This is a genomic window from Aneurinibacillus tyrosinisolvens (assembly GCF_001015055.1).
GTDB classification, from domain to species: Bacteria; Bacillota; Bacilli; order Aneurinibacillales; family Aneurinibacillaceae; genus Aneurinibacillus_A; species Aneurinibacillus_A tyrosinisolvens.
Genome location: NZ_BBWZ01000008.1, coordinates 57672 through 113522 on the forward strand (window position 1 = coordinate 57672; position 55851 = coordinate 113522).

A 55851-nucleotide genomic window follows, 5' to 3' on the forward strand; every position below is an offset into this window, starting at 1 on the left:
GTATAAGAGGTGATAACAACATGGAGATGTTAAGACAAATATTATTGTTTTTTGACGGACTTCAGGCAGGGCTTTTGCTTATTGTCCCCCTTATTATCTATTGGATGGTAAGAAGGGTAAGGCGGAAAAACAAAGAGAAAACCGGCTATCTGGAAGAGTAGAAAGACGATTAAAAACGAGTGAATGAGACCCTTTCTTTTCGATTGGTCAGGGATCTGGTTACTATTATCCCCTTTTCTTTCCTATTGAACTATTATTTTGTATTTAATACAATCTTTATTAGTGTTTGGCAGATTGTTCAATCACATAGTAATTGAAAAAGGGGATCAATACGTGAAAACAAAGAGATGGAACCGTATCAAAATGAGCCTGTTCGGCGCCAGCTATGAAACGATCGTGAAAAAAGGAGATATAGAAAAAAAGGTAAAAACGGATTTGAACGGAGACATGTATTTTACGAAAGATCCGAGCACTTCCGAATGGAAAATCTACCTTACCAGCTTCGACCGCCCTGCGACGAACGAATAAAGTAAAGAAGCGGAAGTCTTCTGCCTGAAAGGGTAGAAGGCTTTCTGACTATTGGCATCGGATAGATTTGCTAAACATTACCATTTATATATGCTGGATTTGTTGTAAAATAGAAAGCGGATTTAATCTGACACCAACCAGACGCAGCAAAAGGAGAGAACACATGAACGCTTTTTACAACCTTAAAGTTAAAGAGGATGAAAACAATAATATAACGGAAGTCGTTTCAGAGTTTTTTAAGTATAATGGAAACGGCAAGATGAAAAAGGAAAGAAAAATAAGGCTTGTTATTGGGAATGAATACATAATTCAACCGGATGATCCGGCAAAGGAAAAACACCGGGATCGAAAATGCATAATTAGACAGTTTGCCACAGACGAATCTGGAACCCCGCAGCAAGTGCAAATTAAGTTTCTGGATAATAATCGAGTTGGAAAGGCGGACATACATGATTTGAAAGTAGCGAAATAAGCGCGGGCTTCCCGTGCTTATTTTTTTTCTTTCAAAAATTTTATGCACCGATTACAATTGAATAGGTATGTCCAGATATGGATAGATCACCAGTGGACCGTAGACATGGTTCCAAAAGCCGGTTCTTCCTATGTAAAAGAATTGGTAACAAAAAAGTGAAACTGGAGGGCCTTGCCAAACCGGTGAAAGTCGAACAGGTGACACTGGTGAGGTACGGCAAAGGGTTTCACATGACCGCGCCGATTCATCCCCTCCCTACCCCCGTTGGGGCTTGAGGAAGGGGTCTTCTCGGCAGTAATGATAAAATGTTGTGGGGATTTCCCTCAATGGATAGGTGTGAGAAGAGATGCTTGGGATTAAAGATCTCTTGTTGAATTTTTTATTCGTTATTCTTCCTATTTTTCTCTATCAGGTTTTTTGGGTTGATAAGCAGCAGGGGAACTCCAGGCGAATCCGCAGCCTTCTTATTTGCGTTCTGTCGTGTATTTCGGTATTTCTGTGCATGACGTTTCCGTTTACCCTTCTTCCCGGCTACATATTTGATATGCGTCCTGTTCCTGTGCTTATAGGGACACTGTATGGGGGATACGAATCCTGTATAGCCATATTTGCTGTTCTCATCGGTTACCGGTATTATCTCGGGGGCTCCGGTTTTTATACGACATTAGAAACGTATGCACTGGCCGCATTGGTTTCCGTACTGCTTGCCCGCCGCTTCGATTCATACAGCCGTATAAAAAAAATAAACTATGCGCTGCTGCTTGCCTTTCTAACTTCTTTTATTATCGTCCTGGTTATCTATTTTAAAGAGCCTGCTTTTGCGGCGGCCCAACAGCAATTTTTTTGATTTTGCTTTCAACTACTGCTTTATTAATGTGGGCGGTATGTGGTTTGCGGTCTACCTGATTGAGAACATGAAGAAAAACATGGAGCTGCAGCGGGAAATAAACCGGACGGAAAAATTGCATGTAATGGGGGAGCTGGCTGCAGCGGTTGCCCATGAGATTCGAAATCCTATGACAGTTGTGCGGGGATTTATGCAGCTTCTTCATCAGGAGCAAATTGAAGAACACAAGAAACGAATGTATACGGAACTTATGATCGGAGAGCTTGACCGGGCAGAGGAAATTATTAACGATTACCTGACCTTTGCCAAGCCGGAGGCGAAGCATAGGGAAGAAATCGACGCGGGTGTGGAAGTTCAGAATGCAGTGAATGTCATGAGCTCGTATGCTTTATTGAGAAATGTAGAGACGATAACAGGAATTGATCATGGTTTGTTTGTTTATCTTGAACCTTCGAAATTTCGCCAGTGCCTCGTTAATCTTATTAAAAACGGAATTGAGGCAATGCCGGATGGAGGCGGGCTTCAAGTTTATGCTTACCGCAGAGGCGACAGTATTGTGGTTGATATTATAGACGAGGGAATCGGGATGAGCCCGGAGGAAGTAAGCCGGCTGGGGAGTCCGTTCTATTCCACAAAGGAAAAAGGAACGGGGCTCGGCCTCATGGTTTGTTACCGGATCATTGAATTGTTTAATGGGAAAATCCACGTACGGAGTGAACAGGGGAAAGGAACGGCTTTTTCGATCCTGCTGCCTGCCTCTCTTGAGAAGAAATAGTTATGGTTATTCTGATGGAAACTATAAAAGGAGGGGAAATAATGCCGCATCAGGAAATTCAGTTGATTGCTTTAAGCACAGGTAAACCAAAAACGCTGTCTTACAAAGGAAAGAATTACGAGTCAGCGATATGTAAGGATCAGGTAAATGAAGTGTTCTTGTCGGTGGAAAGGTTCGAGGGGGATGACGTTGCAAGCCTGGAGTTCCACGGCGGGCCGGAGCGGACAGTTTGCGCCTATCCTTATGAGCATTATGCGATGTGGGAGAAGGAATTTAACATAAGCCTTCCGGCAGCGGCCTTTGGCGAGAATATTACTGTGACGAATATGCTGGAGAGCCAGGTGTGCATCGGTGACGTTTTCCGGTTGGGCGAAGCGGTTATCCAGGTTTCGCAAGGCAGAATCCCGTGTAAAAAAATATCGCAAAGAAACGGTGTCGACACCTTCCTGCCCCGGGTAGTGGAAACAGGGTACACGGGTTATTTCTTCCGGGTTCTTGAAGAAGGAATGGTGCGCAGCGACGCTAAAATCACCCTGCTTCAGAAACATCCGCTTGAGGTCAGTGTGTTGTTTGCCAATCGAATTTTCTTCCATGAGAAAAATAATACGGAAGCGATCCAGCGGATTCTTCAGGTGGATGAACTGGCGGGGGCCTGGCGTGGCCGGTTAACGAAATACATAGAGTCAACAAATGTATAAGAGATTTAACGGAAAACCCACTGGCATGTGAACGGTGGGTTTTTTATATGTAAAGAAAACAGTTGCCTTAGAGTGCGCTCGAAGGTTTATACTGCGATTATGAGCCAGGAATTGAATATACAGAAAGTTGCACATGTTACAGGCCTTAGCGTTCACACACTGCGTTATTATGAAAAAATTGGCCTGCTCGATCTGGTCGTTCGAACTTCGAGCGGTTATCGGCACTATACGGAGGCAGATTTAAGCTGGATTGAATTTTTAAAACGCCTTCGTGAGACGGGGATGCCGATAGCGACCATGCAAAAATTTGCTGAACTGCGGAGGAAGGGAACCACAGCTTCGCGTCCATATTGGCGCGGCTCTCAATGTCGGAATCACGGCAAAAGAAATTGAAGAAATCATTATACAAACGGTTCCTTATGCCGGTTTCCCAACAGCGATTAACGCCATGAACATTTTAAAAGAAGGCATGAAGGAAACAATCCCTGCCGCGTAGAATACATAAGGGAAGCAGATAAGCTCGTCTGCTTCTTTTTTTTTAAACAAAAGCATCTTATTAACTTGACATTAGTAAGTAAGTTATTTTATTATATTTACATAGAGAATGTTTAGTTTGTTATTTGCACATAAGAAAGGGAGAACGAACAATGGAGAAAGTATTATATATTACCGCAAATCCGAAGGCGGAAGAGCAATCATACAGCCTGTCTGTCGGCGCAGCTTTTTTGGAAGCTTACCGGAAGGAAAAGCCGGAAGATGAAATTGTTGAATTAGACCTCTATCAAATGGACGTTCCATTTATTGATGCCGATGTTTTTAGCGGATGGGGAAAACTTGGCGAAGGTGTACCGTTTGCGGAATTAACGCAGGAGGAGCAGCAGAAGGTTGGCCGTATAAACGAATTGGCGGATCAGTTCGTTGCCGCAGACAAGTATGTTTTTGTAACACCAATGTGGAATTTAGGCATGCCTCCTAAGATGAAAGCATATGTTGATACGTTCTTTATGGCGGGAAAAAGCTTTAAATATACAGAGAATGGTTCGGTTGGGCTTCTCGGAGGCAAGAAGACCGTCCATATCCAGGCACGTGGAGGCCTGTATTCCGAAGGACCGGCTGCGGAAGTGGAATTTGGTGATAAGTACTTAAAAGCGGTTATGAACTTCGTTGGAGTGACTGATTATGAATCGGTTATTGCTGAAGGAATGGCCTATACACCGGAGAAGGCAGAAGAGATTAAGCAGCAGGCGATTGCTTACGCACAAGAGACTGCAAAGCGGTTTGCGGGGCAAACGGTGTCAATTTAATACATAGAAGGCAGATGCTCATCCGCATCTGCCTTTTTCTCATTAGAAGAGCTTTGTCCCGAGAACATGGTCCAGCGGCACACAACCGATATACCGGCTGTCGCTGCTGTTGTTTCGATTATCCCCCATCACAAAAACAGCATCTTTCGGAACGACTACTCTCTCAGCTGAAACATATTCCATCGTCTCTTTTATGTACGGCTCCGTAAGGGCTGCCCCGTTTCTATATACTTTGTTGTCTTTAAATTGAAGAATGTCCCCAGGCTTTCCGATGACTCTTTTTATCCACATCTCGTCGCTGTACTGATTAGTAATGAGGCTTATTAACGGATTGTCCAGAAAATCGTCTTTAAGCGTACGCTCCCGGTTGACTCGGCTGTCAATGATGACAATATCGCCGTAATGAGGTTCCAGATGGAGAGTATGCGTCAGTTTGGACACATAAATACGCTGCTCATCCTTCAGGGTAGGCTGCATTGAATATCCGAGTACCTTGGAAGGCTGGAACAAAAATACACCGACAAGGATAGAAATGCACGCAACAATTGCCATCGCGCGAACCCAGCTTACAACCTCTTTTATTGCCCCCATACAATACCTCCATGATTTTATAGCAAGTCTCTAATTGAGTTGCTTCTATGAATATTTTACCATGAAAGGGGAAAGCGGAGAAGTGTAGAACACATTGCTTCAAGGGCAGTTTCGCCGGACGGAAGATCTTCCAGCCGTTCATCATCTTTTTCTTTTGTAAACGAGGAAGTAATAGGTGTATGGATTTTTTTCATCTTTTATTCCGGCTTTTCTTGAAACGAGTTTCCACTCCTCTTCACTAATTTCCGGGAAAAAGGTGTCGCCTTCAAAGCTTTCCTCAATCAGCGTAAGGTAAATTGTGTCCGTGTAAGGAAGGAACTGCGCAATAATCTGGGCACCTCCAATTACATCGATTTGTTTTCCGTCGAATGCGGAAAGGGCTTCTCCTACAGAATGAACGATAATACAGCCTTCCGCTTCGTACGCTTGATCTCTTGTAAGGACAACATTTTCCCTGCCTGGGAGAGGCTTTCCGATTGCCTCGTATGTTTTTCGGCCCATCACAATGACATGGCCTATGGTAACTGCCTTGAAGTAGGCCAGGTCGGCCGGAAGGTGCCAGGGAAGGCGGTTGTCTTTTCCGATCACCCTGTTTTGGTCCATTGCAACAACAATTGAAATCATACCGAACGCACTCCTTTGTTTAATGAAATGATGAGCAGGGGCTTTTATAGCATATTCCACAATTTTAGCATGCAGTGAAGCATTTTGTTCAGTTTACCCTGTTTCCGTCTCCTGTCTTCTTTTCATGTATGGTTGTCCCTCCAATTGGATACTTTAATGTCTATATAAAGGATGATATGAAAAGTCTGCCATGAAAAAGATTGGAGGAAGAGCAGTGCCGAAAAAGAACGCTCCTACGTATCCGAATGAATCGTTTACACCGCTGTCGACAGAGTATGATCAAACCCATACGGTCAATTTGGAAGAATTTCCGGAAGGACCGTATGGTGCTGCTATTAACCTGGATATTTCGAAGGATGAATGGAAAGAGGGGATGCATTCTGCCCCGGTCCAGGCATACGAAGCGAGAGGGTTCCATGAAGGAATACCGAGGCAGGATCCGGCTGCCCATGATACGCATGACGATCCGAATACGAATGAACAGGATCCGTATAACTTAACGCATGCCCCAAAATAAAACCGCTCTCCAGCGGTTTTCTGTTATGATACCGCAATAGGGAAGGAGACTGTACCTTGAAGATAGAAAAGGTTGAAACATTTCCACTGCTGCACAGGCTCCCCCAGCCATATGGCGACGCGAATGGATTTAAAAAATATAGAAGCTGCTTCTTACTGCGGATTATTACCGACTCAGGGATTGATGGGTGGGGAGAATGTGTTGACTGGCTTCCTACACTGGAAAAGGGATTTCACGAAAGAATTATCCCTTACTTAATCGGGAAGCGGGCAGAAAACCGCCTTCCGTTAGTGAAGGTCATCAAGAAATGGCACCAGCGGGCAGCGGCCGGTGTCAGCATGGCTTTAACTGAGATTATCGCGAAGAAAGCGGGTCTTTCCATTTGTGATTTATGGGGAGGGAGATGGCAGGATACGATTCCCGTCTATGCTTCTTTTCAGTCCTATTCCGAGGATTTGGACTGGGAGGGGCATTCGATCCGGCTGGTTGAACGGGCTGTGGTTGATGGATTCACCCGGGTAAAGGTGAAAATCGGAGGGAAAACGATTGAGGAAGACCAGCGCCATATTGCCGGGCTTCAGTCAAAGCTTCAGGAGAGCATTTCTATCGTCCTTGATGCCAACCAGAGCTACGATGCGGCAGCGGCCAGAGAATGGGAGCCGTATTTCTCGAAGTGGAATAATTTTCTCTGGCTGGAGGAGCCGATGCCGATGGATCGTATAGCGGAATATAAATTTTTAAGGAGCGCGCTGTCCATCCCGCTTGCCGGGGGAGAAAATATAAAAAGCGCGAAGGATTTTCTTCCCCTTATAAAGGATAATGCCATTGATATACTCCAGCCGGACCCGATGCACCAGGATGGAATTGATGGGTATCGTGAGTCACTGCAGTTGGCCCGGCTATCCGGTTTGCGGGTGTCTTCGCATGTGTTTGATGGAGGGCTAAGCAGGCTGTATGCATTGCTCGCACACGCGTGTCTGCCCCCGTGGAGCAAGATGGAGGGCGAAACGGCAGAGCCGGTAGAGTGGGACGTGATGGAGAACCCATTTACCCGTTTGCTGCCTATAGACCTTCCGGCGGACAGGTGTGCCTCCCGGATGGTATCGGCCTCGGGGTTGAACTCGATTGGGATATCATTCGGAAATACCGCTGGGACGGTGCAGCATACGTTGAATAAAGGGCAAAGACAGCGGAAACCTGTCTTTGCCCTTTTTTTACGGATATGGAACCTTAGGCAAATACCCGCAATATAATAAAAAATTGAAAGCCGTGTTCTTACTGTTACGTTCCTAAATGGATGGAGGGGGAAGACAGCATTGGAAAATGAACAAATCTCGTTCCGGCAGCTCCGGGATGAAGACTATATCGCATTAAATCAAGAGCTGAATGCGAAGGATACGCTGGACGTTTTGAAGTGGGCGTATTCGACCTTCGGCGATGAGATTGTTTATGCTTGCAGCTTTGGGGCAGAAGGAATGGTGCTTATCGATTTAATCAGCAAAATTCGTAAGGATGCAAAGGTCGTCTTTCTTGATACGAATGTCCATTTCAAAGAAACATATGAGCTGATTAAGCGGGTACAGCAGCGGTACCCTTCGCTTCGCATCGAATTGCTTCAGCCCGGGTTAAGCCTGGAGGAGCAAGCATCCCGGTACGGAGACGAATTGTGGAAGAGTAAGCCTGATCAATGCTGCGCCTTGCGCAAGCTGGCGCCGCTGGAAAAAGCGCTGTCCGGCGCAAGGGCATGGATATCCGGCCTGCGGAGAGATCAGTCGCCCACCCGTAAAAATACACAATATGTAAATTGTGACCGCAAATTTTCTTCGATAAAGATATGCCCGCTTATCCACTGGACCTGGAATGACATATGGAAGTACATTACGCTGCTTGATTTAGAATATAACGAACTGCATGATAAGGGATATCCGAGCATTGGCTGTGAGCACTGTACACTCCCGGCTGCGAATACAGACGATATGCGGTCCGGGCGCTGGGCCGGTTTTGGAAAAACAGAATGCGGGCTGCACCAATAAGCGTAAATGCCGGCAGGGAATGGAGTGAAATGACCATGAACGAACCACATGGTGGAGCGCTGGTAGATCGAATCGACTTAACTTATGATTATTCCGCTATATTGAGTGAAATTGAGCTCGACAGCATGGCGCTTTCTGATCTTGAACTTATTTCGATCGGGGCATACAGCCCGATTACAGGATTTATGGGCCAGGAGGATTATCATCGGGTTGTTCACGAGATGAGGCTTGCAAGCGGGCATATCTGGAGCATTCCGATTACACTTCCTGTTTCGCAACAGGTCGCAGGAACACTGGAAATTGGAGAAAAGGTAAGGCTTACGTATGAAGGGGTCGTATACGGAATTCTGAAGCTGCAAGAGAAATATACACCTGACAAACAGGTAGAAGCGGAGAACGTTTTCAGGACATGTGATATAGCCCACCCCGGTGTCAAAAAACTTCTGGAGAGGCCTGAGGTCTACCTTGCGGGCCCGGTTACGCTGGTGAGGCGGCCGGAGAAGAAGTTTACGGAATTTTATTTAGATCCGACTGAAACGCGAAAAGCTTTCGCGGCACGGGGGTGGAAAACGATCGTAGGATTCCAGACAAGAAATCCGGTTCACAGGGCGCATGAGTACATCCAGAAATCAGCGTTAGAAATTGTGGATGGGCTCTTTCTAAATCCGCTTGTTGGGGAAACAAAATCCGATGACATCCCTGCAGATATTCGGATGGAAAGCTACCAGGTACTGCTTACTACGTATTATCCCCAGGATCGTGTTCTTCTGGCAGTGTTCCCTGCAGCCATGAGATACGCAGGCCCGCGGGAAGCAATTTTTCATGCGATGGTGCGTAAGAACTATGGATGTACGCATTTCATTGTAGGGCGCGATCACGCGGGGGTAGGCAGCTATTACGGAACGTATGATGCACAGCGGATTTTCGGGAACTTTACGGAAGAGGAGCTTGGAATTACCCCCTTGTTTTTTGAGCACAGCTTCTATTGCCGGAAGTGCGGAAACATGGCTTCGGCTAAAACGTGCCCGCATGGAAAAGAAGAACACGTTGTTCTTTCCGGAACGAAAGTAAGGGCAATGCTGAGCAGCGGGGAAGTTCCCCCTCCGGAATTTAGCCGCCCAGAGGTTGTAGAAGTGCTTATCCGGGGAATGCGGACATCAGCCCGTTAATAAAGATAAAGACAATGGAAGGTGATTTGATGTCGAATCAAACTCCAGCCCATATTGTATGGCATTCTACTGCGGTTACGAAAGAAGTGAGGCAGAAGCTGAACAGCCATAAGAGCGTGATTTTGTGGCTTACAGGCCTTTCAGGTGCAGGGAAGTCAACGCTGGCTAACGAAATTGAACGGAAGTTATATGCAAGAGGCCTGCGCACCTACTTATTAGATGGTGACAATGTCCGGCACGGCATAAATTGTGATCTCGGGTTCAGCCCCGAAGATCGGAAGGAAAACATACGTAGAATCGGAGAGGTTGCTAAGCTTTTTGTTGATGCCGGAATGATTGTGTTAACCGCGTTCATTTCTCCGTTCCGCGAAGATAGAGCGCTTGCCAGGCGGATTGTGGATGGTGGAGAATTCATTGAGGTGTATGTGAAGTGCTCACTCGACGAGTGCGAGAAGCGGGACCCCAAAGGGCTTTATAAGAAAGCAAAAGCAGGGGAAATCCGTGAATTTACAGGTATTTCTTCTCCTTATGAAGAACCCGATTCACCGGAAATTGTGATTGAGACAGATAAACAATCTCTAGAGCAATCAGCCGATATCATTGTGCGGTATCTAGAGTCTAAAGAGATTATCCCGACTGGTTAAGCTATAGAGACACGGCCGATCACCGTTGTGCTTTTGCTGTGAATGGAACAAATACCCTTTAGCCATCCTAAGTAATGAAATCCAAAAATAATACTTTGATGGAATGAAAGGGGCTGTACGGTATGTTGTATTTTAAACCTGAGTTTCGCGGGGAGCAGAGCGAAATTCTTAATGTTGTGGACGCGGAAGGCAGTGCGGTAGGATTTATTTCCTCCGTATTCAAGGAGAACAAAGACCTTTATATTATGGGGCAGCTTGAGAAAGAAGGGGAAAAACAGAATTTCATCGATATTGTTTCGGCGTATGTTACGGGGATGAAAAAATCTACGCTTGGCGACGGTGAAACGGAACCGAGCTTTATATCCATCTCGGCGGAGAACGGCTTGATTTAAATGGTGACAAGAGCAAATCCGATAGTAAATCGGGTAACAAATCGGAGAACAGCCAGTAAGCGAGAACATTTATAGGCGATGGCGCATAAGATGGTTTGCGGAGAAGATTTACCCAGAAGGAGGGAATTTTTCCTGTGAACCATCTTCAAACAATGTCAGCCATCCCTTGCTTGTTGAAGAAATCGGGAAAAGAGAAGGCAAGCCCCGGCGTAATGGGTTAACGATGCTCATTGATAAAGGAGTCGGGCTCGCATCGTTCGAGGAAACGCTGCAGCTCGCCGGTGGGTATATTGATTTTATAAAACTCGGTTTTGGCACTACGCTGCTATATCCAATGGAAGTGCTCAGCAAAAAGCTGCTCCTGGCAAAGAAGGCGGGTGTCACCCTTTACCCCGGAGGAACGCTGTTCGAACTCGCTTACCACCGCGGTTTCATAAATGAACATTTTGAATTTATGAAGGAAGCAGGCTTTACACACATTGAAATTTCTGACGGGACGATTAATCTGCCCGAGAAAGAACGCAGAAGTTTGATACGGGAATCAAAAGAACATGGCTTTACCGTCATTACCGAGTGCGGGAAAAAAGCAGTAGGATCCTATCTGGAAATAGAAGAACTTGAAAAAACGTTCTATTCTGATCTGGAATCCGGCGCTTCCCATGTCATTGTAGAAGGAAGAGAATCAGGGGAAAATGTCGGTATTTATGATAAAAATGGGTGCGCGGATACAGAGTTTCTCTGTGCCATTGAAAAAGTCTTTTCCGGAGAAGCCATGAATCACCTTATATGGGAAGCGCCCCGCAAAAGCCAGCAGACCGAATTGATTCTTTTCTTCGGAAAAGGGGTAAACATGGGCAACATTCAGTTTGAGGATGCATACAATCTTGAATGCCTTCGCAGGGGATTTCGTTTCGATACGTTTGTGAAGTAGCCCTCGTTCTATGGGGCATAAATACGAGGTGATAGCCTTCCCAATGGCGGAAGGCTATTTTTTATTCACCGCAAAAGAGCGGGAAGGAACAGAATAAAAGGGAATTATTTTGTTATCCTAAAGGAAGTGAACACTATGTAAAGTACAACGTAATTGGAGGAAGGAAAATGGAGGCAACAAAAAAAGGGGTCTCAGTCATGATCGCCATCGCTTTAATTCCTTTGGTGATGGTGCTGGGGAATTCAATGCTGGTACCTGTTCTTCCCACAATGGAATCTCAACTGGGTATATCCCAGTTTCAGTCAAGTCTGATTATTACGGTGTTCTCCTTTGCTGCTGGTGTTATTATTCCCCTGGTCGGTTATTTGTCTGACCGCTACGGGCGAAAAATGATTATTGTTCCCTCGCTCATTGTATATGGACTTGGATCGATTGTCTCCGGATTGGCCGCCTGGCTTATGGAAAATTCTTACACGATGATTATTGTCGGGAGGGTTATCCAGGGAATCGGAGCGGCAGGAACGGCGTACATTGCCATGGCGCTGGTCGGTGATTTATATTCAGGGGGACAGGAAAGCAAGGCGCTCGGCGCTTTGGAATCAACGAACGGACTGGGGAAAATTTTATCGCCGATTATTGGCGCCCTGGTTGCCATTATCGCCTGGTATGCCGCATTTTTTGTTTTCCCGGTTATTTGTTTTGCGGTGGCTGTATATGTTTGGTTCGGAGTGCCGGAGAAGAAAAAACCGAAAGGAAAGCCGCTTGGACCGTACTTACAAGCACTAAAGCAAGTTTTTGCAAGCCAGGGCAAGTGGCTAATCCCTGCTTTTTTTGTCGGGGCCACCGGCCTGTTTATTCTTTTTGGGGTTTTGTTTTACTTATCAGATGTATTAGAGGAAACCCATCAAATCGATGGGATATTAAAAGGCACGATACTGGCCATTCCTTTGTCAGGCATGGTCATCACAGCCTACATCACAGGTGCGCAAATCAAACAAAACAAACCGCTAATCCGAAAGCTCATGCTCATTGGCCTCGTGTTATTAACGGGTTCCATGGCTGCTGTCGCTTTCTTTGAGCAGCTTTACGTTATGATTGGGCTTCTAACGTTGGGAAGCGTTGGAACGGGGCTTGCCCTCCCTTGTTTGAATACCCTTATTACAGCAGCGGTAGACAAATCAGAAAGAGGAATGATTACATCGTTGTACGGAAGCGTCCGGTTTCTTGGTGTTGCTTTTGGCCCGCCGATTTTTGGCTGGCTTATGAAGATTTCACACCAGGTATTATTCTTTAGTGTAACGGGATTAAGTTTAGTGACGTTAGTTCTGGCTTATTTCTTCATAAAGCCGGGGGTAAAGGGAAAAGGGAATACCGAACAGAAGGGCAAAGCAAGGGATCAAGGTCAAATTACAGAGACTTTGTTCAGAAAAAGAGAAAAAGCGCCGACATGAGGCACCACAAAATAGAGCAGCCGGTTGCTGGTTGCTCTTTCGTATGAATTCCATTAGAGAAAGTTTGAAAATGAATAGATAAGTTTCATCAACAGAGCGGTAATCGCTGCTGCCATAAGAGGCCCTACCGGAATCCCGCGAAGAAAAACAATCCCGATTATCGATCCTACGACCAATCCAACAATTAAGTGGGGTTCAGCCCGCAGCATCTCCAGCCCTTTTCCGTTCATATACGTAGCAAGGGCTCCTCCGGTCAAGGCTACCGCTCCGCCCAGTGTTGTGAACAGCGGAACAATGTCTTTGGAAGAGATTTTTTCGCTGGCAAAGGGAACCAATACTGATATCGTTAGAAAAAGCAGGCCAAGCTCCATGCCGCGCCGCTCGACAGCGGGAAAAAAGCGCTCTAAAGAGGTAAGCTTCAGGACGAGCAGCATGCTAGCTGCTGTGGCGATAATCGGTGAGCGTCCAATAAGGCCTGTGATAATGAGAATAACAAGCGCAACTTCTCCTGAAAACATATGCATGTCTATCGAACCCCTGTCCTTTTATTCTCTTCACTATTATGAGACAGGAAGGGGAAGTATTCTTCTTTCTCGAACAACAGGGACAATTTTGAGCAAATCGACCTGGCTGCAGTACACAATATCTTCTGTATATTGATGCTGAACAAGGCGTTTGCCGGTCGTTGTTTGCTGGAGCTTTGCGGGCAAATTGTGTGCGAACTGGCAATAGCACGCTTCCATAGCCTGGCTTAAGTCGCATAGTTGTATAGAGGGAACGAGCTGCCTCGCGACTTGAACCATCTTCCCGGCAGCCAGGCCGTCCTCAAGGGCAAACTCCTGCCGTGTTCCCGCACAGTAAAGGGTAATGTCGTGATGTCTCGCTATCGCTTCCTTTATACACGCGGTCGCATTCAGAAGGCAGCCTATGAATACATTTTCCGCTCTGGCCGCCTTCTGGATTGCCCTCGTACCATTCGTTGTCGTCAGAACGAGGCTCTTGCCTGTATGGTCAGATTGGCGTAAGGCGGTTGGCGAGTTGTTATAATCAAAGTCAGGAATTTTCTTGCAATTGCGTTCCCCCGAAAATATTGTGTTTTCAGACCGCAAATCATATGCCTGCTTTAATGTTTCAACGGGAAAAACGGATGCGAAACCGTAGTGTAAGGCGGCTACGATCGTGCTGGATGCCCTAAGAACGTCAATAACAACTACCGTGCGCCCGACAATTTGCTCCTGACGAACTTCCTCGACGGTTTGCACAACTTCGATTCGCATAACCTTCCCTCCGTTTGAATGGGCTTATGAATGTAGTGTATGCGGAATCGGGTAAAGAAGTTCCCCGCCCCTAGACTATTTGCCATAGTACATGCATACCTTTTGAATAGAGGAGGGAAGAGAATGTTAGAAAAGGCGATTATAGGAATGGCTTCTTTACGATTGATATCTGGCTCGATTGAAATTATAGCTGCACTATTGTTCATCAAGTTTAACCAGGTGGAAAAGGCGCTGCTCATTAATTCAGGTCTGGCTCTCATGGGTCCGACGGTTCTGCTCCTTACGACAACCATTGGACTTGTCGGTATGGCGGATCGGATCAGCGTGGCAAAGATAGCGTGGATCTTCGCAGGAATCGCCTGTATTTTTGTTGGAGTGAGGAGCGATAGCTAAATCCGGCAGTTCCTTTGTTTCAGTTTTGTCTATTGCGGGTAAAACATAAGGTTGTGATGAACATCATAGAACCTGTGAATAGATAGCAGAAAGGAATCGGACAATTTATGGAAAAAGAGCAAACAATACAAGCTAAAATTAACAACACGTCTTTTACATGGGATACGGAACGGGGCATCTTTCGATTCGACGGAGCGGACGTCGTCCTGTTCTGGATTGAATCTGCTTTTAAGACATTGCTTGATACGATTGAAGAAGTATCGGGACAGGAGTCTGCAACCGTTGTGCTGGAAACCGCGGGGTATAGAATGGGAGAAATTGTGGCTGGTTATTACCAGACATTTACGGATATAGGAGAAGTTATTGCTTCATTACCGGGAACGTATACGGCTGCCGGCTGGGGAAAAATGACGATAGATTCTTTCGATCAGGCTAACAGGAAGGCTGTCGTTCGGATGGAGAACAGCTGGGAATACCGGGTAAACCGGGTACAGGAGAAGCAGCTTCCCGGTTCTTTTCTTGCGGGGCATTTAGCTGGAATTTTCACCGGGTTGTTTAAGGAGAACATGTGGTATCGAACGATAAAGAGCCAACTGCTGGGAGATGAATATGATGAGTTTGAGATTTTTGCTTCCATTGTAACTCCGGCGAGCAATATTCATGACTTGATTCGTCAAACTGAACAACACCAGATTAAGAGCTTAGAGGAGAAGGTGGCGGAGCGGACTAAAGAGTTAAATACCCTTATTCAAGATTTGTCGGTTCCTGTCATCCCGGTGCTTGATAATGTGCTCGTTATTCCGCTCATTGCGAAATACGATGCAAAACGGGCGGAAGAGTTAATGGAAAAGGCGCTGTTCGGCGTAACTGAGCATCAGGCGAAATATTTAATTCTCGATTTGACGGGATTGAAAGGGGTGGACGAGTACACGATTGCTCTTCTACACAAACTGGTCCAATCAACGGCGCTAGTTGGGGCAACCTGCATTCTGGTCGGTATTTCGCCTGAACTGAGCGTTGAAATCGTCAATTCGAATTTCAGTATTAACGAAATCATTTGCTTTTCTACGCTGCAGCACGGGATTTACTATGCACTGGCACAGGATAACCTGCAAATCTTAAAGAAGTCTTAATCACCACCGCACATTTGTGCGGTTTTTTTGTAGTAAATGTAGGCAATAAGCTTGTCAAGACCTATTCTTTATCGTATAATAAGAACATAAGTTCGTAAAAAACAGATTGAAAGGTTCTTACTTATCGAACATGAAGATCTCCAATCGTCTTTGGGTGGGCACACAAGAGAGGAGAAGGCGTATATGAATATAGAGAAGATGGCTTTATCATTGGGAGTGGAACTTCCGGAAAATCTTACGAAACGTTTGCAGGAGAAGGAAAACTGGCTGCGCCTTGCTGACGCTCCGTTCCCTTACCGGCACTATAAGGTGAATTACGATGGAAGCATTTATATATCACAGCAGTGCATTGCGGACCGGAACGCTTTGCTCTTCGATCAATATCGTTATGATGCCGAAGAGGCACAGGTCAATACGGACAGGTGGTCTGTCGGAGTCTGGGTTCGAATGCATGCAGTCATTAATGGCGTGGAGCATTCGATTCGCCAGTATGGAGTAAACATGGTCAACAAGCTGCGTACTGAGGTAAAGCCAAGCGGAGATACCGTGGAACAAGCAATTAAATCAGCCGTTTCCGACGGAATGAAGAAATGTAGTTCCTGGCTCGGCATCGCGGCTCACATTTATCGTGGCGAAGTGATTTCCATTAAGCCGAACCGTGATCAAGAGGGCAGAGTACAGAGCAAGTTTTATATGCAGACCCTAGAGAAGTTTGGCCTGTCTGAATACAATTACCGCTATGGAATTCCGGTCCTTCCTGATGCGTTTAAACCGTATTATGAAAAGATGGGCTGGACGGACGGCATTTTCTATTCGGATGTTTACTACTTCAAGAACAAGCAGGCAGGGGAACGCGAAGCAGATGCTCCGTCCCAGGAGAAAGTGCAGAAGCAGCCTGAGAATGCCGTTGAAGCAGGGGAACAGGAAGAGAAGCCTTCCTTTATTAATGAGAAGCAGGCAGGGTTCCTGCGGGGGCTTATTCACGACTTTAACAAGGAAGCACAGGAAGAAGATATCGTACAAGTTATCGCAGCGTATCTCCATAAGAAAAGGATCGATGTTGTGAAAGAAGTGGAGAGTCTCGGCAGTAAGTTCGATGGAGTTCACATGCTCCCGGCTGAGCATTTCCCGGCGATCCAGTATTACTTTAAGCAGCTTAAAAAATCACGGCTGGCAAATGCGGAAGAAAAAACAGCCTAATGATATCAAATAATATCGGAAGAACGGAAAAGAGGCGGTATGAATGCTGAATAGGGCGGTTTTATTAGGACGTTTAACTAAGGATCCGGAGCTTCGTTATACACAAAGCGGGACGGCGGTTGCAACATTTACGCTGGCAATCGACCGGAGGGTAACGAACCAGCAGGGAGAGAGGGAAACTGATTTTATCCCGATAGTAGCCTGGAGCAAGCTGGCCGAATTATGCGCAAACTACTTGAAGAAAGGCCAGCAGGCCGCGGTAGAGGGGCGCATCCAGGTCAGAAACTATGAAAACAAAGAAGGGCAGAAGGTGTATGTTACCGAGGTAATCGCGGACAATGTTCAATTTCTAGGCGGCGCCGGCCAGGGCCAGTCCGCGGAAAAAAGCTCCGCAGGAGAAACGGCGGGAGCCCGCTCAAATCCGTGGGACGGGAACAGCAATCCTTTTGCGTCCGGCAGCGGGCCAATTGATATTTCGGATGATGATTTGCCGTTCTGACTTTGACATTTGCATAATGAAAAATAAGACCGTATAATCCTTGTATTTAAAGGGTTTTCGGTCTTTTTTGTTAGGAGAAGAAAGCAGCGCTTGCTTAAGCAACGTTCTAGTAAAGGAATCTTTGCAAAAAAACACGGGCAATTTCGATATCTTGCTATTACATTCGCAGATGCGTACATAAGGCCATGATCGGAGGTATACTGTTGGTGGAGGTGAGGCAAATGCAGGGCGATATAAAAGGGCGAGGACACGAGGATACGTCCAGGGTACATTGTGACGTACATGTAGCAGACACCGATGAGGAACGCATAACAGAAGAGAAGTGGCAAGCGATTCTACATAATGATGCTTCTTACGATGCTGCGTTTATTTACGCCGTAAAGACCACGGGTATTTTTTGCAGGCCGTCTTGTAAGTCCAGAACGCCAAAAAAGGAAAATGTGCGCCTGTTTCAAAACGCACAACAAGCGCTGTCAGCAAATTTTCGTCCATGCAAACGATGCAAACCGACCGGCGAGCGTTTGCCTGATAATGAGTGGGTGGCTCAAATCACCCGATACATCGACACGAATTACAGTGAAACGCTGACGCTGGAAACCCTGGCCGATATGTGTCATGGCAGCCCTTATCATTTGCACCGTACATTCAAGCGGATCAAGGGAGTAACGCCGATCGAATATATCCAGCAGACGAGAATAGCCAGAGCTATAGAGTACCTAATCAATTCGGATAAAGCAGTTGCAAGTATTGCTTTGGCTGTCGGTATGTCTAATACACCTTATTTTATAACGGTGTTCAAGAAGAAAACCGGGCGTACGCCTGCAGCCTATCGCCAATTAAATCGCGCTAAACATACTATGGAGGTGTTACACAGTGGAAGCAAAAACTAACCTGACGATTTACTGGACACTGCTGGTTCATCAAGAATGGAGCCTATACATGGCCGCGACGTCAAAAGGGCTTTGTTACGTAGCTCTCAGAATAAGTCATTTGAAGAATTATCTGATTGGGCCAAGAGCCGCTTTCCCGGCAGCGTATTGGTTCAAGATGATAAAAAATTACAGCCGTATGCGGCAGAATTAATCGAGTATCTCCAGGGAAAGCGCAGATCTTTTACCGTACCGTTTGATTTCCACGGCACAGCGTTTCAGATTGCCGTGTGGAATGCGCTCTGCGAGATTCCTTACGGACAAACCCAGTCCTATTCGGATATTGCGAATTATATTCAAAAACCGGCTGCCGTACGTGCGGTTGGAGCTGCGATTGGCGCGAATCCGGTTTTAATTACCGTACCGTGCCACCGGGTCATCGGTAAAAATGGCTCGCTCACCGGCTACCGGGGCGGTTTGGACATGAAGACACAACTCCTGCATTTGGAACGGGAAAATTCATGGGTTGAAAGGAGTACACTACGTGCCTAATCGCCTTGCAGAACGAATGGCTGCCTTAAATTGGAATGTGCTGCAACAGACGCTGGACGAGCAGGGGACCGGACTTATCTTTCCTACGAATCACCGGCCTGTCTTAGGAACGCGCGGGTATTATAAGAACACATTACGGCACGGCGTTAGCACGATTACTTCGGGAACGAGGTATACCAAATTGAAAATGTACTTTAAGGAAATCGCCCTTTCTTTTTTAAAAACCCTTTTGGCGTACGAAATTCACGTTTTGTTAGCGACCCCCTTAACAGGCGAAATAGAGGGGGGAGAAGAATAAAAATTGTAAGCAGTCGCAGTGATTGAACAGCCACAACAAACGCAGCATTCGCATGGAGTGACAATGAGGCTGTGGCCATCTCAGCGACACCTCCTGGAGCAAATGACAAGATGGCGGTAACTAAAGGAATGCCGGTTACCTGAGATACGCCAATCGAACACAATAGCATAACTACCATGAGACCCCCGGAACTAAGTAGGCCAACAAAGACGATTCGTTTAGCTCCTTCAAACATTTCCTTGTTTAACTTAGATCCGATACTAGCTCCAATAAAAATCTGGGCCAAAGTAATGAGCCAATGAGGCCACCATGGGACGAGTTTTTCCCCACTTAAAAATGAACCGAGCATTTCCATCCCTGCAACACCCATCATGCCTCCAACCAACCAGGGTGCAGGAAGCTTGAGCCGTTTACCCAGATAATATCCTCCCCAAGCCGCAAATGCCAGTACAAAGGTCCATAGTAACGCCCCTAAACTAGTCCCAGTTTCTAGCGCCATACTAAAAACAGATGTCTCTCTACCCCAGTAGGATGCCATAAGAGGTATGATACCAACGACCAAAAAAAGACGAATCATTTGAACAATGCTTACTACAACTATATTGGCCCCTATCTCCTCAGCAATACTTGGCATCGCCGATACACCACCGGGAGCGGTACCGAATAGGCTAGTCAACAAATCTGATTCACTATAACGCCATAGAAAAAGACCGGAAAGCAAAGAAAAAACAATGGATAAAAGCAGCATTACAATAATGATCATCCAGTTATTTCCAAATGTTTGCAGTACCGATAAAGTCATTTGTCGACCTAATGTTATGCCTAAAATCCATTGGCCAATGTGCCTCCAATAAGGTTCGATTGTCATATGATGTGAGCTCAACCCAGCCCACTTTGGTCGCCAAAATGAAAGTAACCCAGTCATAATCAGTGTTCCAACCATCCAACCGATCGACATACCAGTTAAAGAAAGGAGGTAGCCACCTATGCTGCCTAATGCAATGAACCAAGTATTTTGAAGAAATATCTTTCCTTTCATTTTATAGTATTACCCATTTCTAATGGGGTCTTATTAATTTGTTGCGCCATTTTTAATCCCTTCTTGTCTAATATTTATCCCCTCATTTAGTACATGCTGTGTTAATCGTTTGTACTTTAAATTTTCACAAAACAATTATCCAATTTTAACTTTAGGATACTTAAAGTTTCTACCTGTTATACAAGCAGTAGTAATTTTGCTATCTAAAACCTTGTTGCTTAAATAAATCAAGATTATTTTTACCGGCAGCCCTTATCTTCTCTCATTAACTTCTAATGTAAAGGAAACATTTTATTAACATTTCTTGTTTAACATTAAATTATTGTTCCCTATCCTGGTTAGCAAGCCTGCAGGTTATATATCTGGACATACTATACGTATAGGTCATTCATATATCCGAATATAAAATATCTTCTCTAACTGATTTACTCCCATCTGTAGTATGAACCAGGAGGAAATACCATGAAATCAAATGTAGCTATTTTATCAGGTAAATTCGCGGAGAAAGTAAGCCGAACCATCGGGTATGACGGTACGAATATACCGGGTGTTGTAGCGCGTAAAATTGCCCCTGATTTATTAAAAACACTGGCGAATCAAGTTGAACATCTTATTCTTATAACAGGCACCAATGGAAAAACGACGACATCTAACCTGCTGGCAAGTATTTTAAGGGCAGCAGGAAAGCTGGTATTCAATAATGAAGAAGGTGCGAACCTTATAACGGGGATTACCGCTTCCTTTGTAAAGCATGCCAGAATATCCGGAACAGTTCCTTATAAGTACACCGTGATTGAAGTGGATGAAGCTGCCCTGTCTCAAGTCGTGAAACAAGTTCAACCTGAAATGGTCGTATGTACGAATTTTTTCCGGGATCAACTTGATCGTTTTGGGGAAATTGATACGTTAATAAATACAGTGAGTGAAGCGCTTATGCCCATGGAAACAAAGCTCGTTTTAAATGGGGACGACCCGCTGGTTATGCGGTTGAACAAACTACAAAAGAACACCGTCTTTTTTGGGATGAACAAAAAGGTGGAAGGGTTCCAACAATATAATGTCAGTGAATCTAAATTTTGCCCGGACTGCGGGAACGAATTGCAGTATGAAGCCATCCATTATGGACAATTAGGCCATTATTCATGCAGCTGCGGATTTGAACGCCCTACCCCAATGTATGAAGTCGATACCCTTTCGCTTGGACATGCCACCTCTTTTACGGTGAATGATTTCACATATCACCTTCCAATTGACGGGATTCACAATGTATACAATGCTCTTGCTGCCATTGCCTGTGCAAAGGAGCTTGGAATTGAAAATGCTGACATTGAAAAGGGATTCCTTTCTTATGAAGCATCTAACGGGAGAATGCAGACCTTCGAATATAAAGGTACGCCCTATGTCTTAAACCTTGTGAAAAATCCAGCTGGTATGAACATTACTCTTTCCCAGCTTTTAATGGACGAAGAGGGTAAACAAATTGGGATTATTTTAAATGATTTAAAATACGATGGAACGGATATTTCCTGGATTTGGGATGCGGATTTTGAACAGCTAAACCGGCCGGATGTCAAAACAGTTGTATGTGCGGGGACTCGCGCCCATGACCTTGCACTCCGCATTAAATATGCGGGGGTTGATGCAAATAAAATCATCATCCTTCACTCTTATGACGAAGTAGTTGATTACTGTATTGAACACCCGATGAAAACATTTCTTCTTCCGAACTATACGGCATTAGATCCTATTCGAAAAAAACTCGGGTCTAAAATCGCACAGAAGTCCAAAGGAGCATAACCATGCAGCTTACCATAAATCATTTCTTTCCAAAAAAATTAAATCTGTACGCGGATCGGGGCAACATTATTACGCTGCAAAAACGCTGTGAGTGGAGAGGGATCACTTCAAAGGTCGTTGAGGTTCATACGATTGAGGATGCGAATGTAGCGGAAGCGGATATTTTAATTATTGGCGGCGGAAGTGACAGGGAACAAAGTTTGGTAACAGATGAGCTTACAAAAATTCAAAGCGAATTGAAAGCGGCCATCGAGGATGGCGTTTCCTGCCTTGCCATTTGCGGTGGCTATCAATTCCTGGGGGACTACTATCAGCTGCCTGACGGTAACAAATTACCCGGGCTGCAGCTATTTGATTTCTACACGATTTCAAAACCAGGAAGGTTAACCGGCAATATTCTATTAAATTCCGGGAAATTCGGAAAAGTTGTTGGCTTTGAGAATCACGGCGGCCGCACCTACCACTCTTATAGGCCGTTGGGGGAAGTTGTTAAAGGACAGGGCAATAACGGCGAAGATGGCAAGGAAGGTATTCACTATAAAAACCTGGTTGGAACGTACCTGCACGGTCCCCTCTTACCTAAAAATCCGCAAATTGCGGATTGTCTCATTTCTAATGCACTAGAAAGAAAGTACGGAAATGTTAAATTATTCCGATTAGATGACCACCTGGAAAGCATTGCAAAAAACCGGATTTGGGAAAGAGAAGCAAACCGCCAGTAAGGTATAAAAGGCGGCTTTTGTGAGAACAATAGGAATAGATCACAGGCTCCAATATGTAAGAGGGAAGAATTTAGAACTTCATTCCCATCCCTGGAGCATTGCATTTTTGAACGTTCTGCGGTACTATTATATCTGTAAACGAAATGCCTGCGATGTGCGATCCATTTTATATGTTTCGAACCTTACTATTTAATCGGGAGTTCAACATTAAACTGTGGACACTATGCTCGGTCTGAATCCCGAGACAGTGGAGATGGTTTTGCGAACACCCACCTGCGAGAGCGGGTTATGAAACATTAAGGTGGAACGGCATAGGCGGGGATATACATAACAAACGAAACGTTTTTCATTTGATGAAGAGCGTTTTTTTTTATTTCTAAATATATAACGGTGTTTCTTGCATCGGAAGCATCGGATTATGTTACGGGGCAGTCGCTTTTCGTTGATGGAGGCATGACCATTTACGGATTCTAATTATTTATTCTCGTGCCATAAAAAACTCTCATTTGTTGTGAGAGTTTTTTTATGCCCGTTATTATTGCTTAAAATATTCAATCACGGTAAAGGCGATGAAAATCAGCATGAGAATTCCGAAAGAAGCACCAAAACCAACAGACGAGTCAATGACGTCATTTTGTTCTTTGTCCAAGTTTATATTCGGGTTTGCCATTCCTTCTATCACCTCCATTTTCCATCATACTATATGATCATGTATCCCGCCTATGCCTGTAATAGGTGAAGGTGTGACAATTTTGCTAGTTTTCAAAATTACACTACGGTGTAAGCATCTTTTGAATGGTTTTTTCAAGTTCTTCCGGAGGGAGCATTCCCTCGCCGACATAAACGATTTTTCTGTCCTTATTCACAAAATAATTCGTAGGGAAGCCCTGGATGTTATACTTATCCGTTATGTCGCCCTGCCTGTCCCACAGTGCCGGGAATGGAAGGTGAAAGAAGTCAACAAACTTCCGCGCATTGTTCTCTTTATCATTAATGGTAGCATTGACGGCAAGAATTTCAAACTGCCCGCCATATTTCTTATAAAGGGCAATCAGATGGGGGGTCTCCATCCGGCACGGGCCGCACCAGGAAGCCCAGAAGTTAATGATGACCGGTTTCTTTATATCAGACAGACGGTATGTTTTTCCGTCCATTCCTGTGAGCGTAAAGTCAGGAGCAAGAAATCCAACCGCCGCTTTTTCTTCCTGCTTTATATTGCCTGCTGACTGATGTTTGAACATATTCGTATAAACCGTATAGCTAACGAGAAGGACAGCCAGCAGTATAATTGCAGTTCCTTTTTTCATAATCGTCCCTTATTCCTCCCGACTTCTGAATTCTGTTCCTTTTCTCCGATTATAATATAAAATTGCTTCATTTCATTGAATACGTCAACTTTTTTTTCTTCCTGTACGCGTGGAGAACAGCAGGTTATGTGCGGTTTTCGGCTGGGATGTAATAATTCCATCTGTCCCAAGCCGGATCATTTTTGCTATATCTTTTTGTGTGTTCACGTGATAGGGGATGACTTTAAGATCGTTGGCACGGCACAGTGACAGCATTTTTTCGTCCACTTCCTGCAGGGGCGGGTGTACATACGTGCAATTGTATTCCTTGGCATATTCCCAGGGGGAGCGCAGGTGCCCGAAATACAGCAGGGCAACAGGCGAAGGGCAATGGCTTTCCTGCAGGATTTGGAGGCTTAGTGGATTGAAGGTTGAAATGACGATTTTCTCCCCCAGTTCGTATTGTTTGATGAGCTCAATCACCCTGTTTTCCAGTCCGTTCTTCATAGCAAAGAAGTTTTTCAGTTCAATATTGAGCAGGATGTCTTTTTGCATGACTTTGTTGAAAACTTGCTCCAGTGTTGGTATTTTTATTCCGGCAAAGCGCTGATTTTTCCAACGTCCTACATCCATTCTTCGCAATTCTTTCAGTGTATAATCACCGATTTGCCCTTTTTTTCCCGTAATTCGGTGTAAGGATACATCGTGAAAAACAACAACATGGTTGTCTTTCGTAAGCTGAACGTCAAGCTCAATGCCGTTTGCGCCTTGCTGTACCGCTTTAGAAAAGGACAGCAGTGTATTCTCCGGGTAAAAAGCAGAGGAACCACGGTGTGCATAAATCGTAAAGATGTCGTCCATATTATATGCCTCGCTTATTTCATACTGTATAGTAGTATAAAATATGCGCGAAGTACGGCACTAATGAATGGCCGTAACGAATGAGCCCGGTCAATGTGTTATTGTGGGCAGGAAGTATGATACAATAATGATATAATTTGTAGCAAAATCCAGGCTGGAAGTCGCCTGGATTTTTACTTGGTAGATAAGGGGCAACTAAGGCGATCACCAGCGCCTACGGCTTGGTGCTAGCCAAGTTTTCTTTAGCGAACGGAGGGAATCGGAAGGTGGAAGAAGAATGGTTTGTAAAGTCGTTTCAAGAAGATTATTCTACGCTATATAAACACAGGGATGAACAAGCGGCCCGAAAAGAAATTGCCAGTTTACTGAAAGCCCTTCCGCTGCCCCAAAAAGGAAGAGTGCTTGATTTCTGCTGTGGAGACGGAAGGCACTCCCGCTCGCTTGCAGATCACGGGTATGAAGTAGTGGGGTTTGATCTTTCCACGTATCTCCTGGAACAGGCACGGGAAAAAAGCCAGGGATACCCTATTACCTACTATTGTTACGACATGAGGGAAATTCCGTTTGAAAATGAATTCGATATTGTGTTTAACCTGTTCACAAGCTTTGGCTATTTCAGCAAAGATGAGGAAAATGAACAGGTGGCACTTCGGATGGGACAGGCACTAAAACCGGGCGGGCACCTTATTTTAGATTTTTTAAACCTGCTTTATACAGAAGAAAACCTTGTCCCCCTGTCCACCCGTCAGATGGAAGGGAAGGAAATTGTTGAGCGGAGAAAGATAGAGGGCGGTTTCGTTATAAAGGAAATTCTTATTTCGGAAAACGGCCAGCAGCGCCAGTTCTGGGAGCGGGTTCGCCTCTACAGCAAGGAAGAGATTTCCGCCATGTTAGAGAAGGCCCAGGTAAATGTTAAAGGCGTGTATGGGGACTATACGCTTGCCCCCTATTCTTCAGACAGCAAGCGGATGATTATTCATGGCATAAGCAGCAAGTAGTTGAAAAGAATAAATAAAACGGTGAAAAGATCGGAAAGTAGAATTCCGGTCTTTTTTCTTTGCGGAATCATGATATAATGTTAGGAAATATAACATTATAAGTCAGGTGATATAACGTGAGAGTCGAGATTGAGGCTGCAAATACAGTGCTGTTGGAACAATGCCGGGCTGATTTACTACGCGTTTGTTTTGAGAAGATGGAAAAGAGCAGAAACAGCAAGATTAAAGAACTGCGGGCAAGAATGGAGAGATACGAGAAGAAAAGGGCGCAGGAACAAGCGGATTACCACAAGATGTCAATGTTTCGGAGATTGTTGAGTGCTAGAACGCCTGACCATCACCTGGCGGTTGAACAAACCGTGTATATAAAACTGCCGATGGAAGAGATTGAAAAACTAAATGCAGAAATTACGCTTTTACGAGGATCGATACGGCAAATAGATGAACATGCAGATTCGGTAGTAATCAGTGTCCGGTTTAAAGATGAACTGGTCCAACTGTATTGGAAAGAGGGCGAGGAATGATGAAGGAGATACATGCGTTAAGTGCCGGGATGGATACGATCTGGATTGTGCTTTCGGCAGCCATGGTTTTATTAATGGAGGGTGGATTTGCCCTGCTCGAAGCGGGGTTTGTCCGGAGAAAAAACTCTGTCAGTATTATTATGAAGGTATTCGCCGATATTACGTTTGGAACGCTTTGTTTTTATCTCGTTGGTTTTGCATTGATGTACGGAAAAGATGCGCTCTCTTTCATTGGAACGAGCGGATTTATGATACAAGGGGATTTACAGCACCTCACGTATCCGTTCAGCCATGACACTTTTTTTATTTTTCAAGCGGCATTTGTCATTGCGGTTATTTCTATCGTATCAGGAGCTGTGGCCGAGCGGGTTCAATTTCGCGCGTACTTGCTTTATGTCATTGCCATGACTTCCGTCATTTACCCGCTCTCCGGCCATTGGGTATGGGGCGGAGGCTGGCTGGGAGATATGGGGATGCTTGACTTTGCCGGGGGAGCCACCATTCACGCGATGGGAGGATTCAGTGCCCTGGCTGCGGCTAAAATGATAGGTCCTCGTTTTGATAAATACCGTGGAATAGGCGGGCACGTTATTATTCCGGGCAATATTCCGCTCGCCTCTGTGGGCGCGTTCCTGCTCTGGTTTGGCTGGTTTGGATTTAACGCCGGGTCTACGCTGAGTGCCTCGGATATAAGAATTGGCCATATCGCCGTTTCAACTATGCTCGCTGCGGCAGCCGGAGGAGCGATTACGCTTGTGTATACGCTGTTTCGTTATGGGAAAGCAGATGCACCGCATGTGATTAACGGCTCGTTAGCCGGGCTGGTAGGCATTACCCCGGGCTGCGCATTTGTAAATGATAATGCAGCGATTCTTATTGGGATGATTTGCGGAATGGCGATGATGGCTGCCACCCACGTACTGGACGTGCGAAAAATTGACGACCCGGTTGGTGCATTTCCGGTTCACGGAATATCCGGCATTATCGGGACGCTTGCTGTCGGGTTCTTTTCCATGGATAAAGGCCTCTTGTACGGAGGGGGCTGGCATTTGCTTGGAGTTCAGGCGCTTGGCCTTCTTGTTATTTGTATGTGGGGCTATGGTGCAACCTATGTATCCATGCGGCTGATTTCTCTATTCACTCCTCTGCGCGTGTCGGAAGATGAAGAAAAGATTGGGCTTGATATTTCACTGCATGGTATTATGGCAACAAGTGATGAAGATACATTATCCGTTGATGGGAAATATAGATAAGAGTATCTTATGTTTGTATCACAGCATATTCGTGTTACAATAAAAAAGGAGGTGTGTGGCTTGGATTATAGTAGGATGTGCCCAAAATACGAATCAGCTATCGAACTATTAGGCAAGAAATGGTCCGGTTTGATTATTCGCGTATTGCTTGGCGGCCCGAGAAGGTTTAAAGACATTAAAGCCCAAATCCCCGAAATGAGTGACCGTATGCTAACCGAACGGATTCGTGAGTTCGAAGAAGTAGGCATCATGGAGCGAAAGTATACCCGGAAACTCCGGTGCGAATAGAATATGAATTAACGGAAAAAGGACGGGACATGGAAAGCGTAATACAGTCCATTCAACAATGGGGAGATAAATGGATGTAAGGAGCGGCCGGACTGTATTTCATTCTGGCCTCTTTATGATCCGAGGTATGAGGAAAAGGGGAGCGAAATGAAGCAACTAACATGCCCGCGCTGCGGAAAAGAAATTACCGGGAATCATGAGTATGAAGTAAAATGCTATCAGTGTGGAAAATACAGCTATCTTTCAGAAAACAAATCGTTTGAGGAAGAAAAAGCGAAGTTGTATCCTATAGCCCGGCAGTACGCCTATGCATATGTGCCGGAAAATGTGCGTGAATATGTGGATAAATACGGGTTGGCCCAATCGGGGCCGACGACGTTGAAATGGTTCAAAGACCATGAGCAAGAAGCGTACGAGAAAATCGTGCAATTTATCAACGAACGCATAACGGGGGAAACGCTGTGGACACTGCAGAAGCAATATGATGGAAAGGGGCCTTTTCTGCTCTATGCCCTTGATTCTCTCTCGTTTCCGATTAAGCGCGCACCGCTCGATTGGGATTTCGAGCAATCAGACAGCTTTGATTTTTAGTAATTAGAAGGCCTTTATCTCGGTTGGACGAAGATAAGGGCTTTTTTATATTGGGTAATGGATAGAAAGCGAAGGGAGAGGACTCGATGAAGCTACATGACCTGGATTTGACGAAAAAGTATGAATCAAAAAAAGAATACAAGGAAGAATTGAAACAATACCAATTAGAACTTCTCTTCATGCAGCGGCGCTTTCACCAGCTCGGGATTCCCGTTATTATCGTGTTTGAAGGATGGGATGCAGCCGGAAAAGGCGGTGCCATAAGAAGGCTGACTGAGAAAATTGACGCGCGCGGCTTTCAGGTGCATGCCATTAGCGCACCGAACGAGGTGGAGAGGCAATACCATTATTTATGGCGTTTTTGGAATCAGCTGCCCGCAAAGGGTCACATGAATATTTTTGACCGTTCCTGGTACGGCAGGGTTCTTGTTGAAAGGGTGGAGAAGTTCGCCGCCAGGGAAGAATGGAAACGCGCCTATGATGAAATCAATCAGTTTGAAAAACTGCAGGCAGATGATGGAGCGCTTATTCTAAAGTTCTGGCTCCATATTAGTAAAGACGAGCAGTTGGCGCGCTTTGAGGAGCGCAAGAACAATCCGTTCAAGAACTGGAAAATTACGAATGAGGATTGGAGGAACCGGGAGAAATGGGACAAGTATGTGGAGGCTGTCGAGGAAATGCTCGATAAAACAAACACGGACTACGCTCCATGGATTCCTGTCGAGGGGAACTATAAATGGTATGCACGGGTGAAAGTCATAAAGAAAATCGTGAAGGCAATGGAGGAAAAGCTGGAACAAGTGCAATAAAGGGGAAAGTATTGCGCCTTTACGCACTGCATGATAAATTAGTGTCATAAAATATTCACAAATAGAGAGCAGCGGTGAGTGGAATGATTGAAACGATGGAACCACAGGAGGGTTTGCACAGTAGAACCGTACCTGTTTCTGCCGGCGTGATGTACCGCCGGCTTGAGGTATTTGCCGGACAACTTGCAAAGGCCGGTGATACAAGAAATCAAGCGAGGGCGGAACAGCTCCTTGATAAGCTGCGCAAAAAGGAATACACGGTTGCATTCTGCGGCCATTTCTCGGCAGGAAAATCGAGCATGATTAATGCGTTAATGGGAAGTGAGGTGCTGCCTTCCAGCCCAATCCCAACAAGCGCGAATGTCGTCAAAATTAAAACGGGGAAAAAAGGCGCCCGCATCATTATGAAGGACGGGAGCGCCATTGACTTCGGGGAGGATTATGATTTAACCGAGCTGAAAAAGTATGCGGTAAACGGAAACGAAGTTGAGACGATTGAGGTGTACCATCCTTCTAACCTGTTGAATATGCCGATAAGCATTATGGATACACCGGGCATTGATTCGACAGACGATGCCCATAAAGTGTCTACGGAGTCTTCGCTCCATCTTTCCGATGCGGTACTGTACGTGATGGATTACAACCACGTACAATCTGAAGTTAATTTTCAGTTTACGAAAACGCTAAAGGACTGGGGAAAGCCTGTTTATCTCGTCATTAACCAGATTGATAAGCATGTAGATTTTGAATTGAGCTTCGAGCAGTACAGGCGCAGTGTCGAGGAAGCGTTCAGCCACTGGGATATTAAGCCGGATGGCATTTACTTTACTTCATTGAAAGATGCAGCCCATCCTGAGAATGAATGGCAGGAGCTGCTTGCGAAACTGGGGGACATGTTTAGCCAGAAAGAATCCTTACTTGTCCCGAGCGTGATGAATTCGGCTATGTATTTAGTAGAAGAGCACCGGAAATTTCTGCGGGAACAGACGGCCGAAGAACAGGCTGAATGCGAACGTATTTTACAGGCGTCAGGCATTGAAAACGTTCCTGAGGTATACCGCACGCTGACAGAACGGCTTGCATCCATCCAGGCCCCCGCCCGCCTAATGGAAGAGGAAGCGAAGCAGGAATTGCAGAACATCCTGGATAATGCTCCCCTTGTGCCGTTTGCAACACGCGAACTGGCCCGCCTATTTCTTGAGAGCAGGCAGCCGGGATTTAAGGTAGGATTTCTGTTTTCATCCGGCAAGACGAAAGAAGAACAGAGCAACCGCCTGGCGGCTCTATATGAAGACTTATGCGAAAAAGCTTCCGCACACCTTGAATGGCATAGCAAGGAATTGCTGCGGAAACTTCCGGAAAAGTACGGTTATGATGACACTGCTTACCAGCAGCGGGTAATGGATATGACGGTCGCTTTTTCACCTGAACTGCTCACAGACACGGTTAAGCCTGGTGCTGTAACAAACGGGGAGTACATTCTAAACTATGCTAAAGACGTAGCGGATAAAATAAAAAGCTTATACCGGCGCGCCGCACTTACTATCGTGGATGAAGCCGTTCATGCCATCAGAGAGAAGTCTCTCCATGAGGAGAAGGAGATTAAGCGGGAACTTGCGGCAATGGAAAAAGAAAAAGCCGCCTATGAAGCAATCTCTTCCCTCCAGGAGCAGGAGCAAAGCGCACTCCGGCGTTTGACGCTCACGCTTACCGAAGGGATAGCCGGAGAAGAAGCCGCATCCCTGCCCGGGTACGAGGAGGAACCGGTTGAACGATTGGAGAAATCTGCTCCTGTGCTGTCCCGCACCGCGTCTGCTCGCAAAGGAATTGTGATGGAGCGGCAGGAAGAAGGGCGCAGGGATGTAAACGCTTCTTATTCTTCTGCTATTAACAAGGATTACAGGGGCCACCTTCTCAAGGCATCTTCACTGCTGCGCAGCGGGTCGGCCATGATCAAGGAAGTTCCCGGCCTGGCAGGAGCGTCCGCAGCGATGCATGCGCGTGCGGAAAGGCTGGAGCAGAACCGGTTCACCGTTGCCTTATTCGGGGCGTTCAGTGCCGGAAAATCTTCATTTGCCAATTCTCTGATGGGAGATTTAATTCTGCCTGTGTCACCGAACCCGACAACGGCGGCGATTAATAAAATTCTTCCGCCGGATGATAACAATCCGCATGGAAGCGTAAGGGTACGATTAAAAAATCATAAGGATGTTACGGACGATGTCATCCAATCGCTTGAAGTGTTCGAATTAACAGGGCAAACGGTGCAGGATGCCATTAGCGAGGCGCAAAAGATCGACCCGAAAGAAATTCACCCGGCTGCGAAGCCGCATTACAGCTTTTTGCGTGCGGTGCAAAGAGGGTATGCCGCTATTGAAGAGCAGCTTGGACAGGATTTGATCGTTGGATTGAAGGAATTCCAGGAGTTCGTGGCCCAGGAGGAAAAAGCGTGCTTTGTCGAGTGGATTGAGCTTTACTATGACTGTCCGCTAACGCAGCAGGGAATTATTCTTGTCGATACACCGGGAGCGGATTCGATCAATGCCCGTCATACGGGGGTTGCGTTTGAATACATTAAGAATGCGGATGCGGTCTTGTTCGTGACGTACTATAATCATGCATTCTCTCATGCGGACAGGGAGTTTCTCATTCAGCTTGGCCGTGTAAAAGATACGTTTGCGATGGACAAAATGTTCTTTATCGTGAACGCGGCGGATTTGGCCCATTCCCAGGAAGAATTGGACGGCGTTATCGACCATGTGAAACAAAACCTTGCCACATGCGGCATAGCGCAGCCGAGAATTTATCCTGTTTCCAGCCAGACGGCCCTTCTGGCAAGAATGGAGGAGCGAGGCCGTTTATCCGCCTCAGCAGAACAGATTTATCGCAAACGCCTGGGAATTTCCGAGAGCGATAAGCTGCCGCATACAGAGAGAGCCTTGCGTTTCTCCGGCCTGCACTATTTTGAGGAGCAATTTATTGCCTTTACGCTGGATGAACTCACGCAAATGGCCATGCGTTCCGCGTTTGCTGAGGTATCCCGTACACTGGATACGCTAAAAGAACTTATTGCTGCCGCGCATCAGGACTCGGAAACACGCAGCAGGCAGCTCAAAAAGGCGCAGCGCGAACAAGAAAACGCACTCGAAGCGATCCGGCTGCTGGATGCACAGGTAGAAATTCAAACGCTGGAGAACGAAATTAAAGAACTCGTTTATTACGTGAGACAGCGGGTAATGCTCCGCTTCAGCGAAGGCTTCCGCCATTCGTTCAATCCATCGACACTGCAGAATGACGGGCGAAGCATACAGAAGATGCTGTCAGCCAGCCTCGATGAGTTGTCGCGTTTCTTCGCGTTTGATTTGGCCCAGGAAATGCGTGCAACCGCGCTGCGGGTGGAAAAATTCATGGCGCGTACAGGGAATAAGCTCATTGAGAAAATGAACGCGCGAATGGCGGTCGAACAATTCGAACTGCGCCCATGGGAGCAGCCTGCCTATGAAACGCCGGAGTTCAGCAGCGCCTTTCCGGCAGGCTCCACTTCCGAACTTAAGGGGCCGCTCAGCCTGTTCAAAAATCCAAGGCATTTCTTTGAGCAGGGGGGGCAGGACAAAATGAGAGAGGAATTGGAACACCGTTACCAGGTGCCGGTCCAGGCGTATGTGGATAACAGCCAGCAGAGACTGCATGCGTTCTATGTTCCGGCCTTTACGGATCGGGTGCATGCCGAAAAAATCCGGGCGGCAAATGAAGTGCAGGAGCACTTTGCCGGACTTCTTGCGGTGCTCGGTACACAAATCGATATCGACGGGCTGCAATCGATTCGGGAAGAACTCGTTTTACAGCTAAGCCGCACCATCGAGGAAACAAAGTTCTCCTAAAATGACAATATTTCTCGCAAGCCCTCCATTTTTTTACTATAATAAAAATGGGGATGCAACAGAGTTTATTAAATGACATGGTGGGTGAATGAGGATGAAAATTGTTGAAACAAATTTAGTGGGACAGGAATTTCCTTTCGACTTGCTCGACAGTGTACTGCATGAAATCGGATTTAATCGCGGCTCCATGTTCGAGTATGACTGGGCAGCCTATGACTACACACTGAAAAGCTCGAAAATCGATGAGTACATGTATCTTCGTATTTTTACCCGTGCTACAGCTGGCGTCATTGAGCGCAGCCATTGCACTGTCATGATTTCCGACGTTTTTATTACGGGTGCCAGATACCATGAAGGACTGGATTACAACAAGGAAATCGATAGGAATAGCATCGACCGTTCCCGTGAATTGGTCAGAGAAGTTGCCAACCGGCTAAAAGTAACAGAGAAAGTTGAAATCAATATGCGGGATGCAAGCGCCGCAGACTGTGAAGTGCGCAGCGGTGTTCGCCCTGTCTAAGACAAACCTCGATAGCAAGACCCTCCGGTGTAACAATCGGAGGGTCTTGCTGCTGTTATTGTGTTTTTTTGTTCGAAAACTCTCCACATGACTTTTCTATTGCAGTTGACTACGATAGAAAAGAAATAGGGAAAAGGGGAGAGGGAAATGAAAAAAAAGCCGGGGTTCTGCCCCGCTTTCTTACTCGTATTGCTGCTTACAATGACGGCTTGCAGCGGGGGCAGCGGGCAGGAAGAGCCCTTGGCCGCCGCTGGAATGGGGATCGAATTGAAGCTGCCGGATCACGTCCAATCGGGTCAGAAGGCTGAATATATCGTGAACATTAGGAAGGGTGACCGCCCTGTCGCCGGTGCGCAGGTCGTCGTTAACCTTGAGATGGCTGCCATGGACCATGGAAAAAACGGATTTCGTGCCATAATGACCGAACCCGGACAATATAAAGGACAGGCAGTTCTGCCCATGGGCGGTGAATGGATTGCCTATGTAAAAGTAAAGAAAGCCGGGCAGGAACAGACAAAGAAGTTCCCCTTCAAAGCATCTGGAGATATGCTTTCTCCGCACGAGATGAAAGCGAAAGGGCTAAATGAAGACGGAGCTTTAAAGAACGCGGATTTCTAAAGAGGAAGGGTATAGAAAAAGGAGCATCCCATGCAAGGGTGCCCCTTTTCAGTATATCCGGATCATAAAGCAGATGTTAAGTTAATGAACTGCTGAAAACATTAATTCCATATTCGCGGTCGAGCATCGTATCGTACGCTTTTTCGGTCCAATCGTCGTTTAAAGAAGCAGCGTTTGCTTCTTCAGCCAGCATCGGTTCAACGGCTCTTCTCTGTTGTGGCCCCCTTCTCGAAATCGGCCTGTTCATTTCTTCCACAGGGTTTCTTGAAGAATAGCCTCCACACAACTCGATGATTTCATCCCAGTTGGCAAAACTCATTTTCATTCGTTCTCCCTTCTTTTTGAAATCGTGGCATTGAGTTTATTATTTTGAGCAAGAAGTCGGCAGGCTGGCCTCCTCTCCGCCTATTTTCTACTCATTATATATGAAAAGCAGATTAAATCCAATCATTTTCGGAATATTCATATTCCGGCAGAGGAAGGCCACTGTGAGAGAGTGAAGCTTAGGAGCGTCCGCTGCTTGCCGGATATGATTTCTAAGAACCCCATTTTCTTTTCCTGGTTTATTTCGAAGTGGTGCTTGCGGCGAAGGAGAATTTCATCTTCTTTTATTTCATGAAAAATATTTTCGTTATCATCAAAAAATAAAATTGTTCTTGTTGTATAACATGTAGCATAGCTTCGCAGTACTGTACATGGTCCCTGGTGAATTCGATCCCATCCAAAATACCCGAGCGCCGTTTGCTGGTGCTTTTGCCGGTAAGCGGAAAGAGGGATAACAGAAATATAGATTGGCGAACTTCTCTTTTGTTCATATAATAATTGAGAAACCCGGTTCATTTCTTGTAAATCACGCGTAAGATTTATAAAGCGGATAGAAGGGGGCATACGGACGCAGCTCCTCAATATGTTTTTGTATTAGTATTGCCGTCCGCCTTATCTGCCAAACATATATAGATTAAGAAAGCGTGATTGAAAAGTAAGAATCTTTAAACATTGTGGACTAGCAGAAATAATACTAGGTTAGTTGTAACAAATTTGTTACAATTGCTGTAAAGGGAAGAGAAAATTTAAAGGTTGGAGGGTTTTTTATGCCGGAGACGCAACTGAAAGAAATATGCGAAGAGTCTTATAACAGACTAAAAAAAGTGTGCATGGAATTAGAGAAGTTTTTAAACTCAACTACTTTGGCTGAAATCGTTAAAACCTCCCCGGACCCGGAAGAATACGAAGCCTATTACCGGAACTATCTTTCTGATTTCCGTCATTTGCTAGTGAACGGTGAAAACGCTTACGAAAGGCTAGGCATTTGCCTGCGCCGGGCAACGTTCAATAAGGAATTTGCGGAAGAAGCGCTTTACCTTGTTTACCACACGTGCGTGAATTTGTTTTTTTACCCGAAAGGCGAAGTGTATGAAGAAGACGGGCGCAATTCATACACAGGACGTGACGCTATTATTTTCCATAAAGAAGTCTCCCCAGAAATTAAATCCTTAACCCTTGCTTTATCCAAAGTGTTTGAATACTTGCGTGATGAACTGCAGTATTATGAGACAGACTATGTAACGATGAAACGAATGAGCGCTGTTCATTAAACAGAACAGGCATGTAATAAATCCCCTGGCTATCAAGATGATGGCCAGGGGATTTTTTGTTTTGCATAGAGAGGATTACCTTAGGAAGAGGTGGCGAAGCCAGGAAAAAAATCCGCCATTTGCTACGGGTGCGGGGGGCTGCCCGGTATCCCTTGTCCGCGGGACCCCTGCCATCTCAAGCGCGCGTGATACATCGATGATCCCGTACCCGTATTGCTGATCCCAGCCTGCATCGCCTGCGTCGTGGGCGGACGTACGCATCACCTTCATTACTTGCTCATTCGTTAATGTCGGATTTGCAGAGCGGATGAGGCCCGCAAGGCCGGCCGCATGCGGGCATGCCATTGAAGTTCCGGATAGGGCAGCGTAGTCGCTCATGATATAGGTGCTTGGGATGTCGACTCCGGGGGCGGCAATATCAACCTGCGATCCGTAATTGGAGAAACTGGCACGCTTTCCGCCGGAATCAACAGCGGCGATGCTCATCACTTCCGGATAGGCTGCCGGATAGCTTGGCTGGGCCGTATTATCGTTGCCGGATGCCGCTACCATGACGACGTCTTTGCTGTACGCGTACCGAATGGCATCGTGCAATGCGTTCGAGGGATGGTAATTTCCCACGCTCATGTTAATAACGCTCGCCCCGTGGTCGGTTGCCCATATAATTCCCTGGGCGATGTCCAGAGAGGATCCGCTTCCATCCGCTCCGATTCCTTTTACCGCCATTATCCTACTGTTCCAGTTTATCCCCGCAACGCCTTCCCCATTGTTTGTCCGGGCGGCTATAATTCCTGCGACATGGGTGCCGTGGCCGTTGTCGTCATCCGGGTTATTGCTTCCGTTCAGTACATTGTACCCCTGAACAAGTTTTCCCTGAAATTCAGGGTGCCGCATATCGACCCCTGTGTCGACGGTTGCAATAATGACATTAGGGCTCCCTTTATTGATATCCCAGCCTCTTTCCGCATTAATCATCGGCATGTTCCATTGATAATTTGGGTACAGAGTGTCGTTAGGAACCGTATTTGGCAGAAGGAGGAAGTTAGGCTCCGCAAAAACAACGTCTTTTCTCTTTGAGAAAAAGGAGATTAAGTCATCTGTGGACCGGGTATTTGATTTGAAAATAAAGGTATTGTTGTGCCGGTCTTTGTCCCAGCCGTCGATTTGCCGCAGAATGGACGCGAGTTCATCCGCCGAAGGGGAGTGGTTAAACTTTACGGTTACTTCCCGCTTCATATAATGGCTTTTGCTTTTGCTGTTATGGTGGATTGTAACAATGTGATCGCTGTTATCGAGCTTATTCCGGGCTTCATCGACCTGCCTGATATTGTTTATTTTCGTAAAGTTCGCCTTTACCTGTGTTCCCTGAGCCGCCGGGGGTGCTGTTCTGGGCGATGGCGCCTGCCCTCTTTCCGGTCTGCCAAAAAAGGCGAAAAGTGCAAACAGGACAACAAGCCCTCCCGCCCCATACTTTATAAACCTGTTCATCTGATTTCCTCCTGGCCCTTATGTCTGTATAGTTATAGAGTTTCAATGGCGGAACAATTGTATGAAAGGTTATTTTTTACATGCCTGTTTCTGCAGGCGGCTTCTGTTTTAAAAAAATCGAAAAAAATTATAATCTTTTGAAGGTAATACACATTTCCTGTCGAAATAATCGTATAATGTGTTGTATAACAATTCTCTTTACTGACAAACAGAATTCCCACAGAAGGAATGGAAAACATTAGGATGGAGGTAGGGCAATGGCTACAAAAGAGAAACCACAGGACATTATGCTGTTGGACGATTCAGCAAACCTGAAGAGCTACGATGAGGCTGTACTAAACATGGATTGGAAAGAAATAGAGAAACAATTTTCCTGGCATGAGACTGGAAAAGTCAACATTGTATATGAAGCGATTGATCGCCATGTCGATAACGGAAACGGGGACAAGGTAGCCCTTTTTTATACAGATGGCGAAAGGGATGAACAGTATACGTATGCGCAGCTGCGCCAGCTCTCGAGCCAGTTTGCGAATGGACTCCGTTCACAGGGCGTGCAGAAAGGGGATCGCGTTTTCATTTTTATGCCCCGCAGCCCGGAGCTTTTTATTGCGCTGCTCGGAATCGTTCGGATGGGAGCCATTGCCGGTCCCTTATTTGAAGCGTTTATGGAGGATGCTGTTAAAGACCGCTTGCAGGATAGCGGAGCGGTTGCTGTCGTCACAACACCGGGGCTGTTATACCGGATTGCGGCAGATGCACTTCCCGATCTAAAGCACGTTATTCTTGTCGGGGCCCAGGAGAAGACGGCACCGAATCAATTGTTGTATGAGGAATTGCTAAATATTTCTGATGAATATACGATTGAGTGGGTAGACAGGGAAGATGGACTGCTGCTCCACTACACATCCGGGTCAACCGGAAAGCCTAAAGGCGTGTTCCAGGTGCACGATGCAATGATTCACCAGTATTTATCCGGTAAATGGGTGTACGATTTGCGGGAAGGCGACGTATACTGGTGTACCGCTGATCCGGGCTGGGTAACGGGCACCTCGGGCGGTATGTGGGCGCCATGGCTGAACGGCGTGAGCATCGTGCTGCGCGGAGGGCGTTTTAAGCCGGCTGAGTGGTATGCGACGCTTGAGAAATATAAAGTAAATGTATGGTTTAGTGCCCCGACCGCGCTCCGTATGCTGATGGGTGAAGGGGATGAATTGCCAAAACGATTCGATCTTTCCCACTTGCGCCATGTTCTTTCGGCTGGGGAGCCGTTAAACCCGGAAGTCATTCGCTGGGGACTCGATGTGCTTGGACACCGGATTCACGACAATTGGTGGATGACGGAGACCGGATCGACGATGTGTGCGAATTACCGCTCGATGCCGATTCGGCCGGGTTCCATGGGCAAGCCGCTGCCGGGCATAAAGATGGCTGTTGTCGATGATGAAGGAAATGAACTTCCGCCCAATAGAATGGGCAACCTCGCGATTATGCCGCCATGGCCGGCAATGATGAGGAAAATTTGGAACAACCCGGAAAAATATGAGGAATACTATATGACAGGCTGGTACATGTCAGGGGATTCTGCATATAAAGATGAAGACGGCTATTTCTGGTTTGAGGGGCGCGTAGACGATGTGATTAACACATCGGGCGAGCGGGTTGGCCCTTTTGAAGTAGAAAGCAAGCTGGTGGAGCATCCTTCCGTTGCGGAAGCGGGCGTAATCGGTGTGCCGGATCCGGTGCGGGGCGAAATCATTAAAGCGTTTATTACGCTTCGTGCCGGGTTCGCGGAAACGGAAGAACTGAAGGAAGAAATCCGTATCTTCGTTAAGGAAAGGCTTGCCGCGCATGCAGCGCCCCGCCAGATTGAGTTCAGGGATAAACTGCCGAAAACCCGTTCAGGCAAAATTATGCGCCGTGTCCTGAAGGCCTGGGAGCTTGGTCTGCCGACCGGTGATTTATCCACAATGGAAGAGTAAGGAAGGAAAAAAGAAAGTTCAGTCCACTTGCCTTTCCCTTCCGCGAGGAGGGGGGACTGTCCGCTCCACCTCCCTGCGAGCAGCGCCCACCAAACATCTGGGTAGCTCGGGGAGGGAGACAATGGTGGGCTTCTTCTGCTCTCCGGGAGGTTCCGCTGGGCCCAGAAGGCCGGTCTGCGTGGACTGGCCCTTCCTTTTTTCTGACGCTTCTGACCTTGCGGTCTTTTTCTCTATTACATTAAATCGTCATATATTTTCCTCGACTTTGGAACCTTACGGTCCCATGGCAGGAACAAAAAAAGGGAGAGGAATGCCAGACGTTCCTCTCCCTTTTTTTAGTTCTATAGAGCGAGCTTCGGCTCAGGCAAATCCCGATTCCTGCTGGCGCAGCAAATGCATGGTCTTTATGTAGCTCTCTAAAGCGTGCAGCGTCTGTATCCCCCGCTGCTCCAGTTCGTCCAGGAAATGAAGGAACAGGCGGGCTGTCATAAGAGCGTCTCCGAGCGCTGTATGGCGCCCCTCGACCTGAATCCCGTATTCTTGCAGGAGCACATCAAGATTATGGCTGGAATTCGACGGAAGTAAATGATAGGCAAGCGCCATCGTATCGATCGTTGGATTGTAAAGTTTTGTTTTGCTTATCCGTTTTACTTGCTGTTGATAAAGTTAAGATCAAAATCTGCACAGTGGGCAACGAGATAATAATCCTTGATGAAATGGAGAAATTTATGCAGGATCGGAAGGGCGGACGGAGCGTCTTCCACATCTTTGTCTAAAATTCCGGTAATTTCACTGACAATCGGCGGAATGGCTCTTCCCGGGTAAATCAATTCATGAAAGCTCCTGTTCTCAACGATTCGCCCGTTTTCAATGACAACAGCTCCGATCGAAATCAATTCATCTCCAGCGTACGGGTGAAATCCGGTCGTTTCCGTATCGAAAATAACAAAACGCATGGCTTTCAGGTACTTATCTCTGTATTGCCGCTCCTTAACCTGCGCTGCCATCTTCTGGATGTCATTGATTAATTGGGGATCGAACTGCGGCTTTTCTTTGTAGAAACTCGCGGCGATGTGTTTGATGTACTTGCCCAGCGGAAAAGAGCACATTCGTTTCACATCCTTCTCTAATCGTATAATAGCGCAAAGTATATATAATGTACATACTATTTTAAAAATTTAGACTGCATTTGATTTGTTGACGTTCCTTACTAATACTTGTACGATAGGAATAATTATAAATGTGACCACTAGGGGGGCTTTTAAGCTGAGAGAAGCGTGCGCTTCGACCCTTGGAACCTGATTCGGGTAATACCGGCGTAGGGAAGTGGATGAGGTCGCTGTTATTTTTAACCCGCGCCACTTCCAACCCAGGGAGTGGCGTTTATTTTTGGCAGATAAGGCAAACAACGAAGGTGGAGAGAGCCATTCTTACAGTAAATCATATTTCTTATCATTATCCCGGTTCAAGGGATCTGATTCTGTCTGACGTTTCCTTCACTGTGAGGAAAGGGGAATTTGTTTCGCTCATCGGTGCCAGTGGATCCGGAAAGAGTACGATATTTAGGCTTCTCTCGGGTCTGGCGGATCCGGATGAGGGAAGTATTTCAATTGAAGGGGCCGAGCATGGGAGCAGGTTGGGAAGTGTTGCATTAATGCCGCAGAAAGATTTGCTTCTTCCATGGAGAACGGTGCTTGAAAATGTACTGCTGCCGGTCGAGATTTCCGGGAAAGATCGGGGGCTAAAGAAGGAACAGGCGAGGGAATGGCTCGAACGCTTCGGGCTCAAAGATTACGTGCACCGTTATCCCTCCCAGCTTTCCGGGGGAATGAGGCAGCGCGTGGCTTTTCTTCGCACAATGATGACGGGGGCTGAATTGCTCCTGCTGGATGAGCCGTTTGGAGCCCTTGATACGCTGACGAGGCAGGAGATGCAGACATGGCTGCTCACAATCTGGGAGGAATTCAGGAAAACGGTTGTGTTCATTACGCATGACATAGAGGAAGCCGTTCTCTTAAGCGATAAGGTTCTTGTCCTGTCCGCGAATAAAAGAAACAGTGGGAGTATAACTGAAGAAATCTGCAGGGAGATTACGATCCCTATGGAGCGGCCCCGGCGTCATGAGCTTGTATTTGAACCCGAGTTTATTGCATACCGCCGTTTGTTGAGCGGGTTCATTGGACCGGTGTCCGGCGGCCAAAGAGGGGAAGCAGGATGATGAGAAGGGTGAGAGCGTATTGGCCTGCCTTTGCCTTCTTTCTTGGAATCGTAGCCGTATGGGAGTTTTTCGCCCGAACCGGCGCTGTACCTGCTTTTATACTGCCTGCTCCTACCCAAATAATTGACGCGGTGGTGAGGTACAGCGGCCAGTTATTCGGGGTTCACCTGGCTGCCACGCTGGAAGAGGTTTTTCTGGGGCTCGTACTGTCGATCCTTCTCGCGGTTGGGGTGGCTGTCGCTATGTTTTTCTTCCCGGCAGCGGAAAAGATGCTGTATCCGTCCCTCATTGTTTCACAGACCATTCCTTTAATCGCCATCGCGCCTGTGTTCGCCCTCTGGTTCGGCTATACGCTGTGGTCCAAGGTGGCGGTTGTCGTATTGATCTCCTTCTTTCCACTTGTTGTCAATTTATACGACGGGTTAAAGGCTGGAAGTACAGAAGTGGTTGATTTACTGCGAACGATGGGAGCGACTCGCTGGCAGATTTTTCGAAAAGCACAAGTTCCGATGGCGCTGCCCTCCTTTTTCTCAGGATTAAAAATAGCGGCGGTTTTCAGTGTAACAGGAGCAACGATTGGAGAATGGCTTGGAGCGGAGCAAGGGCTTGGCTATTTCGGCCGGCGAATGTCTTCCACATTACGCGCGGACGGTGTGTTCGCTTCCGTGCTCATTCTCTCATTGCTCGGTATTGTTATGTTCCTCCTTATTTTTTTACTGGAGAGACGATGGTTGCACATAAAAAGAAAATAACTGGGGGTTTATTGATGATGAAAAGAGGCTGGAAGTTGAGTGTTATTTTTGTTTTATTCGCTTCTCTTATGCTGGCGGGATGCGGACAAAAGCAAGCACAGGATCAGGGGCAGGAGAAAGGCGCATCCTCTCCTGTGAAAAAAGAAAAATTAACGATTATGCTCGACTGGTATCCGAATGCTGTTCACTCTTTCCTTTATACTGCGATGAAGAAAGGCTACTTTGCGGCGGAAGGAATCGACCTTCAAATCCAAATGCCGGCGGAAACAAACGATCCTCTGCGCATGGCTGCGGCCAATAAAGTCGATCTTGCCTTTACCTACCAGCCGGAAGTCGCCATTGCCCGGGGAGAGGGTGTGAACGTGAAATCGATCGCAGCGGTCGTACGTCACCCGCTGAATACGGTTCTTGTGCCTGCGGGCAGCGCGGTTAAAACACCAAAGGATTTAGCTGGAAAGAATGTCGGGTATCCTTCCGTTCCGCTTGATGAAATCATCATTAATACAATGATGAAGAAAGACGGGGCAGACGAAAAACAGGTGAAAATGACAGACATCGGATTCGATATTATCCCGGCCATTGCTACGAAGCGGGTGGATGCCGTCATTGGCGGTTACATTAACCATGAACAAATTCTTCTGGATAAACAGGGGGTTCCTGTTCGCAGCATCCCGCTGACTAAATACGGAGTACCGGATTATTATGAACTTGTCATTGTAACAAGTGACAGCACAGCGAACGAGAAGAAAGATTTGCTTCGCCGTTTCTGGAAAGCAGCGGCGAAAGGACAGCAGGAAGTTGCACAGAATAAGGCAGAAGGATTGGCAAATCTTCTTGAAAACCAGAAACAGGAATTTCCGCTTGAAAAAGATGTAGAGGAAAAAAGTTTAAATATCCTTCTTCCGCTTATGTCTGATAACGAAAGCCAATTTGGAAGCCAAAGCGAACAAAAATGGCAGGAAGTAATAAACTGGCTCAAAGAGAAGAAACAGGTTAAAGGGGAAATTGCGGCGAAAGATTGTTTTGTTACAATGGAGTAAACCGAGATAGGAGAGAGTCAGATGGCAGTTTATAAAGCATTAACGATCGCGGGTTCGGACAGCGGCGGCGGAGCGGGAATACAGGCAGACTTGAAAACCTTCCAGGAACTTGGCGTATACGGCATGTCCGTACTAACCGCACTGACAGCACAAAATACAAGAGGAGTACACGGTGTAATGGCGGTGCCGCCTGCATTCGTAGAGCAGCAAATAGATGCCGTTCTGTCTGATTTGGGAACGGATGCAGTAAAGACGGGGATGCTATTTGATAGCGCCATTATTGAAACAGTAGCACGGAAGCTAAGAGAATATCATGTTCCTAATTATGTGCTTGACCCGGTCATGATTGCCAAAGGGGGTGCCTCCTTACTGTTGGATGAAGCCGTTGCCGCGGTAAAGGATCAACTTCTTCCGCTTGCTACCGTTGTAACACCAAACATTCCGGAAGCAGAGGTACTTACTGGCCTAAAAATTGAAACAGTGGAAGATATGAAGGAAGCAGCACGGGTGCTGCTTCGCCTTGGGGCGCAAAACGCTGTGGTCAAAGGCGGGCACGGCACAGGCAGCCAGGTGACAGACGTGCTGTATGACGGGGAGCGGTTTGTTGAATTAACGGAAGCGAGATTTGATACTCCGCACACACATGGAACAGGCTGTACGTTTGCCGCCGCCGTAACGGCCGGGCTGGCAGCCGGCAAAACCGTAGAAGAAGCGGTATCGCAAGGGAAAAGCTTCATTACAGCAGCCATTTGCCACCCGCTGGGCATTGGGAGTGAGCACGGTCCCACAAACCACTGGGCATACAGGGCAAACAACAAATAAGCACGAGTAGGCGAGAAAAAAGTGACGGGGCGCCCCGTCACTTTTTTACTGGTGTCTTTGTTTTTTCGACCGCTTCTCTAAGCGCTCTTAGTTCAGTAAGGATATCGTCATCCAGTCGTTCGTCCAGCTTTTCTACCTTCTCCTCAAGCTGGATAACGAGTTCGGCAACCCGGGCGATTTCATTTTTATTTGGGATGTTGTTCTCGTAGAGTACTTGATCGGCCATTTTCTTATACTGGTCTTGTGAGTAAAAAAACCACTTCTGGTATTCCCCCATTAAGGCCGAATATTCATTTGTCTTTACCCAATCATCCATTGACTTTCCCCATGTTTTTTCCATCATGTCATACCAGCTTTTCCACATCTGGACCGGATCGAATGTTTGATCAGACAGCATATGAATCCCTCCTGTTCTCTAATTCCTCTCTTTATCTATATTAATTGCAGCAGGGAAAATATACAAATAGATTGCAAAAAAAAATTAAATTATAGGAATTTTCCCGGTTTCGTTCTCGTATAGTAGAACGGATATAACAAAACAGGGGGGAGTAAAGCGTGGAAAATCGCAGAGAGGCAATTGCGAAGGATAAAGCTGGAGTAGAAGGCACGCCGAAAACTCTGCTTGTGCCCTGTGTTTTGCTTTTGCTCCGGAAAGTGAGTGTGCACGGGTATCAAATCATACAGGAACTCGTTGATTTCGGCTTTTCTTCTATTGATCATGGATACGTATATCGTATTTTACGGCAATTAGAAAATGATAACCTTGTAAATTCACACTGGGAACTATCGACCGGCGGCCCGCCTAAACGGATTTATTCTATAACTTCGGCTGGAAATGAGTACCTGGACATGTGGTCCACTACGCTCGAAAAATATCAATATACACTTTCTCGCTTTTTTAGCATGTATGAGCGTGTTCTCTTTCCAGATCAGGTAGAGCAGGAAGAAATGAAAAAAAATGTATAATTTCGCAACTTTTTTCGACAACATAAGATAAAATAGGGCAAAAGTATGGAATTAAATAGGACCAAAGTATAAGATATAGGTGATTGTCTATACATCTGGGGGGATAAACTTGTTGCAGCGATTTAATGATGTATCCATTCGGCTAAAGCTTACCATCACCATCCTTATTATCACGCTCATCCCGTTAATGGCTGCCGGATTTTTAAGCTATCGTTCGGCCTACAACAGCGTATATGAGATGACGGTGCAGGATCTGAAGTACATTACTGCCGTTAAAGGAAAAGAGCTGGCGCCTTTTGTAAAAGAGGGGGAATCCGGAACAGCAGCTTCGAGCCGGATTGCTGCGATTGTAAACGATGTGAAAGAAAACTATTATGGGTCTAATGGATTACAGGGGTACGCGTATATTATTGACAGAAACGGAACCGTTCTCTATCACCCGGATTCAAAAACGGCGGGCACTTCCATAGCGAAAGAGAAGTTTGCCCAGGACATCCTGCAGCAAAGGACAGGCTATCTGACTTATATGTGGAAGGGAGAAGAGAAGATTGCGTCTTTTGCTGAGCTGCCGAATGGCTGGGAACTTGTTGTCGGCAGTTACATGAAGGACATGATGAAACCGCTTTACGTTATTCGTACAGAGATGTTTGTCATTAGCTTACTGGCATCCGTGCTGGCCCTCGTTGCAGGTTATTTTATCGTAAACAGGCTGACAAGGCCGATGAGAGACCTGGTCGGTGCAATGGAGAAGGCGGAAGCCGGGGATGTTACTGTCTACGTAGAGCCTGATTCACGCGATGAAATCGGAAAGCTTACCGATATTTTTAATCAGATGATTACCCAGTTCCGCAACATGCTCAGGCAGGTGCATGAGGTATCCGAACAGGTAGCCGCTTCTTCTGAACAGCTTACGGCGAGCGCACTTGAGAGCACCCGTGCATCCGAACAAATTTCCGTTGCGGCACAGGAAATCGCATCGGGCTCAGAAGGACAGATGGAGAGTGTAGACAAGACAACAAGGGCGCTGCATGGGATGGGAAGCAGCATGAAGGAAATTGCAAGCAAAATCCTGGCCGTAGAGCATGATTCCACGATCGCGACGAATTACGCCCATAATGGCGAAGCTTCTCTCAAGAAGGTCGTCTGGGAAATGAACGATATTTCACAGAAGGTAAGCGATACCGAACAACAAATCCGTGAGCTTGGAAACCGATCGGAGTCCATAAAAGGAATTATTAGGACGATTCATGAGATCAGTGAACAAACAAACCTGCTTGCACTTAATGCGGCAATCGAAGCTGCGCGTGCAGGTGAGCAGGGAAAGAGCTTTGCTGTTGTAGCTCAGGAGGTTCGTAAACTGGCTGAACAATCCGGAAATTCAGCAGCTGAAATTGCTGTGCTTATCTCCGATATTCACGCGAAAATCGGGATGGCTGTTGTATCGATGTCCGAAAGCAGCCAGGCAGTAAGCGAAGGCCGTGCGGTTGTTGAAAATGCGGGCAGCGCGTTTTCAAATATTTTAAAGGCGATCGATGATGTGAATAAACAAATTGCGAAGGTTACAGCTTCCTCGGAGTTGATTTCACAACAAACCGATCAGATGGTAAAGCTTGGGGATGAAATCCACCAGTTGGCTTCCATCGCTGCTTCCGATACCCAGGAAGTGGCTGCCGCTTCGCAGGAGCAGACAGCTACGATGCAGGAGATTAATGCCGCTTCTGAAGTGCTCGCACGAATGGCGGAAGAACTTCAAACATATGTAAACCGATTTAAAATTTCATAGTGGTAGAATTCCCCCTTCAAATTCGCTAGAATTGAAGAAGAAACAGATGGGGGTGCGGAAATGGATTATGTTGAGCGCAATCGCGCTTCATTTGATAAACTGGCAAATAAAACGGGAATGAAATGGCGCCACCGAGAGTTAACCATCCAGTTTGTATCAGCCTTTCAGATGCTGCTCGGGGGCAATCGGGTACTGGACCTCGGGTGCGGTGCAGGGCATGATGCTCTCCGGCTAAAACGATATGATTTACAGGTCCAGGGTTTGGACATTAGCGAGGTTATGCTTGAGCATGCCAAGCAGCAGGTTCATGGGGTTGAGTTTATCCAGGGAGACTTCAGGCAGATTCCGACGGGGGACGGATTATACGATGGGGTATGGGCGAACGCCTCGCTTATTTACTTGACCGCGGAGGATTTGCACAGGGCGCTTGACGAAGTATGCCGTGTAATGAAGCCCGACGGAGTTTTCTTCTCCTCCTACCGGATTGGCGAGGGAGCGCAGGTAATCGATAACATTTTCTGTCAAATGTATGGCGAGCAGGAAGTCGAGCAAATCTTGCGTTCACACGGATTTAGAATTTTTGACCGGACGAGGACAGGAACCGAAGGGGAAATCTTTCTAAGCTTATATGCCATAAAACAATAAAAACCAGGAGAGATGGACAGGGAGAGCCGTCTCTTCTGGTTTTTTCTTGCTATCGCGGGAATTGTTCCTTCATGATTTTTCTTCGGCGGTTCCGGATTTCGTAGCGGTCTTTTGCTGTGCGGTAATTCCAGCGTTCTTCCTCAGTTTCGGGAAGCACCGGCGGAACCTCGATCGGCTTGTTGTTCTCATCAAGAGCGACGAACGTCAGGTAAGCCTGGGATGTAAGACGCCTCTCTCCTGTTAATAAGTTCTCCGCTTCTGCTTTGACGTAAATCTCCATCGAGGTATTATGGGTCCAGGAAACATAGCCCTCAAGGCAAATCGCTTCTCCGGTGCGAATGGGAGCAAGAAAATCAAGGCTGTCGCTGGAAGCGGTGACAACCTGGCTGCGGCAGTGGCGCATGGCAGCAATGCTTGCTACCTTATCCATATAAGCCATTACATTCCCGCCGAAAATAGTGCCGTGGTAATTTGTATCCGGGGGCAGTACGATGTCAGTCAGAACGGTACGGGATTCACTCGTTTTTTTCCTTGCAAAATAAAGTCACCTCAACTAAATAGATAAATGAATAACTAGGCCAAAACCTAATTTTATCACAAAATAGGCAAACGTCGTGGCTGAATGTCCCGGTTATGAATACAGTGTAAAAGATTCATGACAACGAGACAATTGGAGGAGGTACACGTGAATTACTATCATAATCCAATAAGTGCAGGCACTGTTTATACGGAGGTAGACGTTACCAAGTATCATTATCATATGGAAAAAATGAAGTACTATGAGCACAAATGCCATAAGCACGCCCACCACAAGAAGTGCTACAAGAAATACTACAAACATTACTGCCACCATAAAAAAATGTATCACCATTACCACAACAAATACTATCCTGGCATGCCGGCAGCCCCTGTATCACCGATAATGCAGTACCCGGTGCAAATGGCCCCTAATGTCCAGTATCCGGCACAAATGGCCCCTAATGCCCAGTACCCGATGCAAATGGCTCCCAATGCCCAGTATCCGAATGCCCAGTCCCCGGGGTACTAAAAAAGTGTCATAAATGCGCTCAACCCCACTGTACGGGGCGATCTGGCTCAAGCGGTTTTTAATAGCACATTGTTTCTAAAAAGTACCCGTTTCTGTCCGCCTGGAAAGAATGGGTGCTTTTTGTTATGTGTGTACGAGAAACTGTTTGTTTATTTTTGATGCAGGGTCTATTTATAATATATACATACCCTTTTGGAAAGGAAAGAATAGCTTGGAGATACATGCAGCGAACCAATTTATGTGGAAAATCGCATACCGGCTTGTGAGAGAGTATGCTTACACCGTTCTCCACTCGGACAGCGATTCCATTCATCTTATGCGGCATAAGGGGCGGAGCAGCCAATATGTGCAGCTGCGGCTGTGCGATTTTCTCTGGGGTGCTACTGTACACAATTATCTTGAAGAAACGGCGGCCAGGCTTGAAGGCATAAGGCAGCAAATCGGTGTAAGAACGGTAAAAGGATTTGTTGTTTTTATTATGCGGCAGCCTTTTTTAGGGGCGGCTGAAGAAACCGTGCACAAGCAGCCGGGCATAGACGAGCTTGGTATTTCTCTTTCTCCTGCAGCATACGTACCCGAAGAGCGGCAGTGGGTAACAGGGGGGCAATACACGAGTGCAGAAAGCGCTATACTGGAACGGCTCTTTACGGAGACAACGGTATCCGAAACAGATCCTCCCGCACCTTTTTGGGCAAATGAAATTGAACAGTGGGAAATTCGGAAACAAAGGGAAATCGAGGCCGTTTTTTTCTACGGAAAGCCAAGGGTAACCTACGTCTTCCTCATTCTTATCGCAACGGTGTTTATCCTCATGGAATTGAGCGGCGGCAGTCAGAATATGGATGTGCTTATTTCTTTCGGCGCCAAATACAATCCGCTCATTCAAGCGGGGGAATGGTGGCGGTTTATTACCCCTATTTTTTTGCATATTGGTTTTATGCATATTTTATTTAACGGAATGGCGCTCCATTCACTTGGTACACTTACAGAACAGCTATACGGACCGATCCGGTTTTTTTTCATCTATATGGCAGCCGGAATTTGCGGTGTGACGGCAAGCTATGTTTTTTCGCCTAATCTTTCAGCCGGAGCTTCCGGTGCAATCTTTGGCCTGTTTGGTTCACTGCTTTATTTTGGAACGCAAAACAGGCAGTTGTTTTATCGCACGCTGGGGAGCAACGTGCTGTTCGTGCTCGGGATTAATCTTGTCATTGGATTCCTTTATCCGAACGTGATTGATAATTTTGCCCACCTGGGCGGTTTGTTCGGCGGCTTCCTTAGCTCGGCGGTGGCGGGGATGCCCGGACGCCCGCGGCAGCCGGGGCAAAAGCTTGGTGCGGCTGCCCTTCTGCTTTTTCTCCTCTGGATCGGAATGCAGTCCGGCGGGTGGCAGCCTTAGAAGAAAATCTTCCCCCTTCCTGTAATGTTGATTATAATAGAAAGTGGAGAGTTATTTTACGCAAAGAAGGGGTAGGAGCAATGAACCAATTCAAAGATAGCGTTTACCAATTGATAGTGGAAACATCAACTAACTTACCGCCCGATGTACGAAAAGCAATTGCTGCCGCACGTAAACAGGAAAATGCCGGAACCCGTTCCGCTCTTTCACTTACGACCATTGCCCAGAACATCGAGATGGCTGAGAATAATATTTCCCCGATCTGCCAGGATACAGGGATGCCTACGTTTGAAATTCATACACCTGTCGGCGCTAACCAGATTGAGATGAAGAAAGCAATTCATGAAGCGATTGAGCTTGCCACAAAAAACGGCAAACTCCGTTCGAATTCAGTTGACTCGTTAACAGGTGAGAACAGCGGGACGAATCTTGGACCTGGAACACCGGTTGTTCACTTCTCCCAGTGGGAGAAGGATGAAATTGAAGTAAAGCTGATCCTTAAAGGCGGCGGATGTGAAAATAAGAACATTCAGTACAGCTTGCCTGCAGAGTTGGAAGGCCTGGGAAAAGCGGGGCGTGATTTGGATGGAATCCGGAAATGCATTCTGCACAGCGTCTATCAGGCACAGGGACAGGGCTGCAGCGCGGGCTTCATCGGCGTAGGCATCGGCGGTGACCGCACTTCAGGTTATGGGCTTGCGAAGGAACAGCTATTCCGCAAAGTAGATGATGTAAATCCAATTCCAGAACTGACTGAACTTGAGTCCTATGTAATGGACAAAGCGAATGAACTTGGCATCGGAACGATGGGCTTCGGCGGTGAGACAACCCTATTAGGCTGTAAAATCGGGGTAATGAATCGTCTTCCGGCCAGCTTCTATGTATCTGTCGCTTATAACTGCTGGGCATTCCGCCGCCAGGGAGTAACGATGGATGCAGCGACCGGCGAAATCAAGGGCTGGCTGTATAAAGAGGGAACTGTTGATCTTCATGAAGGCGTTGCCGCACCTGCTGAAACGGAAGAACGCCGCGAGGTTGTACTCCAGTACCCCATTACGGAGGAGCAAATTCGCAGCCTGAAGGTTGGAGATGTTGTTAAAATTAATGGACTGATTCATACAGGGCGCGACGCTTTCCATAAATATATGATGGATCATGACTGCCCGGTTGATTTGAACGGCGGGGTAATTTATCACTGCGGCCCGGTTATGATGAAAGACGATGCCGGTGAGTGGCACGTGAAAGCGGCAGGCCCGACAACAAGCATCCGCGAGGAACCATACCAGGCCGATATCATGAAGAAATTTGGGATTCGTGTTGTCATCGGTAAAGGCGGCATGGGACCGAAAACACTCAAAGGGCTCCAGGAGCATGGTGGTGTTTACTTAAATGCCATTGGCGGTGCCGCCCAGTACTATGCGGATTGTGTGAAAAAGGTTGAAGGCGTAGACCTCATGGAGTTTGGTATGCCGGAAGCTATGTGGCATTTGCAGGTTGAAGGGTTTACTGCCATCGTAACGATGGATTCCCACGGAAACAGCCTTCATGCGGATGTAGAAAAGAATTCTTTAGAGAAGCTAGCCGGGTTTGCCGAACCGGTGTTTAGCTAATTTTGTTGGAATACAGCAAAAAGCCAGCGTACAATTTGCTGGCTTTTTTGTCATGAACACTGGAAAAAGGGGCAAAGGTGATGAGTGTTAAAATCCCATACCGTGTGCTGGGGAAGCTGGCGTACACGATTGTTGATGCGCATAATGATATGTTGAACCACTGCGGAAAATTTGCGGGTAAACTGGCATCATGGGGGATGGCAAATGATACATGCCGTTTTGTCCGTGCCCGGCGGACCTTTTATCTGCTGTACTTGATTTTTTACAATGAACAGGTGCTGCGCGCGAGGCGGGAATCGATCGACCAGGCTTATACACTCGGATATAAGGCAGAAGAGAGCGGTATCGCTTTCCAGGATATTCTTGCTGTTGCCAATCATTATCGCAGGGCATTTATGGGTGGCATTAGAAAATTATTTCGGCAGCATGAATTGTCTGCCTACGAAAAAGCGGAAAGTGTGATTGATGAATTCATCGATCAATTCCAGCTCGGTTATTTGACGAAAAAGGAAAACACGATTGAACGTTTGCACGAACAAAAAATGGTCATCATGGGCCAAATGGCCGCAGGGATGGCACATGAGGTAAGGAACCCATTATCTGCGATTGAAGGATTTCTTACGCTTATCGGTGAAGATAAGGAAGGCGTAAAGAAGAAGCACCAGGAATACATTCGCATCGTGCTCCAGGAAACAAAGCAAATTAACCGGATTGTCACACAGTTTCTCCAGTTCTCACGCAAAGGCCATGCAGAGGCACATGCGCCTGCGGACGAATCGATTTGCTCCCTGCTTCTGGAAGTGAAAGAGTTTGTAGAGCCACGGACGATTAATGACAACATTTTCTTTACCATGGAACTGCCGGAAGAAGACTTTACCGTACGCGTACATAAAGAGGAAATAAAACAGGTTCTTTTGAATATTATTCATAACGCTTTTGAAGCTGTCCATAACAAAGAAGAGCGCCGGGTACAGGTTAAGGTAAACGGGCAATTGTCCGGGCAAGGGGCAGAAATTACTATTTTGGATAACGGCTGTGGAATTCCCGCCTATGTTCTCGATAAGGTATTCGAACCGTTTTACTCTACGAAAGTTTCAGGTACAGGCATCGGCCTTGCCCTGAGCCGGGAACTCATTCGCAAAAACGAGGGGGAAATCCAGGTGCAATCGGGGGAGAGCGGTACGGCCTTTACGATTTATATTCCGGCATCCTTATCGAACAATAAGAAAAAGGAGGAAATATGAAAATGCCCAGCTATCAAATTGCGCTTTGCCAAATGGATATCCGATTCGGCGATCCGGTGTTGAACCAAAAAAAAGTGAGGGGCTTTTTTGAACAGGCTGCCTCGCTGGATAAAAAACCGGACATTATTATCTTCCCCGAGTTATGGAACACAGGCTATGACTTAACACGCCTGGACGATATTGCGGACCCGGAGGGAAAACAAACAAAAGAGCTGCTTTCTGAACTTTCCAGACAGCATCAGGTGTATACGATTGGCGGTTCGGTCGCTGAGAAACGCGAAACCGGAACATTCAATGCTTCGTTCGTCTTTTCACCGGAGGGAGAAATCATTCACACCTATCGTAAAGCCCATTTATTCCGTCTCATGGAAGAGGAGAAGTATTTGCTGCCGGGAGAATCCCTCGCAGGGTTCACGCTGGACGGAATGCCGGCCCTTCTGCAGATTTGCTATGATATCCGCTTCCCTGAAGGCATTCGCAGCGGAGCGCTGGCAGGGGCAGAAGTGCTGTTTGTTGCGGCGGAATGGCCGCATCCCCGCCTTGCCCACTGGCGCCAGCTTCTGATTGCACGCGCGATTGAGAATCAGATGTACGTCGTGGCATGTAACCGGGCGGGCACCGACCCGCGGAATACATTCTGTGGGCATTCTATGATCATTGACCCGTGGGGAGAAGTCATTGCTGAAGGAGAAGAAGAGGAGGCAATCGTTACCGGGGAAATCGACCGTGCACTCGTCTCCGAAGTAAGGGGCCGGATTCCCGTATTTTCTGACCGCCGCACTGATTTATATATGCTCTAATGTAGTACAATATAAAGGTGATATAGCCGGGAGGAGAGGATACATAATGATTTACTGGCGTTCCATTATGCTCGTTTTCCTTGGCGCCTGCAGTTATGGAATCCTGTCTACTTTTGTCAAATTTGCATACAAGGCTGGATTTTCGCCAGGAGAGGTTAGCGGCAGCCAAATGTTTCTCGCTGCCTTGCTGATGTGGGTACTGGCCCTTCTTGTGTCCAGAGAAAGAGCGACAGCGAAACAGTGGCTGCTTTTGGTCGGTGTAGGAGCAACAACCGGGCTGACCGGCGTTTTCTACTATAGAGCGCTCCAATATGTCCCCGCCTCTATTGCCATTGTTTTATTGTTCCAGTTTACGTGGATTGGTGTGCTTGTTGAAGCGGTGCTCCTTAGAAGGAGGCCGGAGACAGGAAAAGTGATTGCGCTTATTTTATTATTGCTTGGCACCGTGCTGGCCGGCGGGCTGTTTGGCAGCGGATTCGGGCAATTTACCCTGGCTGGTGTCCTGCTTGGCTTGCTTTCAGCTGTTACATATGCCTTGTTTATTATTTTTAGCGGCAGGGTAGCCCCGCAGGTTAATCCATGGCTGCGCAGTGCGATTATGCTTACGGGAGCCTCTTTGCTTACCTTTATCGTCTACCCGCCTCCTTCTTTACAAATGGCTCCCTCTGGGATGGATTGCTCTGGTGGGGGGGCTTACTCGCTCTGTTTGGCGGCATTGTCCCGACGCTATTCTTTACTGTCGGAGTACCACATATCGGAAGCGGGCTTGCCACGATTCTCGGAGCAGCTGAACTGCCGACAGCTGTGTTTCTTTCCAGCTTTGTTCTGAGAGAGCAGGTTGGCATCGTTCAGTGGATTGGTGTTTTCGTTATTTTAATGGGGATTGCCGTTCCGGAGATAGTCCGTAAAAAACAGGAACCGGCCCGCAGTAAATAAAAGAATAAAATGAAAGGAGAACAATACAATGGATGAACAAATGCGCTTGTTTACACGATTGACCGAGGGGCGGGGGGCGCCGGGCTTTGAATATGAAATACGTTCGATTATGAAGGAATATCTGAGTGAAACGACAGACGAAGTTGTTTACGATAATTTAGGCAGCATATTCGGTGTTTTACGCGGGGATGAGCAGGGCCCAACCATCATGGTAGCCGGGCATATGGATGAGGTTGCCTTTCTGCTTACACGGATTACGGATGAGGGATTTCTTCAATTCCAGCCTCTCGGCGGCTGGTGGAGCCAGGTGCTTCTGGCCCAGCGTGTGCAAATTCAAACGGAAAACGGAACGGTAATGGGTGTAGTCAGCTCCATTCCGCCCCATGTACTGCCCGAATCGATGAGAAACAAGCCGATGGATATGAAAAACATGTTCATTGATGTTGGGGCGGATGATAAGGAAGATGCGGAAAAGATGGGGCTTCGGCCCGGGCAGCCGATTCTTCCGGTATGTCCTTTAACGGTAATGGGAAATCCGAAAAAACTAATGGGTAAGGCATGGGATAATCGCTATGGATGTGCGCTTGCCATCGAAATGATGCAGGAGATGAAGGGTCAAAAACACCCTAACGTTATTTACGGGGGAGCTACCGTCCAGGAGGAAGTCGGTCTGCGAGGGGCGGGCACAGCAGCGGAGATGATTCAGCCTGACCTGTTTTTTGCGCTCGATGCAAGCCCTGCCGGGGATATTCCCGGGTTAAAGGACGGCATGGGCAAACTGGGCGGCGGTTTGCTTATGCGCATTATGGACCGCACGATGGTCACGCTGCCCGGCCTGCGTGATTTCATAATTGATACGGCGGAAGAACTTGGGATTCCTTATCAATTCTATGTTTCACCGGGCGGTACGGACGCCGGAAAAGTACACCTGACAGGCAAAGGGGTGCCGTCCGCGGTTATTGGCCTTCCGGCGCGGTACATCCACAGTCATGCGGCCATTATCCATAAAGATGACTATGAAGCGGCCAAACGTCTGTTACTCGCATTGTTAAAGAAAATAGACAGGAAGACGCTGGCGCAAATTATGGCCAGATAAGTGGGAACACCTGATACAAGGAGGGTAGTATCATGCAATATTTATA

At 46.7% G+C, this 55851-nt stretch carries 61 protein-coding genes, 1 other RNA gene, 7 pseudogenes and 1 riboswitch (1 of these 70 cut by a window edge); of the genes and pseudogenes, 55 read left to right on the top strand and 14 right to left on the bottom strand.

What is annotated here, in order from left to right; genetic code table 11:
• Positions 1–20: 20 nt before the first annotated feature.
• From MBEAL2_RS32235 to MBEAL2_RS09720, 10 genes are all read left to right on the top strand, one after another.
• Positions 21–161, top strand: a complete 141-nt coding sequence (locus tag MBEAL2_RS32235) for a hypothetical protein (RefSeq protein ID WP_173427702.1) — start codon at positions 21–23, stop codon at positions 159–161.
• A 172-nt stretch (positions 162–333) separates the two neighbouring features.
• A complete protein-coding gene (locus MBEAL2_RS09690) occupies positions 334–528 on the top strand; it encodes a hypothetical protein (protein WP_047152103.1) in 195 nt (64 codons plus the stop codon).
• 163 nt (positions 529–691) lie between these two features.
• Positions 692–1000 carry a hypothetical protein gene (locus MBEAL2_RS09695; RefSeq protein ID WP_047152104.1) on the top strand — a complete coding sequence of 103 codons (309 nt, stop codon included), beginning with the start codon at positions 692–694 and terminating at the stop codon, positions 998–1000.
• A gap of 77 nt (positions 1001–1077) precedes the next feature.
• Positions 1078–1275, top strand: coding sequence for a hypothetical protein (locus MBEAL2_RS31045; RefSeq protein WP_152667743.1), 198 nt, complete (start codon positions 1078–1080; stop codon positions 1273–1275).
• A gap of 71 nt (positions 1276–1346) precedes the next feature.
• Positions 1347–1847, top strand: coding sequence for a LytS/YhcK type 5TM receptor domain-containing protein (locus MBEAL2_RS09700; RefSeq protein ID WP_047152105.1), 501 nt, complete (start codon positions 1347–1349; stop codon positions 1845–1847).
• 37 nt (positions 1848–1884) lie between these two features.
• Positions 1885–2622, top strand: a complete 738-nt coding sequence (locus MBEAL2_RS09705) for an ATP-binding protein (RefSeq protein WP_152667744.1) — start codon at positions 1885–1887, stop codon at positions 2620–2622.
• 41 nt (positions 2623–2663) lie between these two features.
• The gene (locus tag MBEAL2_RS09710) at positions 2664–3320 is read left to right on the top strand and encodes an MOSC domain-containing protein (protein WP_047152217.1); all 657 of its coding nucleotides are present in this window, start codon (positions 2664–2666) and stop codon (positions 3318–3320) included.
• Positions 3321–3419: 99 nt separating this feature from the next.
• Complete coding sequence (locus MBEAL2_RS30115) at positions 3420–3713, top strand: MerR family transcriptional regulator (protein WP_082129868.1); 294 nt, start codon at positions 3420–3422, stop codon at positions 3711–3713.
• A complete protein-coding gene (locus MBEAL2_RS09715) occupies positions 3628–3816 on the top strand; it encodes a carboxymuconolactone decarboxylase family protein (RefSeq protein WP_052947629.1) in 189 nt (62 codons plus the stop codon). Before MBEAL2_RS30115 ends, MBEAL2_RS09715 begins: the two co-directional genes overlap by 86 nt.
• A gap of 151 nt (positions 3817–3967) precedes the next feature.
• Complete coding sequence (locus tag MBEAL2_RS09720; protein ID WP_047152106.1) at positions 3968–4624, top strand: FMN-dependent NADH-azoreductase; 657 nt, start codon at positions 3968–3970, stop codon at positions 4622–4624.
• 42 nt (positions 4625–4666) lie between these two features.
• Here the strand turns inward: MBEAL2_RS09720 and lepB are convergent, their stop codons facing one another.
• On the bottom strand, positions 4667–5215 hold the full coding sequence (lepB, locus tag MBEAL2_RS09725; protein WP_047152107.1) for a signal peptidase I: 549 nt from the start codon (positions 5213–5215) through the stop codon (positions 4667–4669).
• Positions 5216–5356: 141 nt separating this feature from the next.
• Positions 5357–5839 carry a dihydrofolate reductase gene (locus MBEAL2_RS09730; protein ID WP_047152108.1) on the bottom strand — a complete coding sequence of 161 codons (483 nt, stop codon included), beginning with the start codon at positions 5837–5839 and terminating at the stop codon, positions 5357–5359.
• A 214-nt stretch (positions 5840–6053) separates the two neighbouring features.
• Here MBEAL2_RS09730 and MBEAL2_RS09735 point away from each other — a divergent pair, with 214 nt between their 5' ends.
• From MBEAL2_RS09735 to MBEAL2_RS09770, 8 genes and pseudogenes are all read left to right on the top strand, one after another.
• Positions 6054–6356 carry a hypothetical protein gene (locus MBEAL2_RS09735; protein WP_052947630.1) on the top strand — a complete coding sequence of 101 codons (303 nt, stop codon included), beginning with the start codon at positions 6054–6056 and terminating at the stop codon, positions 6354–6356.
• A gap of 56 nt (positions 6357–6412) precedes the next feature.
• A pseudogene (locus MBEAL2_RS09740) lies at positions 6413–7533 on the top strand (mandelate racemase/muconate lactonizing enzyme family protein).
• Between the two features lie 187 nt (positions 7534–7720).
• Positions 7721–8389: a phosphoadenylyl-sulfate reductase gene (locus tag MBEAL2_RS09745; protein ID WP_047152219.1), complete on the top strand. Its 669-nt coding sequence runs from the start codon at positions 7721–7723 to the stop codon at positions 8387–8389.
• A 29-nt stretch (positions 8390–8418) separates the two neighbouring features.
• The gene (gene sat / locus MBEAL2_RS09750; protein WP_047152220.1) at positions 8419–9558 is read left to right on the top strand and encodes a sulfate adenylyltransferase; all 1140 of its coding nucleotides are present in this window, start codon (positions 8419–8421) and stop codon (positions 9556–9558) included.
• A 29-nt stretch (positions 9559–9587) separates the two neighbouring features.
• The gene (gene cysC / locus MBEAL2_RS09755; protein ID WP_047152110.1) at positions 9588–10202 is read left to right on the top strand and encodes an adenylyl-sulfate kinase; all 615 of its coding nucleotides are present in this window, start codon (positions 9588–9590) and stop codon (positions 10200–10202) included.
• 122 nt (positions 10203–10324) lie between these two features.
• Positions 10325–10594, top strand: coding sequence for a hypothetical protein (locus tag MBEAL2_RS09760; RefSeq protein ID WP_052947631.1), 270 nt, complete (start codon positions 10325–10327; stop codon positions 10592–10594).
• A 166-nt stretch (positions 10595–10760) separates the two neighbouring features.
• The gene (comA, locus tag MBEAL2_RS09765; protein ID WP_152667746.1) at positions 10761–11525 is read left to right on the top strand and encodes a phosphosulfolactate synthase; all 765 of its coding nucleotides are present in this window, start codon (positions 10761–10763) and stop codon (positions 11523–11525) included.
• Between the two features lie 167 nt (positions 11526–11692).
• Positions 11693–12976 (top strand): MFS transporter, encoded by a 1284-nt coding sequence (locus MBEAL2_RS09770; RefSeq protein ID WP_082129869.1) that lies wholly within the window; start codon positions 11693–11695, stop codon positions 12974–12976.
• 53 nt (positions 12977–13029) lie between these two features.
• Here the strand turns inward: MBEAL2_RS09770 and MBEAL2_RS09775 are convergent, their stop codons facing one another.
• Positions 13030–13494, bottom strand: a complete 465-nt coding sequence (locus MBEAL2_RS09775) for a DUF441 domain-containing protein (RefSeq protein ID WP_082129884.1) — start codon at positions 13492–13494, stop codon at positions 13030–13032.
• A gap of 42 nt (positions 13495–13536) precedes the next feature.
• Positions 13537–14253: a 2-phosphosulfolactate phosphatase gene (locus tag MBEAL2_RS09780; RefSeq protein WP_047152113.1), complete on the bottom strand. Its 717-nt coding sequence runs from the start codon at positions 14251–14253 to the stop codon at positions 13537–13539.
• 123 nt (positions 14254–14376) lie between these two features.
• On the opposite strand from MBEAL2_RS09780, the gene MBEAL2_RS09785 reads away from it, so the two are divergent.
• The 7 genes and pseudogenes from MBEAL2_RS09785 to MBEAL2_RS34340 form a co-directional block, all read left to right on the top strand.
• Positions 14377–14646 (top strand): YqhV family protein, encoded by a 270-nt coding sequence (locus tag MBEAL2_RS09785; protein ID WP_047152114.1) that lies wholly within the window; start codon positions 14377–14379, stop codon positions 14644–14646.
• Positions 14647–14753: 107 nt separating this feature from the next.
• A complete protein-coding gene (locus MBEAL2_RS09790) occupies positions 14754–15779 on the top strand; it encodes an STAS domain-containing protein (protein ID WP_047152115.1) in 1026 nt (341 codons plus the stop codon).
• Between the two features lie 183 nt (positions 15780–15962).
• The gene (locus MBEAL2_RS09795; protein WP_047152116.1) at positions 15963–16979 is read left to right on the top strand and encodes a hypothetical protein; all 1017 of its coding nucleotides are present in this window, start codon (positions 15963–15965) and stop codon (positions 16977–16979) included.
• Between the two features lie 43 nt (positions 16980–17022).
• Positions 17023–17478, top strand: a complete 456-nt coding sequence (locus MBEAL2_RS09800; protein WP_047152117.1) for a single-stranded DNA-binding protein — start codon at positions 17023–17025, stop codon at positions 17476–17478.
• A gap of 221 nt (positions 17479–17699) precedes the next feature.
• The gene (locus MBEAL2_RS09805; RefSeq protein WP_082129870.1) at positions 17700–18368 is read left to right on the top strand and encodes a bifunctional transcriptional activator/DNA repair enzyme AdaA; all 669 of its coding nucleotides are present in this window, start codon (positions 17700–17702) and stop codon (positions 18366–18368) included.
• Positions 18352–18899 (top strand): annotated as a pseudogene (locus MBEAL2_RS09810) (methylated-DNA--[protein]-cysteine S-methyltransferase). Before MBEAL2_RS09805 ends, MBEAL2_RS09810 begins: the two are co-directional and overlap by 17 nt.
• Before the next feature lie 58 nt (positions 18900–18957).
• A pseudogene (locus MBEAL2_RS34340) lies at positions 18958–19197 on the top strand (2OG-Fe(II) oxygenase); the annotation flags it as partial.
• On the opposite strand, the gene MBEAL2_RS09815 reads toward MBEAL2_RS34340, so the two are convergent.
• On the bottom strand, positions 19094–20236 hold the full coding sequence (locus tag MBEAL2_RS09815) for an AbrB family transcriptional regulator (protein ID WP_082129871.1): 1143 nt from the start codon (positions 20234–20236) through the stop codon (positions 19094–19096). The pseudogene MBEAL2_RS34340 and the gene MBEAL2_RS09815 overlap by 104 nt on opposite strands.
• A 462-nt stretch (positions 20237–20698) precedes the next feature.
• On the opposite strand from MBEAL2_RS09815, the gene MBEAL2_RS09820 reads away from it, so the two are divergent.
• The 4 genes and pseudogenes from MBEAL2_RS09820 to MBEAL2_RS31050 all read left to right on the top strand — a co-directional run.
• Complete coding sequence (locus MBEAL2_RS09820; protein WP_047152118.1) at positions 20699–22033, top strand: Mur ligase family protein; 1335 nt, start codon at positions 20699–20701, stop codon at positions 22031–22033.
• A 2-nt stretch (positions 22034–22035) separates the two neighbouring features.
• Positions 22036–22755, top strand: coding sequence for a type 1 glutamine amidotransferase (locus MBEAL2_RS09825; protein WP_047152119.1), 720 nt, complete (start codon positions 22036–22038; stop codon positions 22753–22755).
• 141 nt (positions 22756–22896) lie between these two features.
• A non-coding RNA gene (gene ssrS / locus MBEAL2_RS30125) (6S RNA) lies at positions 22897–23081 on the top strand.
• A 64-nt stretch (positions 23082–23145) separates the two neighbouring features.
• Positions 23146–23229: pseudogene (locus MBEAL2_RS31050) on the top strand (SDR family oxidoreductase); the annotation flags it as partial.
• Positions 23230–23290: 61 nt separating this feature from the next.
• Here MBEAL2_RS31050 and MBEAL2_RS30130 read toward each other — a convergent pair.
• The 3 genes from MBEAL2_RS30130 to MBEAL2_RS09835 all read right to left on the bottom strand — a co-directional run bounded on the left by MBEAL2_RS30130 (position 23291) and on the right by MBEAL2_RS09835 (position 24902).
• Positions 23291–23425, bottom strand: a complete 135-nt coding sequence (locus MBEAL2_RS30130) for a YqzM family protein (RefSeq protein ID WP_152667747.1) — start codon at positions 23423–23425, stop codon at positions 23291–23293.
• A gap of 103 nt (positions 23426–23528) precedes the next feature.
• The gene (locus tag MBEAL2_RS09830) at positions 23529–24062 is read right to left on the bottom strand and encodes a TlpA family protein disulfide reductase (RefSeq protein WP_047152120.1); all 534 of its coding nucleotides are present in this window, start codon (positions 24060–24062) and stop codon (positions 23529–23531) included.
• An 84-nt stretch (positions 24063–24146) separates the two neighbouring features.
• The gene (locus MBEAL2_RS09835) at positions 24147–24902 is read right to left on the bottom strand and encodes a glycerophosphodiester phosphodiesterase (protein ID WP_047152121.1); all 756 of its coding nucleotides are present in this window, start codon (positions 24900–24902) and stop codon (positions 24147–24149) included.
• A gap of 266 nt (positions 24903–25168) precedes the next feature.
• Between MBEAL2_RS09835 and MBEAL2_RS09840 the strand changes: the two genes are divergently transcribed.
• From MBEAL2_RS09840 to MBEAL2_RS09880, 9 genes and pseudogenes are all read left to right on the top strand, one after another.
• The gene (locus tag MBEAL2_RS09840) at positions 25169–25900 is read left to right on the top strand and encodes a class I SAM-dependent methyltransferase (RefSeq protein WP_047152122.1); all 732 of its coding nucleotides are present in this window, start codon (positions 25169–25171) and stop codon (positions 25898–25900) included.
• A gap of 116 nt (positions 25901–26016) precedes the next feature.
• Positions 26017–26424 (top strand): hypothetical protein, encoded by a 408-nt coding sequence (locus MBEAL2_RS09845; protein WP_052947633.1) that lies wholly within the window; start codon positions 26017–26019, stop codon positions 26422–26424.
• The gene (locus MBEAL2_RS09850; RefSeq protein WP_082129873.1) at positions 26421–27677 is read left to right on the top strand and encodes an ammonium transporter; all 1257 of its coding nucleotides are present in this window, start codon (positions 26421–26423) and stop codon (positions 27675–27677) included. Before MBEAL2_RS09845 ends, MBEAL2_RS09850 begins: the two co-directional genes overlap by 4 nt.
• Positions 27678–27737: 60 nt before the next feature.
• Positions 27738–28045, top strand: a pseudogene (locus MBEAL2_RS09855) (winged helix-turn-helix transcriptional regulator).
• Positions 28046–28112: 67 nt separating this feature from the next.
• On the top strand, positions 28113–28556 hold the full coding sequence (locus MBEAL2_RS09860; RefSeq protein ID WP_047152123.1) for a TFIIB-type zinc ribbon-containing protein: 444 nt from the start codon (positions 28113–28115) through the stop codon (positions 28554–28556).
• 86 nt (positions 28557–28642) lie between these two features.
• Positions 28643–29365 (top strand): polyphosphate kinase 2 family protein, encoded by a 723-nt coding sequence (locus tag MBEAL2_RS09865; protein ID WP_047152124.1) that lies wholly within the window; start codon positions 28643–28645, stop codon positions 29363–29365.
• 83 nt (positions 29366–29448) lie between these two features.
• Positions 29449–33246, top strand: a complete 3798-nt coding sequence (locus MBEAL2_RS09870; protein ID WP_052947634.1) for a dynamin family protein — start codon at positions 29449–29451, stop codon at positions 33244–33246.
• 94 nt (positions 33247–33340) lie between these two features.
• On the top strand, positions 33341–33766 hold the full coding sequence (locus MBEAL2_RS09875; RefSeq protein WP_047152125.1) for a YugN family protein: 426 nt from the start codon (positions 33341–33343) through the stop codon (positions 33764–33766).
• A gap of 147 nt (positions 33767–33913) precedes the next feature.
• Entirely contained in the window at positions 33914–34384 is a 471-nt protein-coding gene (locus MBEAL2_RS09880; protein WP_047152126.1) for a FixH family protein, read from the top strand.
• Positions 34385–34460: 76 nt separating this feature from the next.
• On the opposite strand, the gene MBEAL2_RS09885 is transcribed toward MBEAL2_RS09880, so the two are convergent.
• Together MBEAL2_RS09885 and MBEAL2_RS09890 are read right to left on the bottom strand one after the other, a co-directional pair.
• Entirely contained in the window at positions 34461–34709 is a 249-nt protein-coding gene (locus tag MBEAL2_RS09885) for a hypothetical protein (protein WP_047152127.1), read from the bottom strand.
• A gap of 137 nt (positions 34710–34846) precedes the next feature.
• Positions 34847–35272, bottom strand: a complete 426-nt coding sequence (locus tag MBEAL2_RS09890; protein WP_047152128.1) for a hypothetical protein — start codon at positions 35270–35272, stop codon at positions 34847–34849.
• A gap of 203 nt (positions 35273–35475) precedes the next feature.
• Here MBEAL2_RS09890 and MBEAL2_RS09895 point away from each other — a divergent pair, with 203 nt between their 5' ends.
• Positions 35476–35979, top strand: coding sequence for a DUF3907 family protein (locus MBEAL2_RS09895; RefSeq protein WP_047152129.1), 504 nt, complete (start codon positions 35476–35478; stop codon positions 35977–35979).
• Between the two features lie 75 nt (positions 35980–36054).
• On the opposite strand, the gene MBEAL2_RS09900 is transcribed toward MBEAL2_RS09895, so the two are convergent.
• Complete coding sequence (locus MBEAL2_RS09900; RefSeq protein WP_082129875.1) at positions 36055–37467, bottom strand: S8 family peptidase; 1413 nt, start codon at positions 37465–37467, stop codon at positions 36055–36057.
• 257 nt (positions 37468–37724) lie between these two features.
• Here MBEAL2_RS09900 and acsA point away from each other — a divergent pair, with 257 nt between their 5' ends.
• The gene (acsA, locus tag MBEAL2_RS09905; protein WP_047152130.1) at positions 37725–39446 is read left to right on the top strand and encodes an acetate--CoA ligase; all 1722 of its coding nucleotides are present in this window, start codon (positions 37725–37727) and stop codon (positions 39444–39446) included.
• Between the two features lie 360 nt (positions 39447–39806).
• Here acsA and MBEAL2_RS33825 read toward each other — a convergent pair.
• Positions 39807–40555 (bottom strand): annotated as a pseudogene (locus tag MBEAL2_RS33825) (3'-5' exonuclease).
• A gap of 132 nt (positions 40556–40687) precedes the next feature.
• A riboswitch (TPP riboswitch) is annotated at positions 40688–40788 on the top strand.
• On the opposite strand from MBEAL2_RS33825, the gene MBEAL2_RS09915 reads away from it, so the two are divergent.
• The 4 genes from MBEAL2_RS09915 to thiD all read left to right on the top strand — a co-directional run bounded on the left by MBEAL2_RS09915 (position 40777) and on the right by thiD (position 44278).
• Positions 40777–41664, top strand: a complete 888-nt coding sequence (locus tag MBEAL2_RS09915; protein ID WP_082129877.1) for an ABC transporter ATP-binding protein — start codon at positions 40777–40779, stop codon at positions 41662–41664. It overlaps the preceding riboswitch by 12 nt.
• Complete coding sequence (locus tag MBEAL2_RS09920; protein WP_047152131.1) at positions 41661–42416, top strand: ABC transporter permease; 756 nt, start codon at positions 41661–41663, stop codon at positions 42414–42416. The genes MBEAL2_RS09915 and MBEAL2_RS09920 overlap by 4 nt, the downstream gene beginning before the upstream one ends.
• A gap of 14 nt (positions 42417–42430) precedes the next feature.
• Complete coding sequence (locus MBEAL2_RS09925; RefSeq protein ID WP_236692749.1) at positions 42431–43456, top strand: ABC transporter substrate-binding protein; 1026 nt, start codon at positions 42431–42433, stop codon at positions 43454–43456.
• A 21-nt stretch (positions 43457–43477) separates the two neighbouring features.
• A complete protein-coding gene (gene thiD / locus MBEAL2_RS09930; RefSeq protein ID WP_047152132.1) occupies positions 43478–44278 on the top strand; it encodes a bifunctional hydroxymethylpyrimidine kinase/phosphomethylpyrimidine kinase in 801 nt (266 codons plus the stop codon).
• A 37-nt stretch (positions 44279–44315) separates the two neighbouring features.
• On the opposite strand, the gene MBEAL2_RS09935 is transcribed toward thiD, so the two are convergent.
• Positions 44316–44675: a DUF4349 domain-containing protein gene (locus MBEAL2_RS09935; protein ID WP_052947637.1), complete on the bottom strand. Its 360-nt coding sequence runs from the start codon at positions 44673–44675 to the stop codon at positions 44316–44318.
• A 158-nt stretch (positions 44676–44833) separates the two neighbouring features.
• On the opposite strand from MBEAL2_RS09935, the gene phaQ reads away from it, so the two are divergent.
• From phaQ to MBEAL2_RS09950, 3 genes are all read left to right on the top strand, one after another.
• Positions 44834–45244, top strand: coding sequence for a poly-beta-hydroxybutyrate-responsive repressor (phaQ, locus tag MBEAL2_RS09940; protein WP_047152133.1), 411 nt, complete (start codon positions 44834–44836; stop codon positions 45242–45244).
• A gap of 112 nt (positions 45245–45356) precedes the next feature.
• Positions 45357–47027 (top strand): methyl-accepting chemotaxis protein, encoded by a 1671-nt coding sequence (locus MBEAL2_RS09945; RefSeq protein WP_236692750.1) that lies wholly within the window; start codon positions 45357–45359, stop codon positions 47025–47027.
• A gap of 60 nt (positions 47028–47087) precedes the next feature.
• Positions 47088–47672, top strand: coding sequence for a class I SAM-dependent methyltransferase (locus tag MBEAL2_RS09950; protein ID WP_047152135.1), 585 nt, complete (start codon positions 47088–47090; stop codon positions 47670–47672).
• A gap of 49 nt (positions 47673–47721) precedes the next feature.
• Here MBEAL2_RS09950 and MBEAL2_RS09955 read toward each other — a convergent pair whose 3' ends face one another.
• Positions 47722–48174: an acyl-CoA thioesterase gene (locus MBEAL2_RS09955; protein WP_047152136.1), complete on the bottom strand. Its 453-nt coding sequence runs from the start codon at positions 48172–48174 to the stop codon at positions 47722–47724.
• A gap of 183 nt (positions 48175–48357) precedes the next feature.
• On the opposite strand from MBEAL2_RS09955, the gene MBEAL2_RS09960 reads away from it, so the two are divergent.
• The 8 genes and pseudogenes from MBEAL2_RS09960 to MBEAL2_RS09995 form a co-directional block, all read left to right on the top strand.
• A complete protein-coding gene (locus tag MBEAL2_RS09960) occupies positions 48358–48720 on the top strand; it encodes a hypothetical protein (protein WP_047152137.1) in 363 nt (120 codons plus the stop codon).
• Positions 48721–48931: 211 nt separating this feature from the next.
• The gene (locus tag MBEAL2_RS29170; RefSeq protein WP_052947638.1) at positions 48932–50119 is read left to right on the top strand and encodes a rhomboid family intramembrane serine protease; all 1188 of its coding nucleotides are present in this window, start codon (positions 48932–48934) and stop codon (positions 50117–50119) included.
• 80 nt (positions 50120–50199) lie between these two features.
• Positions 50200–51729 (top strand): fumarate hydratase, encoded by a 1530-nt coding sequence (locus MBEAL2_RS09970; protein ID WP_047152138.1) that lies wholly within the window; start codon positions 50200–50202, stop codon positions 51727–51729.
• Positions 51730–51809: 80 nt separating this feature from the next.
• Entirely contained in the window at positions 51810–52973 is a 1164-nt protein-coding gene (locus MBEAL2_RS29175) for a two-component system sensor histidine kinase NtrB (RefSeq protein WP_052947639.1), read from the top strand.
• A 2-nt stretch (positions 52974–52975) separates the two neighbouring features.
• Entirely contained in the window at positions 52976–53773 is a 798-nt protein-coding gene (locus tag MBEAL2_RS09980) for a carbon-nitrogen family hydrolase (RefSeq protein WP_369405489.1), read from the top strand.
• A 46-nt stretch (positions 53774–53819) separates the two neighbouring features.
• A pseudogene (locus tag MBEAL2_RS09985) lies at positions 53820–54709 on the top strand (EamA family transporter).
• A 28-nt stretch (positions 54710–54737) separates the two neighbouring features.
• Positions 54738–55805, top strand: a complete 1068-nt coding sequence (locus tag MBEAL2_RS09990; RefSeq protein WP_047152140.1) for a M42 family metallopeptidase — start codon at positions 54738–54740, stop codon at positions 55803–55805.
• Between the two features lie 32 nt (positions 55806–55837).
• Positions 55838–55851: the 5' portion of a hypothetical protein gene (locus tag MBEAL2_RS09995; protein WP_047152141.1), read on the top strand. The gene runs 502 nt beyond the window's last position; the window shows 14 of its 516 coding nt (coding positions 1–14); it begins with the start codon at positions 55838–55840; its stop codon lies off the right edge, out of view.

What these genes read in the sequence shown, in the direction of transcription:
- MBEAL2_RS32235 (WP_173427702.1), top strand. Translation starts at nt 21, where the DNA reads ATGGAGATGTTAAGACAAATATTATTGTTTTTTGACGGACTTCAGGCA.
- MBEAL2_RS09695 (WP_047152104.1), top strand. Translation starts at nt 692, where the DNA reads ATGAACGCTTTTTACAACCTTAAAGTTAAAGAGGATGAAAACAATAAT.
- MBEAL2_RS31045 (WP_152667743.1), top strand. Translation starts at nt 1,078, where the DNA reads ATGGATAGATCACCAGTGGACCGTAGACATGGTTCCAAAAGCCGGTTC.
- MBEAL2_RS09700 (WP_047152105.1), top strand. Translation starts at nt 1,347, where the DNA reads ATGCTTGGGATTAAAGATCTCTTGTTGAATTTTTTATTCGTTATTCTT.
- MBEAL2_RS09705 (WP_152667744.1), top strand. Translation starts at nt 1,885, where the DNA reads ATGTGGTTTGCGGTCTACCTGATTGAGAACATGAAGAAAAACATGGAG.
- MBEAL2_RS09710 (WP_047152217.1), top strand. Translation starts at nt 2,664, where the DNA reads ATGCCGCATCAGGAAATTCAGTTGATTGCTTTAAGCACAGGTAAACCA.
- MBEAL2_RS30115 (WP_082129868.1), top strand. Translation starts at nt 3,420, where the DNA reads ATGAGCCAGGAATTGAATATACAGAAAGTTGCACATGTTACAGGCCTT.
- MBEAL2_RS09720 (WP_047152106.1), top strand. Translation starts at nt 3,968, where the DNA reads ATGGAGAAAGTATTATATATTACCGCAAATCCGAAGGCGGAAGAGCAA.
- lepB (WP_047152107.1), bottom strand. Translation starts at nt 5,215, where the DNA reads ATGGGGGCAATAAAAGAGGTTGTAAGCTGGGTTCGCGCGATGGCAATT.
- MBEAL2_RS09730 (WP_047152108.1), bottom strand. Translation starts at nt 5,839, where the DNA reads ATGATTTCAATTGTTGTTGCAATGGACCAAAACAGGGTGATCGGAAAA.
- sat (WP_047152220.1), top strand. Translation starts at nt 8,419, where the DNA reads ATGACCATGAACGAACCACATGGTGGAGCGCTGGTAGATCGAATCGAC.
- cysC (WP_047152110.1), top strand. Translation starts at nt 9,588, where the DNA reads ATGTCGAATCAAACTCCAGCCCATATTGTATGGCATTCTACTGCGGTT.
- MBEAL2_RS09760 (WP_052947631.1), top strand. Translation starts at nt 10,325, where the DNA reads ATGTTGTATTTTAAACCTGAGTTTCGCGGGGAGCAGAGCGAAATTCTT.
- MBEAL2_RS09770 (WP_082129869.1), top strand. Translation starts at nt 11,693, where the DNA reads ATGGAGGCAACAAAAAAAGGGGTCTCAGTCATGATCGCCATCGCTTTA.
- MBEAL2_RS09775 (WP_082129884.1), bottom strand. Translation starts at nt 13,494, where the DNA reads ATGTTTTCAGGAGAAGTTGCGCTTGTTATTCTCATTATCACAGGCCTT.
- MBEAL2_RS09780 (WP_047152113.1), bottom strand. Translation starts at nt 14,253, where the DNA reads ATGCGAATCGAAGTTGTGCAAACCGTCGAGGAAGTTCGTCAGGAGCAA.
- MBEAL2_RS09785 (WP_047152114.1), top strand. Translation starts at nt 14,377, where the DNA reads ATGTTAGAAAAGGCGATTATAGGAATGGCTTCTTTACGATTGATATCT.
- MBEAL2_RS09790 (WP_047152115.1), top strand. Translation starts at nt 14,754, where the DNA reads ATGGAAAAAGAGCAAACAATACAAGCTAAAATTAACAACACGTCTTTT.
- MBEAL2_RS09795 (WP_047152116.1), top strand. Translation starts at nt 15,963, where the DNA reads ATGAATATAGAGAAGATGGCTTTATCATTGGGAGTGGAACTTCCGGAA.
- MBEAL2_RS09800 (WP_047152117.1), top strand. Translation starts at nt 17,023, where the DNA reads ATGCTGAATAGGGCGGTTTTATTAGGACGTTTAACTAAGGATCCGGAG.
- MBEAL2_RS09805 (WP_082129870.1), top strand. Translation starts at nt 17,700, where the DNA reads ATGCAGGGCGATATAAAAGGGCGAGGACACGAGGATACGTCCAGGGTA.
- MBEAL2_RS09815 (WP_082129871.1), bottom strand. Translation starts at nt 20,236, where the DNA reads ATGAAAGGAAAGATATTTCTTCAAAATACTTGGTTCATTGCATTAGGC.
- MBEAL2_RS09820 (WP_047152118.1), top strand. Translation starts at nt 20,699, where the DNA reads ATGAAATCAAATGTAGCTATTTTATCAGGTAAATTCGCGGAGAAAGTA.
- MBEAL2_RS09825 (WP_047152119.1), top strand. Translation starts at nt 22,036, where the DNA reads ATGCAGCTTACCATAAATCATTTCTTTCCAAAAAAATTAAATCTGTAC.
- MBEAL2_RS30130 (WP_152667747.1), bottom strand. Translation starts at nt 23,425, where the DNA reads ATGGCAAACCCGAATATAAACTTGGACAAAGAACAAAATGACGTCATT.
- MBEAL2_RS09830 (WP_047152120.1), bottom strand. Translation starts at nt 24,062, where the DNA reads ATGAAAAAAGGAACTGCAATTATACTGCTGGCTGTCCTTCTCGTTAGC.
- MBEAL2_RS09835 (WP_047152121.1), bottom strand. Translation starts at nt 24,902, where the DNA reads ATGGACGACATCTTTACGATTTATGCACACCGTGGTTCCTCTGCTTTT.
- MBEAL2_RS09850 (WP_082129873.1), top strand. Translation starts at nt 26,421, where the DNA reads ATGATGAAGGAGATACATGCGTTAAGTGCCGGGATGGATACGATCTGG.
- MBEAL2_RS09860 (WP_047152123.1), top strand. Translation starts at nt 28,113, where the DNA reads ATGAAGCAACTAACATGCCCGCGCTGCGGAAAAGAAATTACCGGGAAT.
- MBEAL2_RS09865 (WP_047152124.1), top strand. Translation starts at nt 28,643, where the DNA reads ATGAAGCTACATGACCTGGATTTGACGAAAAAGTATGAATCAAAAAAA.
- MBEAL2_RS09870 (WP_052947634.1), top strand. Translation starts at nt 29,449, where the DNA reads ATGATTGAAACGATGGAACCACAGGAGGGTTTGCACAGTAGAACCGTA.
- MBEAL2_RS09875 (WP_047152125.1), top strand. Translation starts at nt 33,341, where the DNA reads ATGAAAATTGTTGAAACAAATTTAGTGGGACAGGAATTTCCTTTCGAC.
- MBEAL2_RS09880 (WP_047152126.1), top strand. Translation starts at nt 33,914, where the DNA reads ATGAAAAAAAAGCCGGGGTTCTGCCCCGCTTTCTTACTCGTATTGCTG.
- MBEAL2_RS09885 (WP_047152127.1), bottom strand. Translation starts at nt 34,709, where the DNA reads ATGAAAATGAGTTTTGCCAACTGGGATGAAATCATCGAGTTGTGTGGA.
- MBEAL2_RS09890 (WP_047152128.1), bottom strand. Translation starts at nt 35,272, where the DNA reads ATGCCCCCTTCTATCCGCTTTATAAATCTTACGCGTGATTTACAAGAA.
- MBEAL2_RS09895 (WP_047152129.1), top strand. Translation starts at nt 35,476, where the DNA reads ATGCCGGAGACGCAACTGAAAGAAATATGCGAAGAGTCTTATAACAGA.
- MBEAL2_RS09900 (WP_082129875.1), bottom strand. Translation starts at nt 37,467, where the DNA reads ATGAACAGGTTTATAAAGTATGGGGCGGGAGGGCTTGTTGTCCTGTTT.
- acsA (WP_047152130.1), top strand. Translation starts at nt 37,725, where the DNA reads ATGGCTACAAAAGAGAAACCACAGGACATTATGCTGTTGGACGATTCA.
- MBEAL2_RS09915 (WP_082129877.1), top strand. Translation starts at nt 40,777, where the DNA reads ATGAGGTCGCTGTTATTTTTAACCCGCGCCACTTCCAACCCAGGGAGT.
- MBEAL2_RS09920 (WP_047152131.1), top strand. Translation starts at nt 41,661, where the DNA reads ATGATGAGAAGGGTGAGAGCGTATTGGCCTGCCTTTGCCTTCTTTCTT.
- MBEAL2_RS09925 (WP_236692749.1), top strand. Translation starts at nt 42,431, where the DNA reads ATGATGAAAAGAGGCTGGAAGTTGAGTGTTATTTTTGTTTTATTCGCT.
- thiD (WP_047152132.1), top strand. Translation starts at nt 43,478, where the DNA reads ATGGCAGTTTATAAAGCATTAACGATCGCGGGTTCGGACAGCGGCGGC.
- MBEAL2_RS09935 (WP_052947637.1), bottom strand. Translation starts at nt 44,675, where the DNA reads ATGCTGTCTGATCAAACATTCGATCCGGTCCAGATGTGGAAAAGCTGG.
- MBEAL2_RS09950 (WP_047152135.1), top strand. Translation starts at nt 47,088, where the DNA reads ATGGATTATGTTGAGCGCAATCGCGCTTCATTTGATAAACTGGCAAAT.
- MBEAL2_RS09970 (WP_047152138.1), top strand. Translation starts at nt 50,200, where the DNA reads ATGAACCAATTCAAAGATAGCGTTTACCAATTGATAGTGGAAACATCA.
- MBEAL2_RS29175 (WP_052947639.1), top strand. Translation starts at nt 51,810, where the DNA reads ATGAGTGTTAAAATCCCATACCGTGTGCTGGGGAAGCTGGCGTACACG.
- MBEAL2_RS09980 (WP_369405489.1), top strand. Translation starts at nt 52,976, where the DNA reads ATGCCCAGCTATCAAATTGCGCTTTGCCAAATGGATATCCGATTCGGC.
- MBEAL2_RS09990 (WP_047152140.1), top strand. Translation starts at nt 54,738, where the DNA reads ATGGATGAACAAATGCGCTTGTTTACACGATTGACCGAGGGGCGGGGG.